Source organism: Tropicimonas sp. IMCC34011, from assembly GCF_003390865.1.
Taxonomy (GTDB): domain Bacteria; phylum Pseudomonadota; class Alphaproteobacteria; order Rhodobacterales; family Rhodobacteraceae; genus Tropicimonas_B.
Genome location: NZ_QMEJ01000002.1, coordinates 559,029 through 614,564 on the forward strand (window position 1 = coordinate 559,029; position 55,536 = coordinate 614,564).

Below are 55,536 nucleotides of genomic sequence, written 5' to 3' on the forward strand. Positions count from 1 at the left end.
AGAGGATCGTCTTGAACCGGGAGAGGACGCGGGCGCGTTTCAGCGGGGTCTGCCCGGACCAGTCCGGAAATGCCTCCTTCGCGGCGGCGACGGCGGCGTCCACCTCGGAACGGGAGGCAAGCGCAACTTCGGCTGCGACGTCCCCCGTGGCGGGATTGTAGACGGGCTGGGTATTCCCGGACGTGCCTGCGGTGCGGGCGCCGGAGATGTAGTGGCCGATCTCGGTCATGCTCATGGATCCTCTCCCTGACTGTGATGCCGGCGACGATCGCACAGCCATCGCCGCATAGAAATAGACGCCAGCGGCGATCCGTTATACGCAAACGTATGGACTGGGATGATGCGAAGTTTTTCCTCGCCGTCGCGCGGGAGGGGCAGATGCTGGGCGCGGCGAAGCGCCTCGGCACGTCGCAGGCCCGCCTGTCGCGGCGCGTCTCGGCGCTGGAGGAGGCCGTCGGCGCGCGACTTCTCGAACGCACCACCCGCGGATCGGAGCTGACGGAGGACGGACAGATCATCTTCGAGGCGGCGGAGCGGATGGAGGCCGAGATGCTGGAAAGCCTCGCGCGCCTCCAGGGGCGCCGGGGCGAGGTGCGCGGGACGATCCGGATCGGCGCTCCGGACGGGTTCGGCGCGGCCTTCCTCGCTCCCCGCCTCCACCGCCTGACCCATATCTATCCCGACCTGCGCATCGAGCTCGTGCCGATGCCGCATGCCTTCTCCCTCTCGCGGCGGGAAGCGGATATAGCGGTGATGGTCGGCCGGCCCGATCGCGGGCGGCTCAGGGTCCAGCGCCTCGCCGACTACACGCTGAGATGCTACGCTTCGGCGGGATATCTCGCCAGGTGCGGCACCCCCGCCACCCCCGCCGATCTCGAGGGGCACGACCTCGTCGGCTATGTCGAGGACATGATCCCGACCTCCGAGCTGGCCTATGCCGGTGAGATCCTGCCCGGCTGGCGCTCCCGGATCGAGGTCTCCACCGCCGTGGGCCAGCTCGCCGCCGTCCGCTCGGGCGCCGGGATCGGCATCGTTCACGACTTCATGGCCGCCGGATCGGACCTCGTGCCGGTCCTGCCGGGCCACATCGTGACGCGGACCTACTGGATGGCGTGGCACGAGAACCTCCGCGTGGCGCAGCGCGTGCGGATCGCCGCGGAGTTCATCGAAGCCGAGGTGCGGGAGGCGCGGACGCTCTTCCGGCCCTAATCCTCGCCGGGGGGCGGGCCGGGATCGAATGCGATGAGAAGCTGGTGGATCAGGTAGATCGCCGCCGCTCCCGACAGCGCCGCCCAGGCCCAGGCCTCGCGCAGGACCTCCGAGATCGCCCAGGCGCACACCAGCGCGACGATCAGGAGGCGCAGCCACAGCGGACGCAGGCTGTGGCTCTGGACGTCGAAGAAACCGGGGCGTTTCATGGGCTCACGAAGCTGTCTGACATGGCGGAGATCCTGACGTTCGGACGATGGGAAGTCGAGGCTTCATCCGCGGACCGGCGGCGCCGCCCCGGAACCGGGGCGTGCAGGCTACAGGTCGGCCGCCACCCGGAACCCCGCGTTGCTCGTCGAGCTGTCGGGATCGTTCCGGGTACGGGAATGGACGTGGTAGCGGTCGCAGTAGCTCTCGTGGCAGAGGAACGAGCCGCCGCGCTGGATCCGCGCCGTGCCCTCAGCCGGCCCCTCCGGGTCGCGCTCCGGCATGCGTCCCGGCGCCGGACGGGGGCCATAGCGGTCCGCCACCCATTCCCAGACATTCCCAGTCATGTTCATCATGCCATAACCGTTCGGCTCGAAGGCGGTGACGGGCGCGGTGCCGATGAAGCCGTCCTCGGCGGTGTTCTCGTCCGGGAACCGGCCCTGCCAGACGTTCATCCGATGCACCCCGCCCGGCTCGCGCTGATTGCCCCAGGGAAACTTCAGGCGCGCCTTGCCGCCCCGCGCGGCCCGCTCCCATTCGGCCTCCCGCGGCAGGCGCAGGCCGGCCCAGCGGCAATAGGCAACCGCATCGTACCAGGCGAGATGGACCGCCGGGTGATCGGCGCGCCCCTCCCACGTGCTGCCGGGTCCTTCGGGTGCAGCCCATGTCGCGCCCTCGACCTGACGCCACCAGCGAAGGCCGGGGGGAGAGTTCGGGAAGCGCGCGGGCTCACTCAGAGCCAAGTGGAACACGAAACTCCAACCGAACCTCTCGGCCAGGGTACGATAGCCGGTCGCCTCAACGAAGCGGGCATAGTCGGCGTTGGTCACGGCGACGGGGGACATCAGGAAAGGGGAAATGCGGACCTTCCGGCGCGGCGCGTCGAGATCGCCGGGATAGGTGGACGTGCGCGCTCCCATCTCGAAGATGCCACCGGGAATTTCGGTCAGCCTTGCCCTGAGCTCGGCCTGTACCGCCTCTGTGGCAGGCATGACAGCCTCTACGGCGGCGACATGCTCCGCCTCCCCGACCGGGGCGCCCGCTCCGGGGCCGATGCAGCACCCTTGTCCCGACATGGCTCCTTCCCCGCTGTCCGCCGCCCGTCCCTACTTCAGCGCCACGAAAAAGAGAACCGGCGAGGACACGCATGTGCACAACGTGCACATTTCATCATCGTTCGCGCCGAAAGCGCCCATCTCCGGCGCAATCCGGGGGAAACTATGCGCGTATCGATAACCATTCGGCGGAATTCAGCCTTGACCGAGGGCGGTCGGTCGCTTCAGGTATGATTAAACGATTTACCCCGGCGGCGACTCGTCCGCCCCCCAGACGACGGCAGAAGAGGGACCGCAGCGCGTGCAGCCGAAGCTCAAGGACATCGCGAATGCGCTGGGAGTTTCCCCGGCCAGCGTGTCCAACGCCCTGCGCGGCACGGGGCGGGTCTCGGCGGACCTCGCCGAGCGGGTCCGGGCCGAGGCGGACCGGCTGGGCTATCGCCCCGGCCCCGCTGGACGGGCCCTGCGCACCGGGCGCTCGCAAATGCTCGGCCTGATCCTGCCGGATCTGTCCAACCCGCTTTTCCCCCGCATGGCGCAGGCGATCCAGCGCCACAGCGAGACGGCCGGCTACGGCATCCTCATCGCCGACAGTCACGGAGAGCGCGGTGCCCAGGAAGAGGCGATCGCGCGGATGCTCCAGCGCGGCGTCGACGCGCTCGTGATCATCCCCCGCCGCGGCACCGTCCTCCAAACCCCGCCGGTGCCGCATGCCCTGATCGACACGCCCTCGACGCCAGGCAATACCGTCTCGGCGGACCATCGCGGCGGCGGCGCCACCATCGTGCGTCACCTCGCCGAACGCGGTCATTCGCGCCTCGTCCTCATCGGCGACAGCGACGCCTCGCCGGTCCAGCGCGACCGCATCGCCGGCATGCGCGAGAGCCTCGGCGACGGCATGACGGCCACGACCGCCTGGCTCGCGGAAGACGGCATCGCGACCTGCTTCGATGCGATCGGGCGCGGCGCCACCGCCATCGCGACCACGTCCGACCTCGTCGCCCTGCAGATCCTCGGACCTCTGAACGAGGCCGGCATAGAGGTCCCGGAGCAGGTCGCCCTCTCCGGCTTCGACGATCTCGTCTTCGCCTCGGTCATGCGCCCGGCACTCACGACGCTGGTCGCGGATGCGAACGCCATCGGCTGCCACGCGATCGCGACCCTCACCGCAATATTAGAAGGGCGGCCCGCACCGCCCCCGATGCGCGTCCCCATGACGCTCATCCCGCGCGCCTCGACGGCGCTGAGAACCAAACCCCGACAGGAGACCATCCCATGCTGAAACGCTCCCTCATCGCCGGCGCCTCCGTGCTGGCCCTCGCGCCCGCCGCGAACGCCCAGGATTGCGAACTGACCATCTCGGTCTATTCCTTCGCCCAGGACGAGTTCGACGAGATCCTTTACACGCCCTTCGAAGAGGAAACGGGCTGCGAGGTCATCGTCGAGACCGGCAACTCCGTCGAGCGGCTGGCCAAGATTGCCGCCAACCGGGAAAGCCCGGTGATCGACATGGCGGTGGTCTCCGTCCACGACGCGCTCGAAGCGTCCCGCGACGGCCTTCTCCAGCCGATCGACACCGATGCGCTCGAGAACTTCGACAAGCTCTACGATCTCGCCAAGGACCCGCTCGGCAATGGCGAAGCGATTGGCTACACCTTCTACGCGACCTCCATCGCCTACCGCACCGACAAGGTCGAGGTGACGAGCTGGGGCGATCTTCTCTCCGACGAGCTCGCCGGCAACGTCGCCTTCCCGGACGTGACGACGAACCAGGGCCCCCCGGCCCTCTACATGCTCGGCAAGGCGCTCGGCGACGATGACACCTCCCTCGAGGCGCCGATGGAAGCGCTCGGCGAGCATGCCGACGACATCGTCACCTTCTACGTCCGGTCCTCCCAGCTCGCGCAGCTGATGATGCAGGAAGAGATCTGGGCTGCTCCGATCGGCCGCTTCGCCTGGGGCCAGTTCAAGGACAGCGGCCTGCCCATCGCCTGGGCCGAGCCCGAGGAAGGCCAGACCGGCGGCCTGAACGTCATGGTCATGACGGCGAACAACGGCAACGAGGAGCTGGCGACGCGGTTCATGGACTACTGGCTCTCCACCGAGGTCCAGACCAAGCTCGCCGAGGGTCTTGTGGACAGCCCCGCCAATGCCGAGGTCACCGTTTCCGACGAGGCGGCCGAGAACCTGACCTACGGCGCCGAGACCGTCGCACAGCTCGACCTGTTGCCGCCCGAGGCCATCGTCGACAACCGCGACGCCTGGATCGAGCAGTGGAACGCTCTCGTTGTCCAGTAGCGTCTTCGGCAACCGCACGACCGGTCTATCGCTGACATTGCCCGCGGCGCTCTTCGCCGCGGCCTTGTTCCTGGTGCCGGTCGCCATCCTGCTCTCGGAGGCCTTCGTCGGCCCCGAGGGCGGGTTTTCGCTCTCCGCCTATTCCGACTTCTTCGCCGACCCGCGCTACCGCGCCGTCTTCTGGCGCACGCTGAAGCTCGGTGTTCTCGTCACGCTCACCGCCGCAATCATCGGCTACGTCGCGGCCTTCGCCATCGTTTCCCTGCCGCCGAAATCGCGCGGGCGGATCTTCGGCCTCGTGATCCTGCCGCTGATGATCTCCCCCGTCGCGCGGACCTATGCCTGGCTCGTGATCCTCGGCCGCACCGGGATCGTGAACGAAACCCTCGGCCTCTTCGGGATCGAACCGATCCGCTTTCTCTTCACCGAGACGGCCGTCTTCATCGGTCTGTTGCAGCTTTTCATGCCGCTGATGATCGTCAGCCTGATCTCCGCGATGGAGAACATGCCGTCGGACGCCGTCCCCGCCGCCCGTCTTCTGGGCGCGAGCTGGGTCCAGGTCTTCCTGCGGGTGATCCTGCCGCTAACCCGCGAGGGCCTCGTGATCGGCGGAACGCTCGTCTTCACCGGCTCGCTCACCGCGTACATCACCCCCGCGATCCTCGGTGGCTCCAAGGTCCTGATGCTGGAGACGCTGCTCTACCAGCGCGTGACCGTCGCCCGGGACTTTGCCTCCGCCAGCGTCATCGCCCTTATCCTCATCCTCATGTGCTTCGGTGCGAACCTCGTCCTGCGCCGCCTCGCCACCGTGAAGCGGAGGACCGCAGCATGAACCGCATCGCCGCCTGGACCGTGATATCGCTCCTTCTGGTGTTCCTGATCGGCCCCTTCATCATCATCCTCGGCGCCGCCCTCTCGGCGGGTCCGGTGATGGCATTCCCGCCGGACGGGCTGTCGCTGCAATGGTTCGAGAAGGTCTTCTCGATCGACAGCTTCCGCTCCTCCTTCGCGATCTCGATCTGGCTCGGCCTGTGCTCTCCGCTCGCCGCGCTGATCCTGGGCGTGCCGGCCTCCTACGCCATGGCCCGCTACGACGTGCGCGGGGCGGAGCTTGTGCGCCTCCTCGTCTCCGCGCCGATCATCGTGCCCGGCATCATCGTCGGCCTCGCGCTCCTGCGCTACCTCGTGATCCCGACCGGGATCGGCATCGGGCTGGCGCTCTTCCTCGCGCATACGGCGCTCGTTTTGCCCTATGCCGTCCGGGTCGTCTCCGCCTCGATGGACAACCTGCGCGCCGATATCGAGGAAGCCGCGGTGATGCTCGGCTGCTCCCGGCTCGGTGCGTTCCTCAGGGTCGTCCTGCCGAACATCCGGGGCGGCATCCTCGCCGCCTTCATCCTCGGCTTCGTCACCTCCTTCAACGAGGTGCCGGTCGCCCTCTTCCTCTCCGGCCCCGGCATCACCACGCTGCCGATCGACATGATCGGTTACATGGAAATCACCTATGACCCCTCGGTGGCGGCGCTCGCCGCGCTCCTTGCGGCGCTGTCGATCGCGATCGTCTTCGCCGCCGAGCGGTTCCTCGGATTGTCCCGCTATGTCTGACTATGTCTCACTCCAGGGCCTGACCCTGACCTATGGCGACACCGTCGCCGTGCCCGCGCTCGATCTGGAGATCGCGAAGGGCGAACTGATCTGTCTTCTCGGGCCATCGGGCTGCGGCAAGACCACGACGATGCGGGCCATCGCGGGCCTGCTCAATCCAAGCTCCGGCACCATCACCATCGATGGGCGGGACGTGACGCGGGTGCCGCCCTCGCGCAGGGAGGTCGGGCTCGTCTTCCAGTCCTACGCGCTCTTCCCGCATCTCAGCGTCTACGAGAACGTCGCCTTCGGCCTTCGTATGAAGAAGTCGCCGGATGTCGATGCGCGGGTCAGGGAGGGACTGGCGACGGTGGGCCTTTCAGACTTCGCCTCCCGGATGCCGGCGGAGCTGTCGGGCGGCCAGCAGCAGCGCGTCGCCCTCGCGCGCTCGCTGGTGATGCAGCCCAAGGTGCTTCTGCTCGACGAGCCCTTGTCCAACCTCGACGCCCGCCTGCGCCTCGAGATGCGGATGGAGCTGCAACGCGTCCAGCGCGAGACCGGCGTCACCATGATCTTCGTCACCCACGACCAGGCCGAGGCGCTGTCCCTCGCCGATCGGATCATCGTCATGCGCGGCGGCCGGATCGAACAGCAGGGCAGCCCGGAAGAGATCTACAACCGTCCCGCCACCGGCTTCGTCGCCGATTTCGTCGGTTTCGAAACGATCCTGCCGCAGGAGGACGGCACCGCGCTGGCCTGGCGCCCGAGCGCCGTGGAGCTGGGCAGCGGGCCCTACGAGGGGCGCGTCCAGGGCGTCTCCTTCGCCGGGGAGCGGCGGGACTATGTCCTCGATACGCAGTTCGGCCAGATCAAGGCAGATGTCGCAGCCGAGCGTCCCGCCCACGGCATCGGTGAGACGGTTGCCTTCGACCTGCCCCGCGAGAGGGCCGTGACGCTGGAGAGAGCAAAATGAGTGCCGACGCCATCGACCCTGCCGCGCCGCCCGTCTGGATCGACACGGATATGGGCGTGGACGATCTCTTCGCGATCCTCGCGATCACGGCGCGTGTTCCCGTCGCCGGCGTCTCCGTCTCCTTCGGCTGCAGCACGCTGCCCAGAGCCTGCGAGAACGCCGCCGGTGCGGCGGAGCTCTTCTGCGGCGATTGCGCCCTCTTCTCCGGAGCGGACCGGCCGCTCCTCGGACGGATCGAGACCGCCGAGCGGATCCTCGGCCCCCGCGGCATGCCGACCCGAGGCATGGAGGTGCCGCCGCGCCGCGCTGATCTATCGTCCGCTCTTCCGGCCCTGACGACGTGGCTCGAGGAGGGCGGAGGTCCGATCCTCGCGCTCGGCCCGCTGACCAATCTGGCCACGCTCGCCCTCGCCCGCCCGGATCTGCGCCCCGACGAGATCACGTGGATGGGCGGCAGCCTCGGTCGGGGCAACCATACCGAGTTCGCGGAGTTCAACGCGCTGGCCGATGCGCTGGCCGTCCAAATTCTGCTGGAGCGCGGCACCCGGATCCGCATGATCGACCTCGAGGCCTGCCGGAAGGTGCAGATCGTCGAGGAGGACATCCAGCGCCTGCCGTGCGATCTGCTGCAGGACCTGATGGGCGGCTATCTCGATATCGGCCTGTCCCGCGGGAGAAGCAGCATGGCGCTCTACGATCCCGTGGCCGCCGCCGCCCTCCTTGCGCCGGAACTCTTCCGCTTCGAGGACATCGCCCTCGAGGTGGACATCAGCGACGGCGAGCGCCGGGGTCAGACCCGGCGCGTCGAGGGTCCCGCCAATGCCGAGATTGCCGCCGAAGTGGATGCGGAGGCGGTGCGGGAGTGGTGCTTCCAATCCTGGGCCAGCGTGGAATGAGCGACGCCGACCTCACCGATCCCGAACTGCGGGACCGCGCCGTCGCCGCCGCCATGGGCCGTGCCCCGTTCGACCTGCTGATCCGCGGCGGACGCATCGCCTGCCCCGTGACGCACACGCTGAGGCAAGCGGATGTCGGCATCGTCGGCGCCCTGATCGCCTCGGTGCATGCGCCGGACCAAGGCCGCGAAGCGGCCGTGGTGATCGAGGCCGACGGGCTGACGATCGCCCCGGGCTTCATCGACACGCACATGCATGTCGAAAGCTCGATGGTCACGCCGGCCGCCTATGCCGCCGCGATGCTGCCGCGGGGGGTCACGACGGCCGTCTGGGACCCCCACGAATTCGCCAACGTCGCCGGCCGGGCCGGCATGGACTACGCGCTCGGCGAGGCGGACGCCTCTCCCTTGCGGTTCCTGCCGCTCGTTCCCTCCTGCGTTCCCGCCGCACCGGGCTATGAAGTGTCCGGCGCCGACTTCGGGCCGGACGTCATCGCGGACCTTCTGGCCGAGCCGGGCACCTTCGGCCTCGCCGAGGTGATGGACATGGCCGCCGTGACCGGCCGCGCGGATCGGATGCGCGGCATCGTTCAGGCTGCGCTCGCCTCCGGCAAGATGATCTGCGGCCACGCACGGAGCCTCGAGGGCGGCGCGCTGCAGGCCTATGCCGCCTCCGGAATCGCGTCCGACCACGAGCTGACCTCGCCCGAGGACCTGCGCGCGCGTCTCGAGGCGGGCATGACGATCGAACTGCGCGGCTCGCATGATCACCTGCTTCCGGGCTTCGCGGAGGTGCTGGAGGCGCTGCCTCAGCTTCCGCCCACCGTGACGCTCTGCACCGACGATGTCTTTCCCGACGATCTGGCGGCCGCGGGCGGGCTCGACGACGTTCTTCGCCGGCTCATGCGTTACGGCCTGTCACCGATGCGTGCGCTTCAGGCGGCGACACTGAACGGCGCGCTCCGGATCGGTCGCCCCGACCTCGGCCTCGTCGGCCCCGGCAAACGCGCGGATCTCGTCCTGATGGAAGACCTGGCTTCGGTCAGCGTCGTGCGGGTGATCCGGGACGGCGCCCCCGTCCGTCCAGCCGCGCCGGAGCCGCGCCGTGTTCCGCCCGCGCTCCTCGGCACCATGCGTTGCGATGCCCCGTCGCCGGAGGAGATCCTGCCGCGCGCCGAGGGGGCCCGCGTCCGCGTCGCCACCATCGAGCGTCCGCGGTTCACGCAATGGGGGGAGACGGTGGCCGAGGTGAGGGACGGGCGCGTGCAGCCCCCGAAGGACGCCACGCTCATCTCCGTGCTTCACCGACACGGTCGCGGCGCCTCGACCCCTCGTACCGGCTTCCTGACCGGATGGGGTCGCTGGCGCGGCGCGTTCGGCACCACCGTGAGCCATGACAGTCACAACCTCACCCTCTTCGGCGCCCGGCCCGAGGATCTCGCGGTCGCTGCCGAGGCGCTGATCGCCTGCGGCGGCGGGATGGTTGCGGTGAAGGACGGACGGGTCTCCGCCCTCCTGCCCCTGCCCGTCGCCGGCCTCGTTTCGGATGCGCCGCTGGCGGAGATCGCGGCGGGCTTCACCGCGCTCAAGGCCGCGATGGACGAGATCGTGGAATGGAACCCGCCCTACCTCGTCTTTAAGGCGCTTGTGGGCGCGACCCTCGCCTGCAATGCCGGGCCGCACCAGACCGATCTCGGCATCGCGGACCCGCTCGCCGGGCGCCTCCTGCCGAGCCCGGTCCTCGGACCGGCATGAGGTCAGGCGCCGAGGGCTTTCCGTGCGACCGCCACCCAGAACGCGACGCCGGTCGGAAGCGCGTCGTCGTTGAAATCGTAACCGGGATTGTGGTGAAGCGCTCCGTCCCGCGCCGGGCCGTTGCCGAGCCAGACATAGGCGCCCGGCGCCTCAGCGGAGAAGAAGGCAAAGTCGTCCCCGGCCGTCGAAGGCGGAAAGCCCGTATCCACGCCGGTCGAGACCTCCTCGGCCGCGGCAAGCGCAATGGCCGTGGCGCCCGCATCGTTCACGACCGGCGGAATGCGCCGGATGAACGTGTAATCCGCCTCGACGCCCATCGAGGCAGCGATGCCGTGCGCGAGACGGCCGATCTCCGTCTCCAGCTGGTCTCTGACCTCGGGCGAGAAGGCCCGCGCCGTGCCGCCGATCTGCACTTCGGCCGGGATCACGTTCAGCGCGTTCATGTCGCCCCCCGAGACCGCGCAGGCGCTGACGATGGCGGGTTGCAGCGGATCGACGACGCGGCCCGGAATGGTCTGGAGCGCGGCGAGAAACTGCCCCGACGCCGTCACCGCATCCCGCCCCTGATGGGGCTTCGCGCCATGGGAGCCGATGCCGCGGAAGCTCACGCGCCACGAATCGGAGGAGGCGAGCTGCGGCCCCGCGACCACGGCCATGCGATCACAGGGAATGCCGGGCATGTTGTGCAGCCCGAAGACGTGATCGCAGGGGAATTGCTCGAAAAGTCCGTCCTCCACCATGCGCCGCGCGCCGCCGCGCCCCTCTTCGGCGGGCTGGAAGATGAAGTGCACGGTTCCTGCGGGCGGATCCGCGGCGAGAACCTCCGCTGCGCCGAGGAGCATCGCGGTATGCCCGTCATGACCGCAGGCATGCATGCGCCCCGGCACCTCGGAAGCATAGGCGCGCCCGGAGGTTTCGGACATGGCAAGCGCGTCCATGTCCGCGCGGAGGCCGACGGACGGCCCCTGCCCTCCCCGAAGCGTGCCGACGATGCCCGTCTCTGCGATGCTCTCCGTGACCTCGAGACCGAGAGCCCGCAGGCGCGCGGCGACGGCGGCCGCCGTACGGTGCTCCTCGAACCCAAGTTCGGGATGTCGATGCAGGTCCTGGCGGAACGCGGCGAGCGCGTCGAAATCTATATTGTCCTTCATCCGGACAGTTTAACCGCAAGAGACAGTGAGAGGTAGTCACGCGGCATGGAAGATCACGACTTCTGGCAGGACTTTGTGGGCGCAGGCGAGGCTCCGGCGGCGCCGTTCGACCGAAGCTACCCGGCGCGGCTGCCGGATGGGCGCGTGCTCCTGCTTCCCATCAGGCCGCTGAAGGGCACACGCAATGCCATCGCCTCCCTGATCCTGAACCAGGCCTCCTTCGCGTTCGAGGCAGCGCTCGCCGATGCCCTTGCGGAGCGGCTGAAGGCCCATGCGCCAGAGGTCGTCATCGGACTGCCGACGCTGGGCCTGTCGCTGGCGCGGGCGGTGGCGCAGCGGCTCGGCCACACGCGGTACGTGCCCCTCGGGACATCGCGCAAGTTCTGGTACGATCCGGCGCTGTCCGTTCCGCTCTCCTCGATCACGAGCCCTGACAGCACCAAGCGGCTCTACCTCGATCCGCGTCTGCTGCCGCTCCTCGAGGGGCGCCGGACCGTGATGATCGACGATGCGATCTCCACCGGCAGCTCCATGCGCGCGGGGCTGGAGCTCATGGATCTCGCGGGCCGGCCGCCCGTCGTTCTCGGCGCGGCGATGCTGCAGACGGAGCGCTGGAGCGGCCTTCTGGACCGGCTCCCGGTCGAGGGGGCCTTCTTCTCTCCCCTCCTCGAAGGGGAGCCCGGCGCCTGGCGCGTCGCCGCGAACCAGGCGCCGCCAGCCTAGGTGGTCGCCCGCTCCAGCGGATCCTTACGGAGCGCCGGGAACTGCCGGATCAGAACCGGCAGGATCAGCAGGACACCGATGAGCGTGGCGTAGAGATCCGGCGCCACGAGCAGGATCGCGGACAGGGCGAGAAGCACCCGCTCGTAGGCCCGGAGCGGTGCGAAGAGCCAGTTGGAGAATGCGGCGGAGAGCATCCAGATGCCCGCCATCGCGCCAAGGGTCGACAGGAAGAACTCGCTCCATGTGAAGCCCTCCGTAACGAGCAGCATCGATGGCGAGAAGGCGAAGACGAACGGGACGAGCGCCTTGCCCATGCCGAGCCGGAAGGCGGTGTTGCCGGCCTTGAAGGCGTTTGCATCCGCGATCCCGGCCGCCGCATAGGCTGCGAGGGCCACCGGGGGCGTGATGTCCGCCAGCACGCCGTAATAAAAGACGAAGAAGTGCGCGACGATGGGCTGCACGCCGAGGAGCCCGAGGATCGGCGCCGCGACGGCGATCATGATGAGGTAGTTCGCCGTGGTGGGGATGCCGCAGCCCATCAGAACGCAGACGACTGCGGTCATCAGAAGCGTGAAGAGCAGCGTCAGCGCCTCGACGGACATGATCTCGAACGGCAGGACCGACAGGAACGTGCTCACGTCCGTCGCCCAGCCGGCGGCGACCGAGGTGACCATGTAGGCGATCTTAAAGCCGACGCCGGTCAGCGTGACGACACCGATGATGACGCCGACGAGGGCGGCGGCCACGGTGACGGAAAGCGAGTATTTCGCACCGACGACGAAGCCGTCCCACGTTTCCCGCACGCTCTCGATGGCAGCGGTTCTGAGGTCGTGGCGGATGATGTTCTGCACGATCAGCACGAGGATGCAGCCAAGGATGCCGTAGAACGCCGCGAGGTAGGGCGTGTACCCGGAGAGCAGCGTGGCGACGAGGACGAAGAGCGGCAACGTCGTGAGCCACCCGGCCTTGAAGACGGTCCAGGCGACGGGAAGCTCGTCCTTCGTCAGACCGCGCAGGCCGCGGCGGCGCGCTTCGAGATGGACCTGAACGAGGACGCCGAAGAAGTGCATGAACGCGGGCACGAGGGCGGCGGTGAGGATCGTGGTGAGGGGGACACCCAGGTACTCGATCATCAGGAAGGCCACAGCCCCCATGACCGGCGGCGTGATCTGACCGCCCGTCGAGGACGCGGCCTCCACAGCGGCGGCGAAGTGGCGCGGATAGCCGATCCGGATCATCGCCGGGATCGTCAGCGAGCCGGTGGTGACGGTATTGGCGATGGAGGAGCCTGAGATCGAGCCGAGCATGGCCGAGGACACGACGGAGACCTTAGCCGGCCCGCCCGCGAACCGTCCGGCAAGCGCGGAGGCGAGGTCGATGAAGAGCTGGCCGAGGCCGATCCGCGTCGCCATCACGCCGAAGAGCACGAAGTGGAAGACGTAGGTCGATATGACCCCGAGCGCGGTGCCGTAGATGCCTTGGCTCGTCAGGTACAGGTGGTTGACGATGCCGGTCCAGTCGGCGCCGGGATGGGTCAGCACCCCCGGCATGGACCGTCCGAAATAGGCGTAGGCGAGGAACAGCAGCGCGATGACCGGGAGCGGCCAGCCCATCGCCCGGCGTGTCGCCTCGAGCAGGGTGACGATCAGGATGGTTCCCATGATGACGTCGATCGGCAGCGGCGCGCCGACGCGGAACGCCAAGTCATCGAAGATCCACGGCACGTAGAAGGCGGAGACGGCGCCGGCGATGGCGAAGGCCCAGTCGTAGAGCGGCAGGCCAAGCGGCGCGAGGATCCCCTGATGCGGCGTGTCGCGGCGGTTCCAGAGCGTGAAGGACAGGAAAACGAGCGCGAGCGTGAAGGCGAGGTGCAGGCCGCGATGGGTCGTCGCCTGCGGGATGCCGTAACCGGCGGTGTAGAAGTGGTAGCAGGACAGCACGAACAGCGCGATCGCCGTGACCCAGCCGAGGATCGGCGGCAACGGGCGGAACCGCACTTCGGGATCGTAGCGCTCCTCCAGCTCCTTCATCTGTTCTTCGGTCAGATGCTCGGCGCGCTCTTGATCGGGAAGCTGGGTCATCGGGGTGTCTCCGAAGGGTCCGCATACGCCGATCGGGGGCGACGCGGTCAATCGCAATCATACTGTCGGGGAAGCCGGGCGATCCGGCGATGGCTGAAACCCGGGGGCGCGCCATGGCGCCCCCGGATCTGTGATTGGGTGATCAGGCGATTACTCGGCCGCGGAACCTTCCGGCAGTTCCATGCCCTGCTCCTCATAGAAGCGGGCGGCGCCGGGGTGCAGCGGGATGCCGACACCGTCGAGCGCCGTATCGGCGGTGATTTCCTTGCCCTTCTGGTGCCCGGCATCGAGCAGCTTGCGGGTATTCTCGTTCCACAGGGCCGCGGTGATCTCGTAGACGAGCTCTTCGGGCTGATCCGCGCTCGTCACCCACTGGGCGCCGACGGACAGCGTGGTGACGTCCTCGTCCACGCCGTCATAGGTGCCGGCCGGAACGACGTTCTCGGCGAAGAAGGTGTACTCGTCGCGGATCGAGCTGGCCTCGTCACCGGAGATCGGAACCAGCGTGATGTCGTCCTGGCTCGCCAGTTCGGCGATGGCGCCGGCCGGGAAGCCGCCGACGAAGAAGAACGCGTCCATCGCGCCGTCGCGCATGCGCTCGGCGGCCTGGTCGGGCTTCAGGAACGCGGCGTCCACGTCATCTTCGGAAAGGCCGTAGGCGCCGAGGATGATGCGGGCGTCGACGAGGGTGCCGGAGCCAGGCTCATCGAGCGAAACGCGCTTGCCCGCGAGATCGGCCACGCCCTCGATGCCGCTGTCCGCGGAGGCGACGAGGTGGATCGTCTCGGGGTAGAGGTTGGCGATGGCGCGCAGGCCCTCGACCGCCTCACGGTCCTCCCAGATGCCGGTGCCCGTCTGCGCCCAGGTGGCGACGTCGGACTGGGCGAAACCGGATTCCAGCGTGCCGCCGGCAATGGCGTTGACGTTGGCCACGGAGCCGTTGGCGGACAGCGCGGTCGCGATCAGACCCGGCACGCCGCAGGAGCCGCCTTCCTCGCAGGCACGGGAGCCCGGAGGGCTGGAGATCGCGTTCGCGATGAGGCCGCCGATCGGGTAATAGGTGCCGGCGGTGCCGCCGGTGCCGATGCGGAAGAACTGCGGCTCCTGAGCGCTTGCGGACCCGGCGGCGACGAGGCCGATCGCGGCGACGCCTGCTGCTTTGATGAGATGGCGAAACATGACTCGCTCCCTGATTGGTTTATGGAATCGAGCCAATCACATTGCCGGGAATGGCACAATGGCGCGCAGAACGCGGGCATCTGCCGATTTGAGAGGCGTATACGTCGGTCGCTCCTCTTCTCCCGCAGGAACCCAACCGGGCCGGGCGCGATGACGCTAGCCCGGCGCGGGGGATGAGACGCGCACGTGAGGCGACGTCAGGTCTCGGCAGGGTCCAGCCGCCGCGACGCGGCCCGGGTCGCCCGCAGCCGCAGGATGAACGCGACGAGGAACATCGCCGTCAGGATCAGGATCACCGTCGGGGCTGGCGCGCTGTCGAGCCAGAAGCTGGCATAGACACCGCCGAGCATCGACAAGAGGCAGACCGTCACCGCGACCGCCATCATCTTTCCGAAGCTCCGGACCGTCAGGAAGGCGATGGCTCCCGGCGCGATCAGAAGCCCCACGGCGAGGATCAGGCCGGTGGAGGTGAGCGTTGCGACGATGGTCAGGGAGAGGATGGACAGAAGGCCGTAATGCAGCCAGTTCGTCCTCAGACCGCTCGCTTGAGCCTGCGCCGGATCGAACGCGTGGAGAAGCAAGTCCTTCCACTTCACCAGAAGAACCCCCGATACGGCGAGCGCGATCAGACCCGCGGTCCAGAGGTCCTGCGTCCCGACCCCGAGCATGTTGCCGAACAGGACGTGATCGAGATGCTGGTTCGTGTCGATCGAGGTGTAGAGGATGATGCCGACCCCGAACATGCCCGAGAAGACGACACCCATCACCGTATCCTGCTTCACCCGGCTGTTCTCGGCGAGGTAACCGGTCAGGAGCGCGCAGCCCATTCCGGCGGCGAAGGCTCCGACGATAAGCGGGATGCCCGTGATCCAGGCCAGCACGATGCCAGGCAGGATGGAATGGCTGACCGCATCTCCCATCAGCGCCCAGCCCTTGAGAACGAGGAAACAGGAGAGCAGCGCCGTCGGCACCGCCACGATGGCGGCGATGGCGAAGGCCTTGAGCATGAATGGAAACTGAACCGGCAGGAGAAGCGTCTCGAAGGTCATTCCGCCGGCTCCCCTGTCGCCCCGAGGGGCAGAGGTTCCCTCAGCGCCGCCCGTGCCTTGCGCTTCGCCGCCAGGAGGCCGTGCTTGGGTGCGAAGACGAAAGCGGCAAGGAAGATCAGCGTTTGAAGGGTGACGATCACGCCCCCCGTCGCCCCGTCGAGGAAGTAGCTGGCATAGGCGCCGAAAAAGCTCGTCCCCGCGCCGATCGCGACGGAGAGCATCAGGAGCCGCGGGAACCGGTCGCACAGCAGGTAGGCCGTCGCCCCCGGCGTCACCACCATGGCGATGACGAGAAACGCTCCAACCGTCTGCATCGCGGCGACGACGGCGGCGGAGAGAAGGACGAAGTAGACCGCCTTGAGAAGGCCCGGCCGCAGCCCGATGGATCGCGCATGGTTTTCGTCGAAGAAGGTGACCATGAGATCCTTCCATTTCAGCAGAAGGACCGTCAGCGACACTGCACCGATGATCGCAAGCTGAAGCGTGTCACCGGGCGTGATGGCGAGGATGTTGCCCATCGTGATGGTCTGGATCGAGACCGACATCGGGTTGATCGAGACGAGAAACAGGCCGAGCCCGAAGAAGGCGGTGAAGATGAGGCCGATGATCACGTCCACCTTGAGCCCCGAGCGGTCCGACAGGAAAAGCATCGCCCCCGCCGCCAGTCCGCCTGCGAGGAACGCGCCGAGCGCGAAGGGCAGTCCGAGCATGTACGCCCCGGCGACGCCCGGAACCACGGAATGGGAGAGCGCGTCACCGATCAGCGACCATCCCTTGAGCATGAGATAGACCGACAGGAACGCGCAGACCGCTCCCACCATGGCCGAGACCCACATCGCGTTCGTCATGTAGGAATAGCCGAACGGCTCGAGCAGAAGGTCCATCTACTCGCCCTCGCCCTGCGTCCGCGGCCGGTCGCCGTAATGGACGAGCGGTCGCTCGTCGTCGGTGAAGATGGAGATCGAGCGGGCATCCGCGTCGTGATCCTCGTGCAGGTCTGCCCCGCCGAGCGTGAAGTGGCGCAGGACACCGCCGAAGGCTTGTTCGAGATTGGCGCGGGTGAAGGTCGTCTCCGTCGGTCCGTGGGCCAGCACCGTCCCCTTCACGAGGACGCACCGGTCGCAGAACTCGGGCACGGAGCCGAGATTATGGGTGGAGACGAGCATCACCCGCCCCTCGGCCTTCAGCTCCTTCAGCAGAACGATGATCTGCTCCTCGGTCCTCACGTCGACGCCGGTGAACGGCTCGTCCAGCAGGATCACCCGGCCGTCCTGGGCGAGGGCCCGGGCGAGGAACACGCGCTTGCGCTGACCGCCCGAGAGCTCGCCGATCTGGCGGTGCCGGAACTCCTGCATGTTCACGCGCGCAAGCGCCTCGTCCACCGCCGCCCGGTCCGCCGGTTTGGGGCGTCGCAGAAATCCCATATGGCCGTAGCGCCCCATCATCACGACGTCCTCGACCAGCACCGGGAAGGCCCAGTCGACCTCCTCCGATTGCGGAACGTAGGCGACGAGGTTCTCCCGCAGCGCCTCCTTCACGCTGCGACCCAGAAGCCGGATCTCCCCGCGCGCCGCCGGAACGAACCCCATGATCGCCTTGAAGAGGGTGGATTTACCGGCCCCGTTCACGCCGACAAGCGCGGTGACCGTGCCGCGGGGGATGCCGAAGCTGGCATGGGAGAGCGCGGTATGCCCGTTGCGGTAGGTGACCGTCACGTCGTCCGCGTAGATCCCGCCCGCGGGTCCATCCGCGGCGGTTGTCCTGTCGATGTCGGCCGTGGTGTCGAGCATGTCTGATCCCTGAATGGCGGGCCGCCATGTCCCCGGCCCCGCACCTGTTGTCATCAGGGGGCTGCGAAGCCCCCCCTCGCCCTCTGTCACTCCGCCGCGGGCGCGAGGCCGTTCGCGACCGTTTCGGAGGTCACGCGGAGAAGATCGAGGTAGCTCGGCACGGGGCCATCGGCGGCGGAGAGCGAGTCGACGTAGAGCTCGCCGCCGTATTCCGCGCCCGTCTCCCGCGCGACCTGCCGGGCCGGCGCGGTGTTCACCGTGCTTTCGCAGAAGACCACCGGCACGTCGTTGTCGCGCACCCCGTCGATCACCTTGCGAACCTGCTGCGGCGTCCCCGTCTGATCCGCGTTCATCGGCCAGAGATAGAGCTCCTTCAGCCCGAAGTCGCGCGCGAGGTAGGAAAACGCGCCTTCGCAGGTCACCAGCCAGCGCTGGTCCTCGGGGATCGTCGCGATGCGCTCGCGTAGGGGCTCGATGGTCGCGCGGATCTCTTCCTTGTAGGCCGCCCCGTTGGCCTCGTAGTTGGCAGCGTTGTCCGGATCCACCTCCGAAAAGGCCGAGACGATATTGTCGACGTAGCGGGCGGCATTCTCGAGGCCCATCCAGGCATGCGGGTTCGACTGGCCCTCGTAGGCCCCTTCCGCGATCGGGATCGCGTCGATCCCATCCGTCAGCGTGGCGGAGGGCACTTCGCCGAGATTGGCGAGGAACTGCTCGAACCAGAGCTCCAGGTTCAGACCGTTCCAGAGCAGGAGGTCGGCATCTTGTGTCCGGACGATGTCCCGCGGGGTCGGCTCGTAGCCGTGGATCTCCGCGCCGGGCTTGGTCACCGACACGACCTCGGCCGCGTCCCCGGCCACGTTCTGCGCCATGTCGGCGAGGACGGTGAAGGTGGTGACCACTTTCATCGGCTCCCCGTCCTGTGCCCGCGCGGGCGCGGCGAGCGCTACGAGCGCGGTCCCGGCAAGCATGAGGCGGGTCGGTCTATGCATGATGACTCCCATAGGCTGATATCGGGCCGCACTCCGACGTCCGGCGCCTGCATCCGATACATACGCTGTTGCGAACAGTTCGCAAGTGGGGTCTCAAGTAATTGTGGTTCTGGCCCTTTGACGATGACCGGCCCCAAACCGGCGGGCGGCGTCCGGCTTCATCATGACGGGCGCCGCCCACCCCGGCGGCTCCCGGAAAAATCGCTGGACGCGTCCCTTCAGCTCGTCTCGTCGCGGCGCCGGCCGAGGTCGAGCCATGTCTCGTAGCGGGCCCTGGTTTCCTCGTTCATCGGGTAGAGGCCGGGGAGACGGGCGCCGCGGCCGACCTCGTCGATGATCCAGCCTTCCATCTGCTCCTGCGCCGGAGCCTCCGCCACCACCTCGTCCAGAAGCGCCTGCGGGATCACCACGGCGCCGTCCTCGTCCGCGACGATCACGTCCCCGGCGAGCACCGCGACACCGCCGCAGCCGATGGTCTCCCCCCAGCCGACGAAGGTCAGGCCGGCGACGGAGGGCGGCGCGGCCACGCCGCGGCACCAGACCGGCAACCCCGTCGCCCGGACGCCGGCCATATCCCGCACGGCGCCGTCCGTGATCAGGCCTCCCACGCCCTTCTGCGCCATCCGCGCGCACAGGATGTCCCCGAACACGCCCGCATCAGCGATCCCCATCGCGTCGATCACGGCGATCTGACCGGGCGCCATCTCCTCGATGGCCGTGCGGGTGGAGATCGGGCTGGCCCAGGAGGCCGGCGTCGCCAGGTCTTCCCGCGCGGGAACGAAGCGCATGGTGAAGGCCTCCCCCACGAGCCGCTCCTCGCCGGGCCGAAGCGGCATCGCGCCCCGGATCCAGACATTGCGCAGACCCTTCTTCAGCAGGATCGTCGTCAGGGTCGCCGTGGTCACGTCCCGCAGGACGGCCTTCGCCTCGTCGGTCAGGGGCATGGTCTCTCCTTCATCTGCCGCCCGCACCCTACGCGCGGCGCCGGCCGGGGCAAAAGGGGGCGCGCGGCCCCGTGGTTCCCGGCGCGAGGACTGGTATATCGGGGGCCATGACCAGCTTCCCGGATCTTTCCCCCGCCTTCCGCCGCATGCGCCTCGCCCCGCCGGACGGCGCGCCCGTCCGTCTCGTGATCGACACCGACTGCGCCAACGAGATCGACGACCAGTTCGCCCTCGCCTGGGCACTGATGACACCGGAGCGGGTTCAGGTGGAGGCAAGCGTGGCCGAGCCGTTCTCCTTCCGGCACCACCTTCCCGAACTGCGCCGCGCGGAGGCAGGCCAGGGTCGCCCCATGCACCAGGCCTGGGCCGCACGGCTCGCGGCCGAGGGGCGGAGCGCGGCCAGTCTCGACGCGGAGCTCGTGACGCCGGACGCGGGCATGGAGGCGTCCCACGCCGAGATCCGGCGCATTCACGGCCTCTGCGGCGCAGGCGAGACCCCGGCCCTGCGCGGCGCTCCGCGCTACATGACGGGGCCGGACGACATCGTCTGGTCGGAAGGCGCCGAGGCAATCGTCGAGCTGGCCCTTGCTGGCGAGGCCCCGCTTTACGTCGCGGCGATGGGCTGCCTGACCAATGTCGCCGCCGCCCTTGTCCGCGCGCCCGAGATCGCGGGCCGTATTGTCGTGATCTGGACCGCCGGCTTCCCCTCCCGCCAGCCGCACGACCAGTGGCCCGCGCTCAACCTCGTGCAGGACCCCCATGCCGCGCGCCTGCTCTTCGATTGCGGCGTGCCGCTGGCCTACCTGCCGGGCTACCATGTCGGCGCGCAGCTGCGCATCTCGCGGCCGGAAATGGAGCTCTTCGTGAAAGGCCGCGGGGCGCTCGGGGACGCGCTCTGGCAGCTTTACGACCGAAACCCTCTTCACCGCATGTTCGCCACGGCGGACACCGCCCGGCGGACCTGGGTGATCTGGGACATGATCGATATCGCATGGCTCGTGAACCCGGCCTGGGTGCCGACATTCCTCACCCCCTCCCCCGTCCTCGGGGAGGACCTGCGCTTCTCCCTAGCGCAGGGGCGGCACGAGATCCGGGAAGCCTACGATATCGCGCGGGACGACATCTTCGCCCACTTCTACGACAAGCTGGCCGCCTTCGCCTGAGTGCCGGCGCCGCGGCCGAGCGGGTCCACCACGCGGCCCCCGGCGGCGGCGGCATCCTCGGCATCGTGAGTGACGAGAAGCGCCGGTATGCCGCGGGCGCGAATGCGGTCGAAGACGAAACCTCGCAGGCTCTCGCGGAGGTTCGCGTCGAGGCGGGAGAAGGGTTCGTCGAGGAGGAGCGCCTGCGGCTCGCCGAGAAGCGTCCGCATCAACGCGACGCGGGAGCGCTGCCCGCCTGACAGCGTGGCGGGATCGCGATCCGCGAAGCTTGCAAGCTCCGCATCCTCGAGCGCCGCCTCCACCGCGCGCCGCCGCGCCCTGCGGCCCTTGAGCGAGGGCGGCAGGGCGAAGGCGAGATTGGCGCCGACGGACATATGCGGAAAGAGCAGGTCGTCCTGGAAGAGCAGTCCGATCCGGCGTTCCCTCGGGCCGAGCCCGGCAAGGTCGCGTCCGCCCAGCAGCACACGCCCCCGGGTCTCGAATTCGGGCGGACAGGCTCCGACGAGCAGCGACAGAAGCGTCGACTTGCCGGACCCCGAGGGGCCCATGATCGTCAGGACCTCGCCCGGCGCGATCCGGACGTCCAGCGAGACGAGCGGCACGCCCCGCAGGGCGATCCTGACCCCCTCGAGCGACAATCCGTCTGTCATGCGAGCCCCTTCCGGTTTCGAAACGCGACGGCGGGAAGCGCGATGGCCGCGGCGAAGCCGAGGAGCGGCACCGCCGTCTGGGTGATGGCATAGACGCCGATCAGCCGCCTGTCTCCGCCCGAGGAGAGCGCCACGGCTTCCGTCGTCAGCGTCGGAACGCGTCCGAGACCAAGGAGCAGCGTGGGCAGGTACTGCCCCACGGAGACGGCGAAGCCCACGGCCGCTGCGGTCAGGATCGGGCGAAGCAGCATCGGCAGGCGAACCTGCCAGAGAAGCCGGTCCGGACCTGCCCCTAGCGTCGCCGCCGCAAGTCCGTAGCGCGGATCCCAGGCCCGGAACGGATCGCCGAGGGAGAGGAAGACGTATGGCAGCACGAAGACGACATGCGCGGCGATGACCGATCCGGTGGGCCCGGCCAGCCCCGTTCCGATGGCAAGCGTCTGAAGGCCCGTCACGAACGTCGTCTGCGGCACGATGAGCGGGATGTAGAGAAGCCAGAGCGCCCTCGTGCCCGGGCGGAGGCCATGGCGATACTCGGCTTCGAGGCAGGCGAGGACGAGCAGGAGCGAGATGATGGTAGCGACCGCCGCGATCAGGATCGTGGTGCCGGTGAGCTCGGCCAGCCCCGGCAGCTGCCCCTCCCAGGACCGCAAGGTCAGGCCGGCCGGCAGCGCATCCGGAAAGCTCCAGAAGCCGGCGAAGGACCAGACCGCAAGTCCCGCGACGGCCAGCAGGACGGCCCCGGCCGAGAGCCCGGCGGCGAGTGCGGCGAGCCCCCGCCATGCCGCATCCGCCCGCCCGCGCGCGCCCCGCGCGATCCAGGCGGTTCCGGCGCGCGCGAGGGCCAGTTCGCCGCAGCGCCAGAGTGCCAGCAGCGACAGGACGATCCCGAATTGCAGCACAGCCCCGGCCCCCGCCTCGAACCGCATCGACAGGTCCGGATCGTTCAGCCAGCGCAGTATCTGGACCGACAGCGGCGGCGGCGTCGAGGGACCGAGGATCACCGCCACGTCCACCACCGAGGCGGAGAACGCGAGGACGGCGTAGATCGGCAGCCGGATCTGCGGGTAGACACGCGGGAAGACCGTCTTCACCCACGCCGTGACACGGCCGTAGCCTTGCGTCTGCGCTAGAAGAACGCTGCGGCGCGCCGGGATTTGCGACAGGGCCGCGAGTGTCATCAAAAGAAGGAACGGGATCTCCTTTGCGGCCAGCCCCGCGATCAGGGCAAGGCCCGCCGGATCGCCCACGATCAGGACGTCCGGCGGCAGGTCCCATCCCGTCGCCCAGGGGGATAGCGCGCGAATGATCCAGCCAGAGGGGGAGATCAGGAAGGCAAGCCCCAGCGCCGCCGCGGCATGGGGCACCGAGAGAAGCGGCGAGAGCAGCCGCTCGATGGCGCCGAACGCGCGCGTGCCATGCCAGGCGGCGCAGATGAGCAGCGTCACGCCAAGGGCGAGGGCGGTTGAGGCAAGCGCGGTGACCGCCGAGAGACGCACCGCGCCGCCCAGTCCCGGCCACGCCAGCAGCGAGCGGACAGGCGCGAGCGACAGCTCGGTCGCCCCGAGCGCCGGATAGTAGCCGAAGGCGGGCGCAAGGACGCCGATCAGCCCCGCCGCCACCGGCCCCAGGAGCACCACGAGGGTGAAGAGCGGCGCGAGTGGCAGAAGCCGTGGCCGACGGCCCGGGCGCATCGGCGCCGCCAGGATGCGAGCCTCCCTCACCGAGCCCGCGGCCTTACTGACCGGCACCGTAGCGGCGGTCCCAGTCCTCCTCGATCCGCTCCATCCAGCTCGGATGAGGCTCGGCCAGGGGCGATCCCAGCTCTTCGGGGGTGAGCGTCGCGATCCCTAGGTCCAGATCCTCGAAGAGCGCGCGGTCCTCCTCGCCGAGAGCAGCGACATCGAGCACGGTCAGGGCGCCCAGGACCTCGGGATCCTGCTTGCGCGCCTGCGCCTCGGGGGACATCAGGAAGTTCGCCACCACCATCGCGCCCTCCTTGGCGGTCGCGTTGTAGGGAATGGCGAGGAAATTGGCGTTGCCGATCGTGCCACCGTCGAGGACATAGGTCCTGACGCTCTCCGGCAGTTCGAAATTCGCGATGGCGGCGGAGGCTTCGGCGGGGCTGAAGGAGATCGCGATGTCGATCTCCCCGTCCGCCATCAGCTGCCGCTGCGCCGGCCCCGATTGCGGATAGGCCGCACCGGAGCGCCAGAGGGTCGGCGTCAGCTCACCGAGCCAGTCCCAGAGCGGCGCCGTGACCGCCTCGTAATCGGCGTCCGAGACAGGCGCGTAGAGCGGGCCTGTATCTTCAACGAGGCCGAGAAGAGCCTGCTTGAGAAACGTCGTTCCGAGGAAGTTCGGCGGTTGGGGGTAGGTGAAACGACCCTCGTTCGCGCGTGTCCAGTCAAGCAGATCCCGGACCGTCTTCGGCGGCTCGGGCACACGGGCGCTGTCGTGATAGAAGACCACCTGCGCCATGCTCCACGGGGCCTCGAGCCCCTCGGTGGGCACGGTGAAATCCTCGGTCAGGGCCGGATTGTCCTCGGCCCCCAGAAGCGACCAGTTCGGCAGGTCTTCCGCCCAGGGGCCGAAGAGCAGGTCCTTTTCCTTCATCGCGGCGAAGTTCTCGCCGTTGATCCAGAGCAGGTCGATGGAGCCGCCCTCGTCCTTGCCGGCGCTCTTCTCCGACAGGACGGTGGAGATCGCGGCGGAGATGTCCGACTGCTTCACCAGCTCCAGCTCGACGCCGAACCGGGAGAGGACCTCGTCCGCGGCCCATTCGATATAGGCATTGGTGCGCGGATCGCCGCCCCAGGCGTTCCAGTAGACGGTCTGTCCCTCGGCAGCCTCCAGCACCCCATCCCAATCGGCGGGATCGGTTTCGGCGGTCGCGGCGCCGGCCATGGCGGCAAGGAGGGAGGCCCAAAGGGCGGCGCGGGGTCGTCTCATCTTGGCATCTCCTCGGACGTTTCGCCCAGCTTGCGCCGGGACACGGCGCGGAAGACACCCGTGGTAACCTTTTCTCACGGCATTGTTCTAGGGCCCACTGGCGGGGCCGCCGCCGCGCCCCAGATGAGCGGCATGACGAAAAGCTATCCAGTTCCTCCCGGCTACGCCGAACTTGACGCGGCCGCCCTGCCCCGGCTCCTCGCCGATCTGCCCGGCGTGCCGGAGCGTCTCGGCGGCGGGCCGGACAGCTGGAGCGCGGGCGAGATCAGCGACGGCAACATGAACGCCGTCTTCCGCGTCCGCGGGCCGGCGGGATCGGTCGTGGTGAAACAGGCGCTGCCCTATATCCGCGCCATCGGGGAGAGCTGGCCCTTTCCCGTCTCCCGCGCGACGTTCGAGCACCGGGCGATGATCGAGCACGCAAGGCACGCGCCCGGTCAGCTGCCGGAGCTGATCGGCTGGCGCGAGGATCTGGCGCTGCTCGTCATGGAGGACCTGAGCGAGCACGTCGTCCTGAGGCATGCCCTCGTGGCCGGGCGCCGCTTCCCCCGGCTCGCGCAGGACCTCGGGCGGTATCTCGCCCGAACGCTGGTCCTGACCTCGGACCACGTAATGACGACCTCCCAGAAAGCGCGGCTCGTGGAGGCGTTCGCCGGCAATTCGGTTCTCTCCGAGACGACGCAGGACGTGGTGTTCACCGGTCCCTACTGGACCGCACCTCTGAACCGGCTCACACCCGGGCAGGAGACGCTCGCGGCCGAGTTTCGCTCGGACGGCGCGCTGAAGGCCGCGGCGACGGAGATGAAGCATATCTTCCGAAGCCGGGCGGAGGCGCTGGTTCACGGCGATCTGCATACCGGATCGGTGATGGTGCGGCCCGGCGATACCCGCGTGATCGACCCCGAATGGGCCTTCATGGGGCCGATGGCCTTCGATATCGGCGCGCTGATCGGCAACCTCCTCCTCGCCCACGCAAGCCAGCCCGGCCATGCCGGGGACCGGACGGATCACGCCGAGTGGATCCTGGAGACCGTGGCGGGTCTCTGGACGGTCTTTGCCGGGGAGTTCAGGACGCTGGCCCGGCCGGATGCGGACGGCACCCTGATCCCGGAGGTTGCGGGGGATGGCGCCTCGGATGCCTTCATCGACGCGCGGCTCAGGGACATCTTCGCAGAGACGCTCGGCTTTGCCGGGGCCAAGATGATCCGCCGAATCCTCGGTATCTCCCATGTCGAGGATTTCGAGATGATCGCGGATGTACCCACCCGCGCGGCCTGCGAAGCCGTCGCCCTCCGCACGGCAAGGCGGCTGCTTCTCGAACGCAGGAGCCTGTCCTCGATGGCGGAGGTCGCGGCCCTCGCCCGCGGGATGTCAGCGGGGGGATGAGCCGCGCGTTCGCCACACCCCGGTCAGATCCGCCAGGGCAACTCGACGCCGCCGCGCGCAGGGACTAGGACGGGCGCGATGGACCTGACGGGGCTCATAATCGGAGGCGTATCGCTCTTCATCGGCGGGGTCCTGAAAGGGGCCACCGGCGCAGGCGCGCCGCTGCTCGCGATCCCCCTTCTGTCCATGCTCTACGATGTGCCTCTCGCCGTCGCGGTCATGACCGTGCCCAGCCTCGTCTCCAACTCGTGGCAGGCATGGCATTTTCGAGAGAGCCGGCCCCGGCCCCTCCTGATCTGGGGCTTCGCCGTCGCGGGCGCGGTCGGCACGGTGACGGGCTCACTGATGCTGGCCGCCTTCGCGCCGGACCTGCTCCTGCTGATCGTCGCGCTCGCGGTGCTGCTCTACATCTGCTTCCGCCTCCTCCAGCCCGGCTGGCGTCTCGGCGAAGCCCTTGCCGCCCGGCTCTCCGTGCCGGCGGGGCTGCTGGGAGGCGTCCTGCAGGGCGCGACGGGGATCTCGGCCCCGGTCTCGATCACCTTCCTGAACGCGATCTCGCTCGAGCGGGCGACGTTCATCGTGACGATCTCCACCTTCTTCGCGGCGTCTGCCGTGGTGCAGATCCCCTTCCTCTACGGCCTCGGCATCCTGTCGTTCGAGCGGATGATCCTGAGCGTCGCCGCGCTTGCGCCTCTCTTCGCCGGGATGCCCGTGGGCGCGCGCCTCGCCCGGCGCATCGACCGGGCGACCTTCGACAAGATCATCCTGGCGATCCTCGGCGTGATTTCCCTCCGGCTGGTGTGGTCCGCAATCGTCTGAGGATCAGAGCAGCGCGAGCGAGAACCACGGGATGAAGATCAGGATCGCGAGCCGCACGAGGTCCGCGATCCAGAACGGCAGCACCCCACGGAATACCGTCATCAGCTCGATATCAGGAATGACGGAGCGCATGACGAAGACGTTCATCCCCACCGGCGGCGTGATCAGGCTGATCTCGGTCACCACGACCACGACGATGGCGAACCAGATCAGAACGTCGTCCGGATTTCCCAGCAACCCACCTCCGAAATCGAGCTGCTGCACGACGGGGTAGAACACCGGCACCGTCAGAAGGATCATCGAGAGGCTCTCGAAGACGCAGCCCATCACCAAGTAGATCGCCACCATCGCCCCGATCACGAGCCAGGGCGACAGGTCGAGCTCGTAGATCAGATCCACCAGCGCCATCGGCAGGCCTGCGAAGTTGATGAAGGTGGAGAAGATTTCCGCACCGATGATGATGGCGAAGATCATCGCCGTCGCGAGAACCGTCTCGCGAAGGGCCGTTCGGAAGCCCGCCCAGTCGAGGCCGCGGATCGCCACGGCGAGGAGGACAGCGAAGAGCGCGCCCATGCCGCCCGCCTCGATGGGGGTGAAGACGCCGCCGTAGATGCCGCCCATAATGAAGATGAAGAGCGCGAGCGTTCCCAGAACGCCCACCGTGTCCCGCCGGGACATCGGAACGACCTCCGAAACGTCCGGCGCGCGGGACGGATCGAGGCGCACGGTGACCATCACGGCAACGAGGTAGAGCAGGACGCCGAGCGCGCCGGGCAGAAGGCCCGCGATGAAGAGGTCCCCGATATCGCTCTCGGTCAGCAGTCCGTAGATGATGAGGATGACGGAGGGCGGGATCAGGATGCCGAGCGTGCCGCCCGCCGCGATGGCGCCCGAGGCGAGACTGTCGTCGTAGCCGTATTTCCGCATCGGCGGCAGCGCCACGCGGCTCATCGTGGCGGCGGTGGCGAGCGAGGATCCGGAGACCGCAGAGAAACCTCCGCAGCTGATCACCGTGGCCAGAGCCAGCCCGCCGCGCATCCGGCCGAAGATCCGGTCGGCTCCGGCGAAGAGACCCTGCGCGATGCCGGACTGCGCCAGCACATTGCCCATGAAGATGAAGAGCGGCAGGACGGAGAGGGTATAGCTCATTCCCGTCTCGAAGACCGTCGTGCCGATCATCGCGCCAGCGGCCTCGATATTGCGCAGGAGCGCGAAGCCGGCCCCGCCGACCAGCGCCATGGCGAACCCGATGGGCACCCGCGCGAAGACGAGCGCGAGGAGGATCCCTATCCCGATCAGGCTTTCGGTCATGCCCGTATCGCCCGGACGAGGCCGAACAGCGCCGCCGCGACACATCCGGCCGCGCCGAAGAAAGAGACCGGCGCGAACGGGATGCCCAGGGAGATCGAGCGCGACCCGACTGCGGCCTGTTGCAGACCGTGCAGCACCAGCCGCCACGCGAAGACCATCAGGACGCAGAACGCCACCGCCGCGCCGATCCACAGCAGGGCCCGGCGCGCTTTCGGCGAAAGGAAGCTGTCGAACAGGTCGACCTCGACGTGCCCGCCCGAACGGCTGACGAGCGGCAGGGCCGCGAAGACCAGGGCGGCGAGAAGCAGTTCGGTCATCTCGAACGCCCCCGGCAGCGGCCTGTCGAAGAGATACCGCCCGATCACGTCCATCCCGGTCACGGTCATCAGCGCGACGAGAAGCAGGCCCGAGACAATCTCGAGCCCGCTAACGAGATGGCGCATCATCAGTTCGCAGGACCTTCGACGCCGGTCATCTCGCGCAGGCGCGCGAGCGCGGCGAGGCCGTCCTGACCCTCGGGGAGGCTGTCCGCCCAGTCCTCTTCCGCCTGCGACGCGACCTCCCTGATCGCGGCGAGGACCTCCTCGTTCGCGGGGCTCGTCTCGATGCCGGCCTCCTCGATCTCCGCTTCGGCGGCGGTATCGGCATCGTTCCATGCCGTTCCGACGCGCTCGGCGAAGGCGAGACCGGAAATGCCCTCTATCGCCTCCTGATCCTCCGCGGAGATCCCGTCCCACGCGTCCTCGTTCATCACGAGGAACCATGTCGTGTTGTACATGCCGCCCGGGACGGTCGTCGTATAGGCGATGTCGTCCGTGAGGTTGAAGGCGGTCAGCGCTTCCTTGGTGAAGGTCGCACCGTCGATCACGCCGCGGGACAGCTGCTCGTAGACCTCGGTGGAGGAAGTGAAGATCGGCGTCGCGCCGAGACCTTCCATCAGCGTGGCGGTGTAGCCGCCCGGCACACGGATCTTTAGCCCCTCGAAGTCGGCCGGCGTCTCGATCGCGCGCCGGCCGTTATGGAAGGCGCCGGGCCCATGGGTGAAGAGGCCGAGGATGTGGGTGCCCTCGTGGTCTTCGGCGGCCCCGAGATCCTCGGTATAGACGGTGTAGAACGCCTCGGACAGGCTGACGGCATCGTCACCGATGAAGGAGAACTGCCCCACTTCGCTCGCATCGAAGCGGTCGTCCTGGCTGAACGAGTGCAGGCCGTAGGTGATGTCCGCCACGCCGTCGCGGGCCATGTCGAAGTGGGCAGGCGGCGCGCCGAGAGGGGAGGCGAGCACGCGCACGGTGACGCGGCTGTCCGTCACCTCGGCGACCTCTTCGGCCCAGGGCTTCATCGCGTTCACCACGATCGGATGGCGCGGCGGCAGCCAGCTCGACATGACGAGCTCGGTCTCCTGCGCGGCGGCGGTCCCGCCAAGCATGGCGAGGGTTGCAGCAGCCGTCAGGCCACGGACGTAGACACTCATTCTGATCCTCCCGGAAAGATTGTTTCTCATGCCGGTCTGTCCGGACGACGCGGTACCGAAGGGCTTTCCCGGCCTCCCGCCGCCGACCGGCGCGGCCCCCTCCTCCGGAGCCGCCGGCTGTTTATTGGTATTCGTCTTGTTTGTAACCATCAATCGCCGGCTCCACCCCCTTGCCGAACCCGGCGAGGCGCTGGAGGCAGTCGATCAGCACCGCGCGCTCGCCCGCAGAAAGGTTCGCGGTCAGCCGCGTGTCATGGGCCTCGGCGACGACGACGAGATCGTCGAAGGCGCGTCGGCCCTGCGCGGAAAGCGTCAGCGTCTCGCGCCTGCGATCGGCCGAATCCTCCCGCCGGGTGACGAACCGCTTCGCTTCCAGTGCCGCGACAGCCCTGCTGATCTTCGTCTTGTGCATCTTCGCGCGGCGCCCGATCTCCGCCGCCGTCATGTCGCCGTAGCGGCCGAGGTGGAACAGCACGCGCCATTCCGTCCGCAGCATGCCGTAGCGGTCCTTGTAGACGCGGGAGAAGCCGAGGCTGGTCTCCTCCGCGGCCTGGTTGAGCAGGTAGGGCAGAAACGTACGCAGGTCGAACTCGGACATGGGCGCTCCTCGGGAACTCTCTTGTTGGTTACAAATACAACCATTACCCCTGAGAGCAACCTTTCGACCGGGGGAGCCACGATGAACGATCAGACGCGCCTGTCGGGCCTGCTCCAGGCCACCACGCCGCAGGGCACGACGGCGGGCTACATGCCAGGCTTCGGCAACGACTTCGAGACGGAGGCGCTTCCGGGCGCCCTGCCCCAGGGCATGAACTCGCCGCAGAAGGTGAATTACGGCCTCTATGGCGAGCAGCTTTCGGGCACTGCCTTCACCGCGCCGAGCCACCAGAACGAGCGGACGTGGTGCTATCGCATCCGGCCTTCGGTCAAGCACCAGGGCCGCTACAAGCGGATCGACCTGCCCTACTGGAAGACCGCGCCGCACATTCCGCAGGACGTGACCTCCCTCGGTCAGTACCGCTGGGATCCCGTCCCCCATTCGGACGAGGCCCTGACCTGGCTGACGGGAATGCGCACGATGACCACGGCGGGGGACGTGAACGTCGCGACCGGCATGTCGGCGCATATCTACCTCGTCACGGCCTCCATGGAGGACGAGTATTTCTACTCCGCCGACGGCGAGCTTCTCGTCGTGCCCCAGGAAGGACGCCTGCGCTTCGCCACCGAGCTCGGCATCATCGACGTCGCCCCGCAGGAGATCGCGATCCTGCCGCGCGGGCTGGTCTACCGCGTCGAGGTGCTCGAAGGGCCGGCACGCGGCTTCGTCTGCGAGAATTACGGTCAGAAGTTCGACCTGCCGGGCCGCGGGCCGATCGGCGCCAACTGCATGGCCAACCGGCGGGACTTCAAGACGCCGGTCGCCGCCTTCGAAGACCGCGAGGTACCGTCCACCATGACGGTCAAATGGTGCGGTCAGTTCCACCGCTCCGAGATCCCGCATTCCCCGCTCGACGTGGTGGCCTGGCACGGCAATTACGCACCGGTGAAGTATGACCTGAAGACCTACTGTCCGGTGGGCGCGATCCTGTTCGACCATCCGGACCCGTCCATCTTCACGGTGCTGACCGCGCCGTCCGGCGTCGAAGGGACCGCGAACATCGATTTCGTCCTCTTCCGGGAGCGATGGATGGTGATGGAGGACACGTTCCGCCCGCCCTGGTACCACAGGAACGTCATGTCCGAGATGATGGGCAACATCTATGGCCAGTACGACGCCAAGCCCCAGGGCTTCGTTCCGGGCGGCATGAGCCTGCACAATTGCATGCTGCCCCACGGGCCCGACCGGGAGGCGTTCGAGAAGGCGTCGAACGCCGAGCTCGGCCCCGACAAGCTGGACGACACGATGTCCTTCATGTTCGAGACCCGCTTCCCGCAGCACCTGACCGAATTCGCCGCGAAGGAGGCTCCATTGCAGGACGACTATGTCGATTGCTGGGACGGGCTCGAGAAGCATTTCGACGGAACGCCGGGCAGGAAATGACCGCCCTCGTCCTTCTGATCGTCCTTTCCGCGGGATGATCCGGGCAGGCGCCGCCTTCGCGCGGACGCCCTGGGACGAGTGGGACGAAGACGATTGAAAGGACCGCCTCCATGCTGAACCGCTCCTGGGTCGAGAGCGCCAACGCCCCCGACACCGACTTTCCGCTGAACAATCTGCCTTACGGCGTCTTCGAGATTGGCGGTGAGGCGCGCTGCGGCATCGCCATCGGGGACATGATCCTCGATGCCGCGGCCGCCGAGACGGCCGGCCTGACGGGAACCGAGGGGCGGTGCCAGGACGCGGTCTGGAATCCGCTGATGGCGGACGGGCCGAAGGCCTGGGCGGCGTTCCGTGCGCGGCTGACAGACCTCCTCGCCGAAGGGTCGGATGCGCGGAAGGCGGTGGAGCCGCTGCTGGTACCGATGGCGGAGGCGCAGATGCACCTGCCCTTCACCGTTGCGGAATATACCGATTTCTATGCCAGCCGGCATCACGCGACCAATGTCGGCACGATGTTCCGCGGGCCTGAGAACGCATTGCCGCCGAACTGGCTGCATATCCCGATCGGCTATAACGGACGCGCCTCCACCGTCGTCGTCTCCGGAACGGACGTCAGGCGTCCCCTTGGGCAGACCAGGGCGAAGGAGGCGGATGCGCCGTCCTTCGGGCCCTGCCGGCGGCTCGATATCGAGCTGGAGATGGGCGCCATCGTCGGGACGCCGTCGGCAATGGGCGAGCCGGTCACCACCGCGCAGGCGCAGGAGATGATCTTCGGCTACGTCCTTCTGAATGACTGGTCCGCGCGGGATATCCAGGCCTGGGAGTACCAGCCCCTCGGGCCGTTCCAGTCCAAGGCCTTCGCCACGTCGATCAGTCCCTGGATCGTCACGCGGGCGGCGCTTGCGCCCTTCGCGGTGGACGGGCCGCCGCGGGAGAAGGACCTCCTGCCCTACCTCCATGCCGACTTCCCGGACGGGTACGACGTGTCCCTGTCGGTCGAGATGAACGGGCACGAGATCAGCCGCACCAACATGCGCGAACTCTACTACTCCGCCGCGCAACAGCTTGCGCATCACGCCGTCTCGGGCTGCGCCATGCGCACGGGCGATCTGCTGGGCTCGGGCACCATCTCCGGGCCGGATGCGTCCGGCTACGGCTCGCTTCTGGAACTGACCTGGGGCGGCGAGAGGCCGCTCGACATCGGCGGGTCCCCCCGGACCTTCATCGAGGACGGCGACACACTGACCTTGCGGGGGCACGCGCAAGGCGACGGCTACCGCGTGGGCTTCGGCGCATGCACCGGCACGGTCCTGCCCGCCCCCGATTTTCCCTGACAGACTAAGAAGGAGGCCACATGGCCAAGGCATTCGCATCCGCCGGAGACATGGCGGACAAGGAGATCAGCTTCACCGAGGTCGGCGACGGGCTCTGGGCCTTCACCGCCGAGGGCGATCCGAATTCCGGCGTCATCATCGGCGACGATGCCGTGATGATCGTCGAGGCGCAGGCCACACCGCGACTGGCGAACCTCGTCATCGAGAAGGTCCGCGAGGTGACCGACAAGCCGATCACGCATCTTGCGCTCACCCATTACCACGCCGTCCGGGTTCTCGGCGCGTCGGCGTATGGGGCGCGCGAGATCATCATGTCCGACGTCGCACAGAGCATGGTGGCCGAGCGCGGGCAGGAAGACTGGGACAGCGAGTTCGACCGGTTTCCACGTCTCTTCCAGGGCCACGAGAGCATTCCGGGGCTGACCTGGGCCACGACGACGTTCTCGGACCGCATGTCCGTCTATCTCGGCAAGCGCCGCGTGGACCTGATGAAGGTCGGTCGGGCGCATACGGCGGGGGACATCGTGATCCACGTGCCGGACCAGAACGTCATGTTCACCGGCGACATCGTCGAATACCACTCCGCCTGCTATTGCGGCGACGGGCATTATACCGACTGGCCCCAGACGCTGGACAACATCCGCGCCTTCGATCTCGACGCGATCGCGCCGGGCCGGGGGGCTGCGCTCGTCGGCCGGGACAAGGTGAACGCCGCCCTCGACAGCACCGCCGATTTCGTGACCTCGACCTTCGACGCGGTGCGCCGCGTGGCCATGCGCGGCGGCTCGCTTCAGGACGCGATGGCCCATGTCCGCGAGGTCTGCGATCCGAAGTTCGCCGACTACGCGATCTACGAGCATTGCCTGCCGTTCAACGTCGCCCGTGCCTACGACGAGGCGCGCGGCATCGACACGCCCCGCGTCTGGACCGCGGCGCGGGACAAGGAGATGTGGGAGGCCCTTCAGGGCTGAGACGCCGGCCGCGCGGGCCGCGGGAGGAGACGGGCCGCGCGCTTATGGGGGAGGAGGACGACATGCTGGATGACCGGTATTCGGTGGCCCACCGGCTCTATCCGTACGCGAGGAGCGCGGACCAGGCGGCGGGCGCGGCCGCGCATTACCCGGCCGTGGTGATCGGCGGCGGGCCCGTCGGCCTTGCCACGGCCCTCGATCTCGCCCTGAAGGGCGTACGGGTGCTGGTGCTGGACGATCACGAGGGCGTCGGCGAAGGCAGCCGGGCGATCTGCTTCTCGAAGCGCACGCTGGAGATCTGCGACCGCCTCGGCTGCGGCGATGCGATGGTGGACAAGGGCGTGGTGTGGAACGTCGGCAAGGTGCTCCATGGCGAGGATCTCGTCTTCGAGTTCGACCTGCTGCCAGAGGGCGGACATCGCCGGCCCGCCTTCATCAACCTCCAGCAACCCTACTTCGAACGATTTCTCGTCGACCGTCTGCGGCAGGCGGAGGCGGAGGGCGCGCCCATCGAGATCCGCGGGAAGAACCGCGTGGACTCCCTGACGGAGGAGGACGGCGCGGCCCGGCTCCGGATCGCGACACCCGACGGGCCCTACGAGATCACGGCGGACTGGGTGCTGGCCTGCGACGGAGCCGGATCCCCCACCCGAAAGGCGCTGGGGCTTGAATTCGAGGGCAAGGTTTTCAGGGACAGCTTCCTCATCGCGGACGTGCGCATGAAGGCGGAGTTCCCGGTGGAGCGGCGCTTCTGGTTCGAGCCGCCGTTCCGGGGTGCCGGAGATTCGGCACTCCTGCACAAGCAGCCGGACGACATATGGCGGATCGATTTCCAGATCGGCTGGGACGTGGACCGCGAGGTGGAACTGAAGGAGGAGCGCATCCGCGCCCGGATCGACCAGATGCTGCCGGACATCGAATACGAGCTGGTCTGGACGTCGATCTACACCTTCCAGTGCCGCCGGATGCGATCGTTCCGGCATGGCCGGGTGATCTTCGTCGGGGACAGCGCGCACCAGGTGTCGCCCTTCGGCGCGCGGGGCGCCAACGGGGGGGTTCAGGATGCGGACAATCTCGGCTGGAAGCTCGCCATGGTGCTGCGCGGAGAGGCGCCGGAAGCGCTGCTCGGAACCTACGATACCGAGCGCTGCCATGCCACGGACGAGAACATCCGCGCCTCCACCCGGTCCACCGACTTCATCACACCAAAGTCGGAGGTAAGCCGGCTCTTTCGGAACGCCGTGCTGCACCTCTCCCGGGATCATGATTTCGCGAGGCCCTTCGTCAATTCCGGACGCCTGTCGCAACCGAGCGTCTACGACGTCAGCCCGCTGAACAGTGAGGACGGGCTGCCGGACGGGCCGGCCGGGGCGCGGCCGGGCGCCCCCTGCCCCGATGCCCCGATCGGGCATGGGTACCTCCTCGGCGCGTTCGGCCCCGGCTTCACGCTTCTGGCCATCGGGCAGGCTGCGCCGGACATCGGCGACGTGCGGAGGCTGGAGATCATCGAGGTGCCGCCGGAGGTTCGGGAGCGCTATCTCGGCGGGCAGTCCCGCGCGCTCTACCTGATCCGCCCGGACCAGCATGTCGCCGCCCGCTGGGAGAGTGCCGAGCCCGAGACGATACGGGCGGCCCTCGACCGCGCTACAGGGAGGGAGCTGGCATGAGTGCGCTTGTCACCACCCGCAACCTGGCCCGCCCGGACGATGCCTATGACCTGCTTCTGACCGCCCATGACGGGCTGACGAAGGAGGAGAGCGACGCGCTGAACGCCCGGCTTATCCTGACCCTCTTCAACCATGTCGGCGATCTGGATGTCATCCGGGAGGCCATCGCGGTCGCCCGCGCATGAGCGCCGTACTCCACGATTACTGGCGATCGAGCGCGTCCTATCGGGTCCGCATCGCGCTGAACCTTGCCGGGATCGCCTACGAGACGGTGCAGGTCGACCTGTCGGCCAACGCTCAGCGCTCAAGGGACCACCTATCGCGAAATCCGCAGGGCTTCGTGCCGGTGCTGGAGATCGACGGGCTGCGCCTGACCCAGTCCCTCGCCATCGTGGAGTATCTCAGCGAGACGCGGGGACTGGGCCTCGTTCCCGCCGATGCACCGGGGCGCGCCCGTGTGCGGGCCATCGCGCTTGCCATCGCGGCGGACACGCATCCCGTCTGCAATCTCTCGGTTCTGGAGGAGGTTCTCCGGCACGGGCCGGCGGAAGACCACGAGCCAAGGCGCGTCCACTGGATGCGGCACTTCATCCGACGCGGCCTCGTTGCGGTAGAGGCCCTTCTGGAGGGGCCCCGAACCGGGCGGTTCTGTAATGGAAACGCCGTGAGCCTCGCCGATATCTGCCTCGTGCCGCAGGTCTACAATGCGGAGCGATGGGGTGCGCCGATCGCGGATCTGCCGCGCATCGCCCGCATCGCCGGCGCCGTCCGGGAGCTGGACGCTGTGCGCGCCGTCGCGCCGGAGGCCGTCCGCCCGGCTCCGGAGCCTCAGGGGGCGGGCGGGATGCCCGTGCGGAAGTAATCGGGATGCGCAGCGACGATCTGATCGGCGAGTGCCAGCGTCTCGCCGAGGTGATGGCGGACGGCGCCCATCGTCTCCTCCCTGTCCTGCGCGGCGAGGCCCGCGACGATCTGGCGGTGCGAGACGAGGATGCGCTCAATCTTGCCGGGGTCTGGCAGGTTCAGCTTGCGCAGCCGGTCGATATGCCCCGAGCGCTCGACGACCAGATCCCAGAGCGCGTCCTTGCCGATGGCGGTGAAAAGCGTGCGGTGGAACCGGGCGTCCTCCTGCGTGAAACGCGTCATGTCGGAGGCGCTCGCGGCAGCCTCCATCTCGTCCACGATCCCCTTCAGCGCCTCGATCGGCGCCCGGTCCGGCTGCTCGCACAGCGTCCGCGCCACCTCCAGCTCGAGTGACAGGCGCAGGAACTGCGTCTCCCGCGCATGGTCGACGTCGATCAGGGAGACCAGCGTCCGTGCCTGGGGAAAGATCCGGAGCAGGCCCTCGGCCTCGAGGCGCAGCATCGCATCCCGGATCGGCGTCTGGCTGACCTCGTAATACGCGGCGAGATCGGTGCGGGAGAGGCTCTGCCCCGGCTCCAGTTCGAGCGACACGATCCGCTGCCGCAGCAGCTCCCTGATCTGATCGCTGACCGATGCCCTGCGGGGAATCGGGGCTCGGGCGCTGATATGTGTCGTGGTCTCGAAACTCACTGGGAGAGGCTTCCGCTGGGGACGAAGGTGTTGGCGCGCCCATGAAATCATGAATATTGACGACACGTAACTAATATTTTAGCGTATCAGAGCGTCTCAACAGCGGCGCATCAGGGAGGAAGATGACAATGATTACCCGCAGCATCCTGCTCGCCGGAACGGCGCTTTTCGCAGCAACGGGGGCTTTCGCGCAGGACCTCAACATCCAGACGTCGTTCAACGCCGGCGACTTCTCGACGGAGTACCTGACCGAGGAGTGGCTGCCCGAGCTCGAGGAGCGCTCGGATGGCCGGATCACGATCACCCTGACGCCGAACGGCTCGGTCGTGCCGGCCCGCGAAACGCCCGAAGCCGTCGCGGCCGGCGTGATCGACGGGGATTTCACCTCGGTGAACTATTTCTCCGGCCTCGAACCCGCCTACGCGATCATGGGAGACCTCATCTCCGGCTACGAGACGCCCCAGCAGATGCTGGACTTCTGCCGCGAGGGCGGCGGCGAGGCGATGATGCAGAAGGCGGCGGACGAGGTGACCGGCGGCGAGGTCCACGTGGTCGCCTGCGGTCCCTACTCGCGCGAGGCGCTCGTCGCCAACGTGCCGATCCGCACCTACGATGATCTGGCCGGCAAGAAGATCCGCTCCCCCGAGGGCCTCGCCGCCTCCGTGTTCCAGGCCGCCGGCGCCTCCCCGATCTCCATCCCGTTCTCCGAGGTCTTCGGCGCGCTGGAGAAGGGCATCGTCGACGCCGCCGACGCCTCCGCCTACGTCAACAACGACGCCACCGGCCTTCACGACGTCGCCCCCTACCCGCTCTATCCCGGCATCCACTCCATGCCCTCGATGCAGTTCACCGTGAGCGAGCGCATCTGGGAGGACATGTCCGCCGAGGATCAGGAGCTGCTGCGGACATGGTGGTACGACGCGATGTACGCCATGGCCGAGGAAGTCGGCAAACAGGACCAGGAACTGGCCGAACGGGACGATGCGAGCGAGGAGATCGAGGTCATCGACTGGTCCGACGAGGATCGCATGAAGCTCCGCGAGACCGCGCGAACCCAGTGGGAGGAGTTCGCGAAGAAGTCCGACCTCGCCCAGGAGGCGCTCGACGCGCACCTCGCCTATCTCACCGAGATCGGGCTGCTCGAGGCAGAGTAAGTCGTTCCCGCCGCGTCGCCTTTTCCCCGGCGGCGCGGCCCCTCCTCATCGCCATAGGAAGCCCGCGCCCATGTCCCGCATCCTGGCGCGCTACGCCGACATCATGGACCGCATCAGCGTGTTCATCGGCCATAGCTGCGCGACCCTGATCTTTGCCTGCATCGGCGTCTCGGCTCTCGAGGTCGTCATGCGCTACGGCTTCGACAATCCGACAATCTGGTCCACCGAACTTGCGATGACGCTCTGCGCCGCGGCCTGGGTGCTCTCCGTCGGTTATGTCACGGAACGCAGCCGGCACATTTCGATCACCATGATGGAGCTGATCGTCGGGGACCGCGTCTGGCGGATCTTCCGGCTCATTCAGATGATCGTCTCGGCGGGGGCCATCTTCGTGCTGACCCTCGCGCTCTGGAATCCCGCGATCCGCGCCATCGAGCGCATGGAGCATACCGGCACGGCGCTGAACTCCATCCAGCCGGTGATCCTGAAGACCGCGATCGTCGCGGGCTGCATCCTCTACATCCTGCAGCTTCTCGCCAACATCATCCGCTGGGTTCAGGCCACCGAAGGGGAGCTCGCCCGTGGGCATTGAATACATCACCCTTCTGATCGTCCTGTCGCTCCTGGCGCTGATGGCGATCGGCATCCCGCTCGGCATCACGACGCTGACCGTCTCGCTGGCGACCGCCATCCTCTACTTCGGCGAGCGTGCGGGCTTCTTCATCGTCGCTGCGAATGTCAGCGAGGTCCTGCACAAGTACGAACTGATCGCGGTGCCGTTCTTCGTCTTCATGGCAAACGTGCTCGAACGATCGGGGATCGCCGAAAGCCTCTTCAACTCGATGGCCATCGCCGGAGGGCGCTTCCGCGGCTCCGTCGGGGTTCAGACATGCATCGTCGCCGTCCTTCTGGCCGCGATGTCCGGCATCATGGGCGGCGAGATCGTCATGCTCGGCCTGATCGCCCTGCCCCAGATGATGCGTCTCGGCTACGACCGGAAGCTCTCCATCGGCATCATCTGCGCCGCGGGGGCCCTGGCTACGCTCATCCCGCCCTCGGTCGTGCTGATCGTCTACGGCCTCGCCGCGCAGGTCTCGATCACCAACCTCTTCATGGCGTCCGCCGTGCCGGGACTGATCCTCGCCTCGCTCTACATCACCTACATCCTGATCCGCGTCCGGATCACGCCGTCCATGGCGCCAATCTACGACATTCCCGAAACCGGGGAGCCGTTCTTCCGGCGGATGCGCCACCTCAAGGGCGTGATCCTGCCCGGCATCCTGATCGGTTCGGTCCTCGGCGTCATCTATTCGGGCATCGCCACGGTCACCGAAGCGGCGGCCATCGGCGCTGTCGGCGCGCTCGTCGTCGCCGCGGCGCGGGGGGAGCTGAACTGGATCATGGCGCGGGACGCGATGCGCCAGACGGTTCTCACCGTCGGCTCCATCATCTGGCTCGTCCTCGGCGCGGTCTCCCTCATCGGGATCTACAACCGGATCGGCGGCGGCGAATTCCTTCGCGGCATCCTGACCGGTCTCGATATCGCGCCGATCATGGTCATCGTCGTCATGATGCTCATCGTGATGGTGCTCGGCACCTTCCTCGAATGGATCGCGATCATCTTCATCACCGTGCCTATCTTCGCGCCCGTGGTCGAGGATCTCGGCTTCGACCCGGTGTGGTTCGGGGTTCTCTTCGCGATGAACATCCAGATGTACTACCTGTCCCCGCCCTTCGGACCTGCCTGCTTCTTCCTGAAATCCGTGGCGCCGAAGGAGATAGAATTGCAGGAGATCTTCCTCGCCGTGCTGCCCTTCATCGCGCTGCAGGCGGTCGGTCTGTTCCTCGTACTGTTCTTCCCGCAAATCGCCATGTGGCTGCCCAACCTGCTGAACTGAGGAGGGAAAACGTCATGACACCCGACCACGATCTCACCCGGGGCGACGAGGATATCGACCCACGCGCCTTCGAGCGGCGGGAGAAGGATCCGCGGGAGCCGAGCTTCGGCTCCTGGCCCGAACTCGCCGGCCTCGTCTTCGCGATCCTGCTGACCTGGCTCATCTTCGCATTCGTGGAGTAGACGGATGACCCGCAAGACCAAGGACCAGCTGCGCTCCGCGCGCTGGTTCGCTCCCGACGACCTCCGCAGCTTCGGCCATCGCAGCCGCCTGATGCAGCTCGGCTACGGCGAGGAGGATTTCATGGGCAAGCCGCTCATCGGCATCCTCAACACCTGGTCCGAGATCAATTCGTGCCACAGCCACTTCCGCGAGCGGGCGCAGGACGTGAAGCGCGGCGTCCTCCAGGCGGGGGGGTTCGCGCTCGAGATGCCGGCCCTGTCGGTGGACGAGAGCTTCACCAAACCGACCTCGATGCTCTACCGCAACATGCTCGCGATGGAGACCGAGGAGATGATCCGCTCCCACCCGTTCGACGGCGTGGTGCTGATGGGCGGTTGCGACAAGACCACCCCCGGCCTCGTCATGGGCGCGATCACCGCTGGCATCCCGATGATCTACCTGCCGGCCGGGCCGATGCTGCGCGGGCACTACGCGGGCCGCATCCTCGGCTCCGGCTCCGATGCCTGGAAGTTCTGGGACGAGCGGCGCGCCGGAAAGATCACGGACGCCGAGTGGCTCGGCGTCCAGGGCGGGATCGCGCGGTCCGCCGGAACATGCATGACCATGGGCACCGCCTCCACCATGACGGCCATCGCCGACGCGATGGGCCTGACCCTGCCCGGTGCCTCCTCGATCCCGGCCCCCGATGCGGGCCACCAGCGCATGTCCGCGGAGTGCGGACGGCGGATAGTGGACATGGTCTGGGAGGACCTTGGCCCCGAGCGGATCATCACCGACGGCGCGGTCCGCAATGCCGCCATCGTCGCCATGGCCACCGGATGCTCGACGAATGCCGTCGTCCACCTCATCGCCATGGCCCGCCGCGCCGGCGTCGATTTCACGCTCGACGATCTGGACGAACTCGGCCGCACGACCCCGCTCATCGCGAATGTCCGCCCCTCGGGGCAGGACTACCTGATGGAGGACTTCTTCTATGCCGGCGGCCTGCGCGCCCTGATGAAACGGCTCGAGGACCGGCTCGATACATCCTGCCTCACCGTCACCGGCCGCACGATGGGGGAGAACCTCGAAGGCGCCGAGGTCTACAATGACGACGTGATCCGGCCGCTGTCGAACCCCGTCTACAAGGAAGGATCGCTTGCAGTCCTGCGCGGCAACCTCGCGCCCTCCGGCGCCGTCATCAAACCCGCCGCCTGCGATCCGAAGTTCCACGTCCACGAAGGCCCGGCGCTCGTCTTCGACAGCTACCCGGAAATGAAGGAGGCGGTGAACGACCCCGATCTCGACGTCACCCCGGACCACGTCATGGTGCTGCGCAATGCAGGTCCTCTCGGCGGTCCCGGCTTTCCCGAATGGGGGATGCTGCCGATCCCGACAGCTCTCGTGAAGCAGGGCCACAGGGACATGCTGCGGATCTCGGATGCGCGCATGTCCGGCACCTCCTACGGCGCCTGCGTGCTCCATGTCGCCCCCGAAAGCTATGTGGGCGGGCCGCTGGCCCTTCTGCAGACGGGAGACATCGTCAGGCTCGATCTTCCGAACCGCCGTCTCGACATGCTGGTGGAGGAAGACGAGCTGGAACGCCGCCGCGCCGCCTGGGTCCGGCCAGACCCCCGCTTTCAGCGCGGCTGGGGCTGGATGTTCTCCAACCACGTGACCCAGGCCGATACCGGCTGCGACTTCGACTACCTCGAGCGCGGCCACGGCCCGGCCGCGGGCGAGCCCGATATCTTCTGATGGACAAAGCGTCCGCCCACCCCGCCGACCCCCATAGAGCCGAAGGACCCGCCGTGAGCGATCTGACAGAAGCCACCCGCACCAAACTGACGAACGTCTCCGTCGCAACGCTTGCCACGGCCCTCTACAAGCGCGGCCTGCGCAACCAGGTGATCCAGGGCGTCCACCCCGTCGCCCCGAAGGGCCGCAACATGGTCGGTCCGGCCTTCACCCTGCGCTACATGCCTGCGCGGGAGGATCGCAACGAGCTCTCCGTCTTCCGCAATCCCGATCATCCCCAGCGGGTCGCCATCGAAACCTGCCCCGAGGGGCATGTCCTCGTGATGGACAGCCGCAAGGATGCGCGCGCGGCCTCCGCCGGGGATATCCTGATCACGCGGCTGATGGTGCGCGGGGGCGCCGGTGTGGTGTCGGATGGCGGCTTCAGGGATGCCGCGACGATCGGCGGGCTCGAGATTCCCGCCTACCATTCCCGCCCCTCCAGCCCCACCAACCTCGTCCTCCACGAGGCCATCGACATCAACGTGCCCATCGGCTGTGGCGATGTCGCGGTGTTTCCGGGGGACGTCGTGGTCGGAGACGACGACTGCGTCATCGTGATTCCAGCCCACATGGCCGACGAGGTGGCGGATGAGGCGGTCGAGATGACGGCCTACGAGGATTTCGTGACCGAGCAGGTGAAGGGCGGCGAGACCATCATCGGCCTCTACCCGCGCACGAAGGACGAGCACCTGGCGAGCTTCGAGGCCTGGCGGGCAAAGAACGGCCGCTGATATTGCGCCGGGATCACCCTCGGCAGGTGCGGCCATTCCCCGGACTGCGTGATCGCGGCCCCTTGGGGGCCGTGACCGGGTGATGAATTGCCGGAGCCGGGGGTTACTCCCCGGACCGGACGTGACTCTCAGTGGTGCGTGTGCTCGCCGTGTCCGTCATGGCCGCCGCGCTGGCGGGAGACGATCGGCAGGGTCAGGGTGACGTCGCCGGCCTCCTCGAAGGTCAGCGTGACTTCGGCGCTCTCGCCTTCGGACAGGGGGCCTTCGAGGTCCATCAGCATGATGTGAAGGCCGCCCGGCTCCAGCGTCACGGTCTCTCCCGCGGGGATGGAGAGGCCACCCTCCACTTCACGCATCCGCATCACGTCTCCGTCCATGCTCATCTCGTGCACCTCGCCGCGCCGCGAGACCGACGAGCTGACGGAGATCAGGACGTCATCCGTCTCGCCGGTGTTCGCGACGGTCATGTAGCCGCCCGCGACGGGCTGGTTCGGCGCGGTGGCCTGAAGGCTCGCGCCGGTGATACGCAGATCCCCGACCGAAGCGGCATCTCCTTCCGCGGCGCCATGGCTGTGACCGTGATGCCCATGATCGTCTTCGCCCGCGACCAGGGTGAGGAACGGAGCGGGGTTCGGCACGTCGTGTCCTGAGCCGCCCGTGTCGGTCCAGTCCGCCGTGCCCGTCGCGCAGGTCTGCACCGCCGGGAAGTACATCGCCTTGCCCGCGGCCTCGTCCGGCCCGACCGTGCCGCGCAGGGTGAACTCGTCGTAATACGCATCGGGCAGATCGCCGCCCGACCAGGTGACGACCCGGACGCCCTCCGTCATTTCGGTGCCGTGGTTATTGAAGGGCACGTCATAGGCACCGGTTTCGGTCGAGAGGCTCCAGCCCGCCTTCGGCATGGGTTTGACGTTGTAGAACCCGTCAGGGATCTCGATGCGCACGTCGTTGGTGGCCTCACCGTCGCAGCCATGCGGCACGCGGAGGGTGATCTTGGTGGTAGAGCCGATGGCGGCCTCGCTCTGCTCGAGCGTGGCGTGCGCGAACGCGGCGCCGGACATCAGGGAAAGGGCCGCAGAGGCGGCAAGAGTGGTCTTGGCAAACATGTCTGTCTCCGAAAAAGCGGATCGGCGCGGGGTTCGTCCCGCACCAGGTTCGGGATGACCCGGAGCCCGTTGATCGGGCGGGGCCTCTGGGAAGATCAGACGTGGCGGGGCGGCCCGCGGGCGGAGACATGTGCGCCAAGATGCTGCGGGCCGCGCAAGAGATCGCGCCCCCGCGCCGCCTCGTCCGCCCAGGCCAATCGATGCGCGGCAAAGGGGCCTTCGAGGCGCGGCGGATGGGGCACCTTGTGGCAGAACGGGCAGTCATGGTCATGGGCCGCACCGGCGTGACCGCCATGATCCTCGTGGTCCTCGCAGATCGTCAGGACGTCCGCCCCGAAGGTCTGCAGCGCCATCTGCCGCTCGATTGCCTTGCCGTCCGGCGCCATCTGCACGGCCGAGACGACGCTCATGCTCGCCAGGAGCAGGGCGACGAGACCGGCGGTGAAGATGCGGGCGGCGGCACGGATCATGACCGGAGGTGTCGCCGCGGATGACGCGCCTGTCAAAGTGCATCTCTGTCGCACCTCCCTTTCTGCCGCTGCCGAGGCCGCCCGGTGCTCCGGAACGACAGCGGACCCTCAGTGTTGGGAGGCGACAGGCAGGGCGCGGGCCGGATCGGCGGCAGCGGGATCTGCAGACGGGGAGACAACCATGAGCATGAAACGCATTCTCGGCACGATGCTGGCCACACGGATGGCCGGTCGCGGGCGGAGCCGGGGAGCCCTCGGCTCCGCGGCCGCGCTCGGGCTGTTCGGTGCGCGGCGGCGCAAGCGGGGCGGCCTCGGCGGCAAGCTCGGCCTCGCCGCCCTCGGTTACATGGCTTACCAGGCCTACAAGGACAGCCAGTCGAAGCGGCCGCAAACCGCCGGTCACACCGCATCCTCCGGCTCGGGCGGCGGACTGATCGACAAGCTCCGGGACACGGCGAACGACTTCCTCGCCGGCGGCGCATCGGCTGCGGGCGGCGGAGCCCATGGGTATGGCGATGTCGATCCCCAGGACATGAGCGAGGGCGAAGCGGCGGCCGAGCGGTTCAGCGAGGACGAGGCCCTCCTGATGATCCGCGCCATGGTCACCGCCGCCTATGCCGACGGCGCGCTCTCGCAGGACGAGAGGGGCAGGATCATGCGGGCCATCGAGGATGCGGACGCGACGCCGCAGGACCGGCAGATCATGGAGCGCGAAATCGCCAATCCAAAGCCTCTCGACGCGCTTCTGGCGGAGGTGAACGATGCCGAGACCGCCGGAGAGTTCTATCTGGCGTCCCGCGCAGCCATCGACGGCGACAGCCCGGCGGACCGCGCCTACCTCGCCGATCTGCGCCGCCGGCTGAACCTGTCTGAGGAGGAGGCCATCGAGGCCGACGAGATCGCCTCCTGACGGGTCCGCACGCCTACAGCGTGGCACGGACGTCGCAGAGAGGCGTTGAACCGCGCGGGAGTTCAGATTCATTAGCGCATCGTTAGGGTTTTTCGGGCTAGGACCACCCAACTTGATCTCTCGCGTCCAGCAAGGCCCCTGTCATGCCCGCATCGTTTTCCGTCGGCCTCGTCGGGTGTGCGCTCGCCTGTGTCATGGCGCTGGCGGGGGGCACGGCGCGGGCCGACTATGCCGGATCCGCCCGCCTCTTCGTCAACGACACCTATGGCGACGGTCACGACCGGTGGAATACCGGCTCCTACCAGGGATCGTATTTCTTCAGCGACGCGCCGGATGCCGGCAGCACGCTGGAGCTCAGGGGGCGCGGCGAAATCGTCACCCCCTGGGCCCCATCCCTGCAGGAAGGCGGCGATCGCCCCTACTCGACCCTCCTCGGCTTCGGCGCGTTCCTGCATCGTGACGTCGGCCCGGTCGAGACCCGGATCGGCGGTGAGATTGCGCTCAGGGGCGACAGCACCGGCCTTCCCGAACTGCAGGCCCGGGCGCACCGGTTCTTCGACTACGATGGCTACGACCCGGAGACGCGGGACGATCCGCACCTGCCGGACAGGGGCGTGATGAGTCTGGAGGGCGAAGTGGCACACACGTTCGTCCTCGGCGGCGCGGCAATGGTGCGCCCCTATGCCGAGGCGCGCTACGGCGACGACACGCGGGCCTCCCTCGGCGCCGACATCGTCATCGGGGGAGGACAGGATGCCCCCGTCTGGACCCGGGACGTGGTGACGGGACAGCTCATGACCTACGACCTTCCGAAGGAGCGCGGCTTCAACTTGGGCCTCGTGCTCGGCGGGGACATCCAGCGAGTCACCGGGTCCGCGCATCTGCCGGACGGATACGGCGTGACCCTCGAGGAAAGCCAGTCGCGGGTCAGGATCGGACTTGGGGCCACGTACGGCGATGCCCACATCTTCGTCGGGCAGACGCGCCTGTCGCGACAGTTCGAGGAGCAGTCCGAGCCGCAGCGCGTGGGAATGATCTCGATCGGCCTCGGGTTCTGACGCGCCGCCGGACGACCTCGCCGTTCACGGCGCGCCCCCTCGCCGAAGATCGACGCCGACCCTTCCTCGGGCCAACGAAAGGGCGCGGGGGTGCCCTGCCCCCGCGCCACGTTCCTTCAGCCCCGGATCATTCGCCGATGGCCAACCCTTCGCGTCGGGGGTCGGCGCCGCCGATCAGCGTGCCGTCCCGGACCGCGATGGCGTGCAGGCCGCTCGTCAGGTCGCGCACGTTCACCTCGAAGCCCAGTGCCTCGAGCGGCTCTTGCAGGTCGGTCGCGGCGGTTCCTTCCTCGAGATCGTAGGTCCCGAACCGGTTCACGAGGTTCGGCAGGGCAACGGCTGCCTGCGGGTCCATCCCCCAATCCATATGCGCGACAATGGTCTTGGCAACGTAGCCGATGATCCGGCTGCCGCCCGGAGAGCCGACCACGAAGACGGGGGTGCCGTCCTCCATCACGATCGTCGGGGACATCGACGAGCGCGGCCGCTTCCCGGGCTCCACGCGATTGGCGATCGGGCTGCCCTCGTCATGGGTGCTGAAGGAGAAATCCGTCAACTCGTTGTTGAGCAGGAAGCCCCCGGGCGCGAGGAGGCGGGAGCCGAAGCCGTTCTCGATGGTGGTCGTCATGGACAGTGCGTTGCCGTCGGCGTCGACGATGGAGATATGCGACGTGGACGGCAGCTCGATGGACGCATCGTCGCCGAGATCGAGCGCCGCGTGATCCCAGGGCGGCATGCCGGGCGAGACCTCGGGCAGGCTTTCGTCCGCGTCCAGAAGCTCGGCGCGGTCCGCGAGGTAGTCGGGATCCAGAAGGCGCGGCACGGGCACATAATCGGTATCCGCCATGTACCGCCCGCGGTCGGCAAAGGCGAGGCGGGAGGCGTCGCCGATCAGCCGCCAGGCGTCCGGGGAATCGGGCCCCATCGCGGAGAGCTCATAGGGTTCCAGAAGCGCGAGGATCTGCCCGACGGTCAGCGCGCCCGATGACGGCGGTCCCATGCCGCAGACCTCCGCACCGCGATAAGGTGCGCAGACCGCCGGGCGCTCGACGACCTCGTAGGCCTCCAGGTCTTCCAGGGACAGGACGCCCGGCTGGGCCGCACCGCGCACCGTCGCGACGATCCCCTCGGCCACCTCCCCGTGGTAGAACGCATCTGCGCCGCGTGCTGCGATGGCGCGCAGCGTTTCGGCATAGGCGGCGTTCGTCAGCGTGTCGCCCTCGGCGATGGCGGAGCCGCCGGGCATGAAGTATTCGGCCGTGGCCGGCGCGACGGAGAGAAACTCCTCATCCTCCGCCACCAGAGCGGCGAGGCGCGGAGAGACGGAAAAGCCGTCTTCGGCCAGTCCGATGGCCTCGTCGAACAGACTGCTCCAGTTGGCCCGGCCCCAGCGGCGATGCGCCTCTTCGAGAAGCATGGGCGTTCCGGGCGTGCCGACCGAGAGGCCACCGACGACCGCGTCGAAGAAGTCCATCGGCTCACCGTCCTTCTGGAAAAGGGTCGGCGTCGCGGCCATGGGGGCGGTCTCCCGCCCGTCGAGAGTGGTGATCTCCCCCGTCTCGGCATCGTACCAGACGAGAAAGGCTCCGCCGCCGAGGCCGGAGGATTGCGGCTCGACGAGGCCGAGCGTCACCTGGACCGCGACCATCGCATCCGCCGCGCTGCCCCCGGCCCTCAGCACCTTGGCGCCGGCCTCGGACGCCAGCGGATTGGCGGCGACGACCATCCAGTTATCGGACGTGACCGGCTCCGGCGTTTCCCGGACGAGACCTGTCGCCTGCTCGGGCGCGACCGCGTCGGCGGCCTCCTGAGCGAGAGCGGGGGTGGTCATGAGAACGAGTGCGAGTACGGCGCGCATGGGGCATCTCCTCGGTATTGCCGACCCGATGGTGACGCCCCCGTGACCCTGCGGCAACCCCTCTCCGGCGGGGACCTCGTCCCGCGTCAACGCTCCTTGGCCAGCGTCTAGGCCATGGCGGCAACGCAGATACCGACGCAACGAGTTGTTCGAGGCCCCTTTCCCGCGAAAGCTTCATCCAGAGGCGCACCCGGCGATCCGACCGGGACGCATGTCTTCGAGGACGAGCCGTCAGCCTTCCGCTTCGACCGCGCGCTTGGACGAGAGGGATCTGAACATCCTCCTCGTTCCGGACTGGCTGAACTGACCGGACTGGGCGGGCGTGGCCGAGACGGCCGCGCCCGGAGGTTCACGCATCCACGGTGACGTTTCCGATCGGGTTCGAGCAGCAGGCGAGGATGTACCCGGCCTCGACATCCTCATCGGTGATCCCGCCGTTGTGAACCATGTGGACCTCGCCCGAGACCTTCTTGATCCGGCAGGTGCCGCAGACGCCGAAGGTGCAGCCCGAGGGGATGTTCAACCCGGCATTGCGGGCCGCCGCGAGGATCGTGTCCGTCTCGGCAACGGTCGCGGTCACACCGGACGCCGCGAAGGTCAGCTCCACGTCAGCGCCCTGCTCCGGGACCACGTCGTCGATATCGGGGACGTCCGCATCGGTTTCCGCCGGCGCCTGGAAACTCTCCTGGTGGTAGCGGTCCATGTCGAACCCGAGGCCGGAGAGCGCCTCACGCACCGCGCGCATGAACGGCTCGGGACCGCAGCAGAAGACTTCCCGCTCCAGATAGTCGGGCGCCATCAGGCCGAGCATGAGCTGGTTGAACATGCCGCGATAGCCGGTCCAGGGGCGGAACGGGTCGGTCCCCTCGACGACCCATTTGAGGTCGATCCCCGGCATCCGGGACGCCATGTGCTCCAGCCGTTCGCGAAAGATGATCTCGGAGGGGCGGCGGGCGCAGTTGACGAAGACGATGTCGGGCATGGTGCCGAGGTCGAACATGTAGGTCGCCATCGACATGGACGGCGTGATGCCGGATCCTGCGGAAATGAAAAGATATTTCTCGGCAGGATGGTTGAGGTGCGTGAAGACGCCGGCGGGCCCGAACGCCTTGAGGCGCATTCCGGGCTGAAGCTCGTTCAGCATCCAGTGGCTCCCGATACTGCCCGGCTGCGCCTTGATCGTCACCGAGATGGACCGGGGGCGGGAGGGTGACGAGGAGATCGTGTAGGTGCGGTGGATCGTGCCGGAGGGCAAGGGCAGTTCAAGCGTCAGGAACTGGCCCGGCGAGAAGTCGAACAGCGCGCCGGATGGAGCCTGGAAGGTGAAGGTCGCCGTGTTCGGCACCTCGGGGATGACGGAGACGCATTCGAGCGGCTCGGCATCGGACCAGACAGCACGCTTCGGGAGGGAAGACAGATCGTTCATCGCCGTTATTCCGCCGCCATCCGGGAGGGTGCAGGCAGCCGCTCAGTCAGGCTGCGGCAATACCAGTCGACGAATTGCAGCACGCCCGATTCCTGGGTCCGCGAATAGGGCCCGGGCGTGTAGGCGGGAGAGTTGATGCCCTGCTGGTTATCCTCGACGACGCGCCGATCCTCGTCATTGGTGGCGATCCAGACCTCGGTCAGCCGCTTCAGGTCGTAATCGCGCCCCTCCACGGCGTCCTTGTGCACCAGCCACTTCGTCGTGACCTCGGTTTCAGTCGGGCTGACGGGGGTCACGCGGAAAACGATGGAGTGATCCGGCAGGAAGTGGTTCCAGGTCGTGGGATAATGGAACTGCATCAGGGCGCCGGCATCGTCGAACGGCACGCGCCCCAGTCGCTTCGTGACCGCGAGGCCCCCGTCCATCGTGTAGCTCTTGGCGCCGGCCTTCAGCGGCATCCGGGCGACCCGGTACTGCCCGCCGGCATCGATCTGGAACCGGGCGCGGATCCCGGCCCCTTCGAGCCGATCGAAATGGGCCGCCAGATGCGGCGGCGTTTCCCCGTCCTCGACGCCGGTGACAGCGGGATCGTCGGGGAACGTGCGGCAGAGCGCGGGATGGTTGCCGCCGCAATGATAGCACTCCCGGTTGTTCTCCCAGACGAGCTTCCAGTTGCCGTTCTCGATGATCGAGGATTCGTGGGCGACCTTCGCGTCGGACAGATCGTGCACGGCAAGGTAGGGGCGCGCGAGCTCCGCGAAGGCATCGAAATCGGGCGCCTCGTCGGCGAGGCAGATATAGATCAGGCCGGCCAGCTCCCGACAGTGAACGGGCTTCAGGCCATGGGCGGAGGGATCGAAGTCCGGCCCCATGTCCCGCGCCCAGAGCAGCGAGCCGTCGAGCTCGTAGGTCCACTGGTGATAGGGGCAGACCAGTTTCGGCACGTGCCCCTTCGCGGCCTTGCAGATGATCGAGCCGCGGTGACGGCAGGAATTGTGGAAGGCGCGGATCGTCCCGTCCGCGCCGCGAACGAGGATCACCTTGTAGGCGCCGACGGTGTGGGTGACGTAGGAGCCGGTCTTCTCGAGCTCGCAGGCGGGAATGGCGAACAGCCAGTCGCGGTACCAGATCGCCTCGAGATCGGCCTGAAAGATATCGGCGGCGGTGTAGAAGGGTCGCTCCAGCGCGTAGCCCGGTCTGTGCGTGGCCAGAAGCTGCGTGAGGTCGTGGTGCATGGTGTTCCCCTGCCGCACCCCGCGGCGATTAGTGAATTCGGAGGGGCGGGCAGACCGTCAGATGCCGCTTCCCTTGCGGCTCTTACGGCGTCTGCACCGCCTCCCGCGGTTGACGTTCTCGCAAGGCTGGTTTCCGGACTTGAAGCATGGCCCGTAGGCCCGGCATGGCGCCTTCCCGGAGCTGCTCGCCCCAGTGGCTCGTCGCCATGCCCATCGCTTCCTCACCGTTGCGGGGGCAGTGCCGGCCTCTCACCGGCTTCCCAATTCTCCTCTGTCTCCAGCGGCACCTTGCAGGTCCTGTCTAGCACCCCCGAATCGCGCCTCAGCGCCCGAAAACGACTTGGGCCCTCCTGAAAGCGCCCAGCGCGGGACTGCGGCGCATCCTCGCGCACGACGTGCAGGGCATCGGCCCTCGCTCGGGCAGCGCAGGGTGCCCACGGGCGCCGGGGGAGAATCCCCCGGAATGGATTGAAAACACCGCACAATGCCGCAAATCCGGGCAGTCCGGGAACTCGGAACCCGGCGCGTCAACCAGTGAGGGGGAAACGCCGGATCAGCTCGAATCTCCCGTCCGGCCGCTCGCCGGCCAGCGCAATGCCCTCCATCATGAAAGGCACCGGCAACTCGGGGAGGCGTGCGCGGGCCTCGCGATACCAGTCCTCCGCCTTGTTCTCCGGCAGGCGCCCGGTCAGGGTGAGGTGGAAGTGGAACTCCTCCAGGACATACGGGTACCCCCAGCGCGTCAGGAGCGCGTCCTGCCGCGCGGTGAGCCCGGCGCTTCGGCGCCGCGCGATCTCGTCCGGCCCGGCCGGCGCCCGGAATGCGTCGAGCTCGATCACGCACGACGCGGCGAGCCGTTCGATGGCAGCCGCATCCCCCACCGGAGTGAGCGCCAGAAAGCCCCCGAGGGTGGTGAGCGCGAGCCCCCCTGCCCGCGCCGGCGCACTGGTCCGGGCGACGCTCTCCACGGCTTTCTCGAGCGCTACCGCGTCCAGTCCATCCGCGATCCTGAACGGCGGTTTGAGCGTGCCGTGAAAGCCGTACTTGCGCGGCGCTGCGGTGACCTCGGCCAGTCCCGCAATGGCGGGCTGCGGCGCGGGACAGGCCTGCGCCACGTCCCATCCCAGCCAGCTTGCTCCGAATGTGGCCAGATCGCCTTCGGGCGGCAGATAGTAGACCGCGAACCGAGTGTATGACATGACGCTTCCCCCTCCCACGGCCGATCCCGATCCGGCACCCCGAGACGAGCACCGCATGCCAAGCGACGTCCACCTTGCCAATGCCCGGCTCGTCCTGCCGGACCGCGTCCTGCACGGGCGCATCGTGATCGAAGACGGGCAGATCGCCGAGATCGCGGAGGGCGGCGGCGTGCCCGCGGGCGCGATCGACTGCGCCGGGGACATGATCCTGCCGGGGCTGGTGGAGTTGCACACCGACAACCTCGAGCGCCATATCGAGCCACGCCCGGAGGTCGACTGGCCGCACGTCCCGGCCCTTCTGGCCCATGATGCGGAACTTGCCTCGACCGGGATCACGACTGTCTTCGATGCGCTACGCGTCGGGTCGATCCACGGCGGAACGGGCGGATACGGGGCGTACGCGAGAACACTCGCGAATGAGATGCTGAGCCTCCGCGCCGCCGGTCATTTCAAGATCAGCCATTTCCTCCACCTCCGGGCGGAGATCTGCTCCGAAACGCTGCTCGAGGAGATGGCGGACTTCGGCCCCTCGGACCGGGTCGGGATCGTCAGCCTGATGGACCATACGCCGGGGCAGAGACAGTTCCGCGACCTCGGGGCGCTCAGGGCCTATGTCACCAAGAAGCGCGGCATGGACGACGCGGCCTTCGAGGAGCACGTGGCCGAACTCAAGGCGCTGCAGGCTCGCTTCGGCGCGGTCCATGAGGCCGGCGCGGTGGCGGAGGCGCGGCGCTACGGCGCGGTGCTTGCCAGCCACGACGACACCACGGCGGATCAGGTCGCATCGTCCCATCGCAGCGGCGTCCGCTTCGCCGAGTTTCCGACCACGAGAGAGGCGGCGGAGGCCTGCCGGCAGACGGGCATCCGCGTGATGATGGGCGCGCCCAACCTGATCCGGGGCGGCTCCCATTCGGGAAACGTGGCCGCCAGCGATCTGGCGGAGGCGGGTCTGCTCGACATCGTGTCCTCGGACTACGTCCCGAGCGCGCTTCTTCTCTCAGCGTTCCGGCTGGCCGCGCTCTGGGACGATCTGCCCCGTGCCGTCGCCTGCGTCACCGCGACCCCGGCCCGCGCCGCCGGTCTCGAGGATCGCGGCGCACTTTCCTCCGGGCAGCGTGGCGACGTCATCCGCGTTGCGGAAGCCGGCGGCACCCCGATCCTGCGCGGCGTCTGGTGCCGGGGAGACCGGATCGCCTGAGGCCGCGGCGCTGCAAGGGACGCCGGATGCCGCGATGAGGAAGAACGCGGTCCACATCCGGCAGCGGCCCCATGCCGGACGGGCCGGCACCTCCACCCGCCGACCTCCGCGGCGATGGGACGCCGGCCGGCATCTAGGCAAGAGGCGCTCCCCCGGCGGGACCGGGGACGAGACCGGATCACCCTGCAAACCGCAGTCGGCAAGGGCTAGAAGATGATCGGGCGGCGGATCGTCTCTCTCACGGCGGTCAGCGCCCGGTGCGCACCGCCGTCCAGATCGTGTGGCGTGAGCCGCGCCTGCTGTGCCCCGCCCGGATCGTATGCGCGACGGCCTCGAACCCGCACGCCTTGAGCCGCTTCAGGAAGGCCGCATCCGGCGCCGCGGACCAGACCGCCAGCACCCCGCCCCCGGTCAGCGCCCGGCGCGCGGAGCGCAGACCGCGTTCATCGTAGAGCGCGTCGTTTCCCGCCCGGGTCAGACCGTCCGGACCATTGTCGACGTCGAGCAGGATGGCATCGTAGGTCCCGTCGGCCTCGCGGATTTCGGTCAGGACATCTCCCGGCCTCACCTCGACCCGCGGATCGGACAGGCACTCCTTGAAAATGGGGGCCATATGCGTCTGCGCCCAGCCCACGAGGTCGGGCACGAGTTCCGACACGACGAGCTGCGCGCCCTCCGGCGCAATCGCCTGCGCGGCGCGAAGGGTGAACCCCATGCCGAGCCCGCCGATCAGGACACGCGGCGCCGAGCGACCGGACAGGTGGCCGAGCGCCAGCGTCGCGAGCGCCTCCTCGGACCCGCCGAGCCTGCTGTTCATCAGCTCGTTGCCACCTTCGAGCCGAATGGAAAACTCGTCCCCCCGCCGCAGGAGCCTCAGCGTGTCGCCGTCCGGCGCGGTCGCGGTTGCAAGCTTGACCCACGGCAGCATGGCGTCTCCTGTCATTGGTGCGGTGTCATCCGCTTATCTGGCCCGCCGACGCAGAAGAAGGCCACGCGCGTCCCCGCTCCTCGCGCTACCCCGCGCGCCTCGGACCTTGCGCTGACCGGGCCGCGCCGTCGCCGCCTTCTATCGAGACGGAACCGAAGTGGCCACTGTCCCTGCCCTCATGGGGCGTCGCCTGCTGACAGGGCACCTCTCGATGCCGGCCCGGAGAGACCGAGCGATGGCGGAAGAACACGCCCCCAGCCTGCCAGGACCCGACCTCCGAGATCCCTCAGAGCGACACCGAATTCCTTCGCCGACGTCGTTCGCGTCCGGGTGACGGAGACCGACACCGCGCGGCCCGGGCCATCCAGCCCGCGCGCGATCGGCATGCTTTCGAGCTCTGCAAGACTGGGCTCGTCCAGGACGATCTCCACCTCGATCCTGTCCTTGCCGGGGAGGAAGGCGAGATGCCTGACCCGGCCGGACATTTGCTGCGCCCTGGCGGTGGTGCCGAGGATGGAGATGTTGACGGGCGTGTCGATCCTGAACCCTTGCCCGTCATCCGATGACAGGTCGAGGCGCACGCGCCAGGACCCGCTGCCGGCTGGCTGAAGCTCAAGAAGCGGAAAGGCCTCGTCGGTCCCGACCGCGCCCTGCACCTGCCTGACCCGGAGGATGCGTCCCGATTGCGGCAAGCTGAGCCGCGGCGCTTCGTGATACCGATCCAGAACCCCCTCGCGGTCGGTCGCCTCGGCGATACGCTCCGTCAGCATGTCGATCCGCGTGCCTCTCTCGCTCTGAGAGGTGGCGTCGGCGTCCCGCCGCGCCAGGTCGAGGGCCGACCGGCGTTTCTCCAGATCGGCCCGCTTCGCCGCAAGAGCGATTGTCCGGCCCGCCCGCGCCTTGGGGTCTGTCTCCTCCGACACCAGGCGCCGGGCAGTATCGAGAAGGGCGATTTCCCGGCTGAGCGCTTTCTCCGCCGCGCCGATCCGGTCGGCCCGACGTTTGCCGCCCTCCTTGAAGGCGCTGCATTCCTGTTCGATCCGGGCGAGCCCCGCGCGTGTTTCGTCGTCAAGCTCCGCTCCAGGATGGCCGGCAAGCTCGTGTGTGGTCGTGATCGAGCGCGGCTCGCCCGGTTGAGCCAACAGGCAGGCGCGCAGGGTGACGTCGAGAAGACGCTCACGGCGCAGGGCCTCGAG

55 protein-coding genes and 1 riboswitch (2 of these 56 running past the window's edge) are annotated in these 55,536 nt (G+C 68.1%); of the genes, 27 read left to right on the forward strand and 28 right to left on the reverse strand.

Features of this window, described 5'->3' with window-relative positions; genetic code table 11:
- Window positions 1-229, reverse strand: partial view of a CoA-acylating methylmalonate-semialdehyde dehydrogenase gene (locus DQG15_RS09045; RefSeq protein ID WP_116084755.1) — the beginning only. 1,274 nt of this gene lie to the left of the window's left edge; only the first 229 of its 1,503 coding nucleotides appear in the window; it begins with the start codon at window positions 227-229; the stop codon falls past the left edge of the window.
- Between the two features lie 98 nt (window positions 230-327).
- Here DQG15_RS09045 and DQG15_RS09050 point away from each other — a divergent pair, with 98 nt between their 5' ends.
- Entirely contained in the window at window positions 328-1,209 is an 882-nt protein-coding gene (locus DQG15_RS09050; protein WP_116084563.1) for a LysR family transcriptional regulator, read from the forward strand.
- Here the strand turns inward: DQG15_RS09050 and DQG15_RS09055 are convergent.
- Both DQG15_RS09055 and DQG15_RS09060 read right to left on the reverse strand, forming a co-directional pair.
- Complete coding sequence (locus DQG15_RS09055) at window positions 1,206-1,418, reverse strand: hypothetical protein (RefSeq protein ID WP_116084565.1); 213 nt, start codon at window positions 1,416-1,418, stop codon at window positions 1,206-1,208. The genes DQG15_RS09050 and DQG15_RS09055 overlap by 4 nt on opposite strands.
- Before the next feature lie 108 nt (window positions 1,419-1,526).
- Window positions 1,527-2,492: a formylglycine-generating enzyme family protein gene (locus DQG15_RS09060; RefSeq protein ID WP_232830776.1), complete on the reverse strand. Its 966-nt coding sequence runs from the start codon at window positions 2,490-2,492 to the stop codon at window positions 1,527-1,529.
- Between the two features lie 280 nt (window positions 2,493-2,772).
- Here DQG15_RS09060 and DQG15_RS09065 point away from each other — a divergent pair, with 280 nt between their 5' ends.
- From DQG15_RS09065 to DQG15_RS09095, 7 genes are read left to right on the forward strand one after another with little or no spacing between them, the layout of a single operon-like run.
- Window positions 2,773-3,753: a LacI family DNA-binding transcriptional regulator gene (locus DQG15_RS09065; RefSeq protein WP_116084567.1), complete on the forward strand. Its 981-nt coding sequence runs from the start codon at window positions 2,773-2,775 to the stop codon at window positions 3,751-3,753.
- Window positions 3,747-4,769 (forward strand): PotD/PotF family extracellular solute-binding protein, encoded by a 1,023-nt coding sequence (locus DQG15_RS09070; protein WP_198665114.1) that lies wholly within the window; start codon window positions 3,747-3,749, stop codon window positions 4,767-4,769. The genes DQG15_RS09065 and DQG15_RS09070 overlap by 7 nt, the downstream gene beginning before the upstream one ends.
- Window positions 4,759-5,601 (forward strand): ABC transporter permease, encoded by an 843-nt coding sequence (locus DQG15_RS09075; RefSeq protein ID WP_116084568.1) that lies wholly within the window; start codon window positions 4,759-4,761, stop codon window positions 5,599-5,601. Before DQG15_RS09070 ends, DQG15_RS09075 begins: the two co-directional genes overlap by 11 nt.
- Window positions 5,598-6,374 (forward strand): ABC transporter permease, encoded by a 777-nt coding sequence (locus tag DQG15_RS09080; protein ID WP_116084570.1) that lies wholly within the window; start codon window positions 5,598-5,600, stop codon window positions 6,372-6,374. The genes DQG15_RS09075 and DQG15_RS09080 overlap by 4 nt, the downstream gene beginning before the upstream one ends.
- Window positions 6,367-7,326 carry an ABC transporter ATP-binding protein gene (locus DQG15_RS09085; protein ID WP_116084572.1) on the forward strand — a complete coding sequence of 320 codons (960 nt, stop codon included), beginning with the start codon at window positions 6,367-6,369 and terminating at the stop codon, window positions 7,324-7,326. The genes DQG15_RS09080 and DQG15_RS09085 overlap by 8 nt, the downstream gene beginning before the upstream one ends.
- Window positions 7,323-8,222, forward strand: a complete 900-nt coding sequence (locus tag DQG15_RS09090; RefSeq protein WP_116084573.1) for a nucleoside hydrolase — start codon at window positions 7,323-7,325, stop codon at window positions 8,220-8,222. The genes DQG15_RS09085 and DQG15_RS09090 overlap by 4 nt, the downstream gene beginning before the upstream one ends.
- On the forward strand, window positions 8,219-9,976 hold the full coding sequence (locus tag DQG15_RS09095; protein ID WP_116084575.1) for an adenine deaminase: 1,758 nt from the start codon (window positions 8,219-8,221) through the stop codon (window positions 9,974-9,976). The genes DQG15_RS09090 and DQG15_RS09095 overlap by 4 nt, the downstream gene beginning before the upstream one ends.
- Window positions 9,977-9,978: 2 nt before the next feature.
- Here the strand turns inward: DQG15_RS09095 and DQG15_RS09100 are convergent, their stop codons facing one another.
- Entirely contained in the window at window positions 9,979-11,127 is a 1,149-nt protein-coding gene (locus tag DQG15_RS09100) for an amidohydrolase (protein WP_116084577.1), read from the reverse strand.
- A gap of 45 nt (window positions 11,128-11,172) precedes the next feature.
- Here DQG15_RS09100 and DQG15_RS09105 point away from each other — a divergent pair, with 45 nt between their 5' ends.
- Window positions 11,173-11,850, forward strand: coding sequence for a phosphoribosyltransferase (locus DQG15_RS09105; protein WP_116084578.1), 678 nt, complete (start codon window positions 11,173-11,175; stop codon window positions 11,848-11,850).
- Here DQG15_RS09105 and DQG15_RS09110 read toward each other — a convergent pair.
- The 7 genes from DQG15_RS09110 to DQG15_RS09140 form a co-directional block, all read right to left on the reverse strand.
- Window positions 11,847-13,931: a TRAP transporter permease gene (locus DQG15_RS09110; RefSeq protein WP_116084580.1), complete on the reverse strand. Its 2,085-nt coding sequence runs from the start codon at window positions 13,929-13,931 to the stop codon at window positions 11,847-11,849. The two genes, DQG15_RS09105 and DQG15_RS09110, sit on opposite strands and share 4 nt — an antisense overlap.
- 150 nt (window positions 13,932-14,081) lie before the next feature.
- A complete protein-coding gene (locus DQG15_RS09115; RefSeq protein ID WP_116084582.1) occupies window positions 14,082-15,110 on the reverse strand; it encodes a TAXI family TRAP transporter solute-binding subunit in 1,029 nt (342 codons plus the stop codon).
- A gap of 197 nt (window positions 15,111-15,307) precedes the next feature.
- Entirely contained in the window at window positions 15,308-16,159 is an 852-nt protein-coding gene (locus DQG15_RS09120) for a metal ABC transporter permease (protein WP_116084583.1), read from the reverse strand.
- Entirely contained in the window at window positions 16,156-17,043 is an 888-nt protein-coding gene (locus tag DQG15_RS09125) for a metal ABC transporter permease (protein ID WP_116084585.1), read from the reverse strand. Before DQG15_RS09125 ends, DQG15_RS09120 begins: the two co-directional genes overlap by 4 nt.
- Window positions 17,044-17,949 carry a manganese/iron ABC transporter ATP-binding protein gene (locus tag DQG15_RS09130; RefSeq protein WP_116084586.1) on the reverse strand — a complete coding sequence of 302 codons (906 nt, stop codon included), beginning with the start codon at window positions 17,947-17,949 and terminating at the stop codon, window positions 17,044-17,046.
- Between the two features lie 86 nt (window positions 17,950-18,035).
- Complete coding sequence (locus tag DQG15_RS09135; RefSeq protein ID WP_116084760.1) at window positions 18,036-18,941, reverse strand: metal ABC transporter substrate-binding protein; 906 nt, start codon at window positions 18,939-18,941, stop codon at window positions 18,036-18,038.
- Window positions 18,942-19,159: 218 nt separating this feature from the next.
- Window positions 19,160-19,885: a ribonuclease activity regulator RraA gene (locus tag DQG15_RS09140; protein WP_116084588.1), complete on the reverse strand. Its 726-nt coding sequence runs from the start codon at window positions 19,883-19,885 to the stop codon at window positions 19,160-19,162.
- 107 nt (window positions 19,886-19,992) lie between these two features.
- On the opposite strand from DQG15_RS09140, the gene DQG15_RS09145 reads away from it, so the two are divergent.
- The gene (locus DQG15_RS09145) at window positions 19,993-21,048 is read left to right on the forward strand and encodes a nucleoside hydrolase (RefSeq protein ID WP_116084590.1); all 1,056 of its coding nucleotides are present in this window, start codon (window positions 19,993-19,995) and stop codon (window positions 21,046-21,048) included.
- Here the strand turns inward: DQG15_RS09145 and DQG15_RS09150 are convergent.
- The 3 genes from DQG15_RS09150 to DQG15_RS09160 are packed head-to-tail and all read right to left on the reverse strand — an operon-like array spanning window position 21,021 to window position 24,650.
- A complete protein-coding gene (locus DQG15_RS09150) occupies window positions 21,021-21,698 on the reverse strand; it encodes an ATP-binding cassette domain-containing protein (RefSeq protein ID WP_116084591.1) in 678 nt (225 codons plus the stop codon). The genes DQG15_RS09145 and DQG15_RS09150 overlap by 28 nt on opposite strands.
- Window positions 21,695-23,392: an ABC transporter permease gene (locus tag DQG15_RS09155; protein ID WP_116084593.1), complete on the reverse strand. Its 1,698-nt coding sequence runs from the start codon at window positions 23,390-23,392 to the stop codon at window positions 21,695-21,697. Before DQG15_RS09155 ends, DQG15_RS09150 begins: the two co-directional genes overlap by 4 nt.
- 43 nt (window positions 23,393-23,435) lie before the next feature.
- Entirely contained in the window at window positions 23,436-24,650 is a 1,215-nt protein-coding gene (locus tag DQG15_RS09160) for an ABC transporter substrate-binding protein (protein WP_116084595.1), read from the reverse strand.
- A 123-nt stretch (window positions 24,651-24,773) separates the two neighbouring features.
- Between DQG15_RS09160 and mtnK the strand changes: the two genes are divergently transcribed.
- The gene (gene mtnK / locus DQG15_RS09165; RefSeq protein WP_116084596.1) at window positions 24,774-26,036 is read left to right on the forward strand and encodes an S-methyl-5-thioribose kinase; all 1,263 of its coding nucleotides are present in this window, start codon (window positions 24,774-24,776) and stop codon (window positions 26,034-26,036) included.
- Window positions 26,037-26,114: 78 nt separating this feature from the next.
- Window positions 26,115-26,855, forward strand: a complete 741-nt coding sequence (locus DQG15_RS09170) for a sulfite exporter TauE/SafE family protein (protein WP_116084598.1) — start codon at window positions 26,115-26,117, stop codon at window positions 26,853-26,855.
- Between the two features lie 3 nt (window positions 26,856-26,858).
- Here the strand turns inward: DQG15_RS09170 and DQG15_RS09175 are convergent, their stop codons facing one another.
- The 4 genes from DQG15_RS09175 to DQG15_RS09190 form a co-directional block, all read right to left on the reverse strand.
- A complete protein-coding gene (locus DQG15_RS09175; protein ID WP_116084600.1) occupies window positions 26,859-28,166 on the reverse strand; it encodes a TRAP transporter large permease in 1,308 nt (435 codons plus the stop codon).
- The gene (locus DQG15_RS09180; RefSeq protein WP_116084601.1) at window positions 28,163-28,612 is read right to left on the reverse strand and encodes a TRAP transporter small permease; all 450 of its coding nucleotides are present in this window, start codon (window positions 28,610-28,612) and stop codon (window positions 28,163-28,165) included. The genes DQG15_RS09175 and DQG15_RS09180 overlap by 4 nt, the downstream gene beginning before the upstream one ends.
- Window positions 28,612-29,640 (reverse strand): TRAP transporter substrate-binding protein, encoded by a 1,029-nt coding sequence (locus tag DQG15_RS09185; RefSeq protein WP_232830777.1) that lies wholly within the window; start codon window positions 29,638-29,640, stop codon window positions 28,612-28,614. The genes DQG15_RS09180 and DQG15_RS09185 overlap by 1 nt, the downstream gene beginning before the upstream one ends.
- Window positions 29,641-29,761: 121 nt before the next feature.
- A complete protein-coding gene (locus DQG15_RS09190; RefSeq protein WP_116084603.1) occupies window positions 29,762-30,238 on the reverse strand; it encodes a MarR family winged helix-turn-helix transcriptional regulator in 477 nt (158 codons plus the stop codon).
- A gap of 81 nt (window positions 30,239-30,319) precedes the next feature.
- On the opposite strand from DQG15_RS09190, the gene hmgA reads away from it, so the two are divergent.
- The 6 genes from hmgA (at window position 30,320) to maiA (ending at window position 36,515) form a co-directional block, all read left to right on the forward strand.
- Window positions 30,320-31,681 (forward strand): homogentisate 1,2-dioxygenase, encoded by a 1,362-nt coding sequence (gene hmgA / locus DQG15_RS09195; RefSeq protein WP_116084605.1) that lies wholly within the window; start codon window positions 30,320-30,322, stop codon window positions 31,679-31,681.
- Window positions 31,682-31,791: 110 nt separating this feature from the next.
- The gene (fahA, locus tag DQG15_RS09200; protein ID WP_116084606.1) at window positions 31,792-33,015 is read left to right on the forward strand and encodes a fumarylacetoacetase; all 1,224 of its coding nucleotides are present in this window, start codon (window positions 31,792-31,794) and stop codon (window positions 33,013-33,015) included.
- A gap of 20 nt (window positions 33,016-33,035) precedes the next feature.
- On the forward strand, window positions 33,036-33,986 hold the full coding sequence (locus DQG15_RS09205) for an MBL fold metallo-hydrolase (RefSeq protein ID WP_116084608.1): 951 nt from the start codon (window positions 33,036-33,038) through the stop codon (window positions 33,984-33,986).
- 62 nt (window positions 33,987-34,048) lie between these two features.
- The gene (locus tag DQG15_RS09210; RefSeq protein ID WP_116084763.1) at window positions 34,049-35,653 is read left to right on the forward strand and encodes an FAD-dependent oxidoreductase; all 1,605 of its coding nucleotides are present in this window, start codon (window positions 34,049-34,051) and stop codon (window positions 35,651-35,653) included.
- Complete coding sequence (locus tag DQG15_RS09215) at window positions 35,650-35,838, forward strand: DUF2783 domain-containing protein (RefSeq protein WP_116084609.1); 189 nt, start codon at window positions 35,650-35,652, stop codon at window positions 35,836-35,838. The genes DQG15_RS09210 and DQG15_RS09215 overlap by 4 nt, the downstream gene beginning before the upstream one ends.
- Window positions 35,835-36,515 (forward strand): maleylacetoacetate isomerase, encoded by a 681-nt coding sequence (gene maiA / locus DQG15_RS09220; RefSeq protein ID WP_116084611.1) that lies wholly within the window; start codon window positions 35,835-35,837, stop codon window positions 36,513-36,515. Before DQG15_RS09215 ends, maiA begins: the two co-directional genes overlap by 4 nt.
- Here maiA and DQG15_RS09225 read toward each other — a convergent pair.
- A complete protein-coding gene (locus tag DQG15_RS09225) occupies window positions 36,482-37,207 on the reverse strand; it encodes a GntR family transcriptional regulator (RefSeq protein ID WP_232830778.1) in 726 nt (241 codons plus the stop codon). The genes maiA and DQG15_RS09225 overlap by 34 nt on opposite strands.
- 122 nt (window positions 37,208-37,329) lie before the next feature.
- Here DQG15_RS09225 and dctP point away from each other — a divergent pair, with 122 nt between their 5' ends.
- The 6 genes from dctP (at window position 37,330) to DQG15_RS09250 (ending at window position 42,952) form a co-directional block, all read left to right on the forward strand.
- Window positions 37,330-38,361, forward strand: coding sequence for a TRAP transporter substrate-binding protein DctP (gene dctP / locus DQG15_RS09230; RefSeq protein ID WP_232830779.1), 1,032 nt, complete (start codon window positions 37,330-37,332; stop codon window positions 38,359-38,361).
- Window positions 38,362-38,431: 70 nt separating this feature from the next.
- Window positions 38,432-38,953: a TRAP transporter small permease subunit gene (locus DQG15_RS09235; RefSeq protein WP_116084615.1), complete on the forward strand. Its 522-nt coding sequence runs from the start codon at window positions 38,432-38,434 to the stop codon at window positions 38,951-38,953.
- The gene (locus DQG15_RS09240) at window positions 38,943-40,259 is read left to right on the forward strand and encodes a TRAP transporter large permease subunit (RefSeq protein ID WP_116084617.1); all 1,317 of its coding nucleotides are present in this window, start codon (window positions 38,943-38,945) and stop codon (window positions 40,257-40,259) included. The genes DQG15_RS09235 and DQG15_RS09240 overlap by 11 nt, the downstream gene beginning before the upstream one ends.
- A gap of 14 nt (window positions 40,260-40,273) precedes the next feature.
- Complete coding sequence (locus DQG15_RS18395; RefSeq protein WP_198665115.1) at window positions 40,274-40,441, forward strand: hypothetical protein; 168 nt, start codon at window positions 40,274-40,276, stop codon at window positions 40,439-40,441.
- Window positions 40,442-40,445: 4 nt separating this feature from the next.
- Window positions 40,446-42,179 carry an L-arabinonate dehydratase gene (gene araD / locus DQG15_RS09245; protein ID WP_116084618.1) on the forward strand — a complete coding sequence of 578 codons (1,734 nt, stop codon included), beginning with the start codon at window positions 40,446-40,448 and terminating at the stop codon, window positions 42,177-42,179.
- A gap of 62 nt (window positions 42,180-42,241) precedes the next feature.
- Entirely contained in the window at window positions 42,242-42,952 is a 711-nt protein-coding gene (locus DQG15_RS09250; RefSeq protein WP_116084765.1) for a ribonuclease activity regulator RraA, read from the forward strand.
- A 128-nt stretch (window positions 42,953-43,080) separates the two neighbouring features.
- Here the strand turns inward: DQG15_RS09250 and DQG15_RS09255 are convergent, their stop codons facing one another.
- A complete protein-coding gene (locus DQG15_RS09255) occupies window positions 43,081-44,058 on the reverse strand; it encodes a DUF1775 domain-containing protein (RefSeq protein ID WP_116084620.1) in 978 nt (325 codons plus the stop codon).
- Between the two features lie 95 nt (window positions 44,059-44,153).
- Complete coding sequence (locus tag DQG15_RS09260) at window positions 44,154-44,528, reverse strand: hypothetical protein (RefSeq protein ID WP_116084622.1); 375 nt, start codon at window positions 44,526-44,528, stop codon at window positions 44,154-44,156.
- Between the two features lie 181 nt (window positions 44,529-44,709).
- Between DQG15_RS09260 and DQG15_RS09265 the strand changes: the two genes are divergently transcribed.
- Window positions 44,710-45,438 (forward strand): DUF533 domain-containing protein, encoded by a 729-nt coding sequence (locus DQG15_RS09265; protein ID WP_116084624.1) that lies wholly within the window; start codon window positions 44,710-44,712, stop codon window positions 45,436-45,438.
- 143 nt (window positions 45,439-45,581) lie between these two features.
- Window positions 45,582-46,496: a lipid A-modifier LpxR family protein gene (locus tag DQG15_RS09270; RefSeq protein ID WP_116084625.1), complete on the forward strand. Its 915-nt coding sequence runs from the start codon at window positions 45,582-45,584 to the stop codon at window positions 46,494-46,496.
- Window positions 46,497-46,623: 127 nt separating this feature from the next.
- On the opposite strand, the gene ggt is transcribed toward DQG15_RS09270, so the two are convergent.
- The 5 genes from ggt to DQG15_RS09290 all read right to left on the reverse strand — a co-directional run bounded on the left by ggt (window position 46,624) and on the right by DQG15_RS09290 (window position 52,214).
- A complete protein-coding gene (ggt, locus tag DQG15_RS09275) occupies window positions 46,624-48,354 on the reverse strand; it encodes a gamma-glutamyltransferase (protein ID WP_116084627.1) in 1,731 nt (576 codons plus the stop codon).
- Between the two features lie 231 nt (window positions 48,355-48,585).
- Window positions 48,586-48,711, reverse strand: coding sequence for a hypothetical protein (locus DQG15_RS18730; RefSeq protein WP_255415124.1), 126 nt, complete (start codon window positions 48,709-48,711; stop codon window positions 48,586-48,588).
- Window positions 48,704-49,780: a hybrid-cluster NAD(P)-dependent oxidoreductase gene (locus DQG15_RS09280; protein WP_116084629.1), complete on the reverse strand. Its 1,077-nt coding sequence runs from the start codon at window positions 49,778-49,780 to the stop codon at window positions 48,704-48,706. Before DQG15_RS09280 ends, DQG15_RS18730 begins: the two co-directional genes overlap by 8 nt.
- A gap of 5 nt (window positions 49,781-49,785) precedes the next feature.
- A complete protein-coding gene (locus DQG15_RS09285) occupies window positions 49,786-51,015 on the reverse strand; it encodes an aromatic ring-hydroxylating dioxygenase subunit alpha (protein ID WP_116084631.1) in 1,230 nt (409 codons plus the stop codon).
- 106 nt (window positions 51,016-51,121) lie between these two features.
- A riboswitch (cobalamin riboswitch) is annotated at window positions 51,122-51,321 on the reverse strand.
- Window positions 51,322-51,542: 221 nt separating this feature from the next.
- Window positions 51,543-52,214 carry a DUF1045 domain-containing protein gene (locus DQG15_RS09290; protein ID WP_116084632.1) on the reverse strand — a complete coding sequence of 224 codons (672 nt, stop codon included), beginning with the start codon at window positions 52,212-52,214 and terminating at the stop codon, window positions 51,543-51,545.
- A 55-nt stretch (window positions 52,215-52,269) separates the two neighbouring features.
- Between DQG15_RS09290 and DQG15_RS09295 the strand changes: the two genes are divergently transcribed.
- Entirely contained in the window at window positions 52,270-53,412 is a 1,143-nt protein-coding gene (locus DQG15_RS09295) for an alpha-D-ribose 1-methylphosphonate 5-triphosphate diphosphatase (protein WP_116084766.1), read from the forward strand.
- A 247-nt stretch (window positions 53,413-53,659) separates the two neighbouring features.
- Here the strand turns inward: DQG15_RS09295 and DQG15_RS09300 are convergent, their stop codons facing one another.
- Both DQG15_RS09300 and DQG15_RS09305 read right to left on the reverse strand, forming a co-directional pair.
- Window positions 53,660-54,355 (reverse strand): spermidine synthase, encoded by a 696-nt coding sequence (locus DQG15_RS09300; RefSeq protein ID WP_232830781.1) that lies wholly within the window; start codon window positions 54,353-54,355, stop codon window positions 53,660-53,662.
- 161 nt (window positions 54,356-54,516) lie between these two features.
- On the reverse strand, window positions 54,517-55,536 hold the 3' portion of the coding sequence (locus DQG15_RS09305; RefSeq protein WP_116084636.1) for a hypothetical protein. Its footprint extends 309 nt past the window's final position; 1,020 of the gene's 1,329 nt are visible here — the last part of the coding sequence; the start codon falls outside the window, past its right edge — the gene reads right to left on this strand; its stop codon occupies window positions 54,517-54,519.

Coding starts and splice junctions, on each gene's coding strand:
- fahA (WP_116084606.1), top strand. CDS start 31,792: ATGCTGAACCGCTCCTGGGTCGAGAGCGCCAACGCCCCCGACACCGAC.
- DQG15_RS09155 (WP_116084593.1), bottom strand. CDS start 23,392: ATGCGCCCGGGCCGTCGGCCACGGCTTCTGCCACTCGCGCCGCTCTTC.
- dctP (WP_232830779.1), top strand. CDS start 37,330: ATGACAATGATTACCCGCAGCATCCTGCTCGCCGGAACGGCGCTTTTC.
- DQG15_RS09215 (WP_116084609.1), top strand. CDS start 35,650: ATGAGTGCGCTTGTCACCACCCGCAACCTGGCCCGCCCGGACGATGCC.
- DQG15_RS09280 (WP_116084629.1), bottom strand. CDS start 49,780: ATGAACGATCTGTCTTCCCTCCCGAAGCGTGCTGTCTGGTCCGATGCC.
- DQG15_RS09235 (WP_116084615.1), top strand. CDS start 38,432: ATGTCCCGCATCCTGGCGCGCTACGCCGACATCATGGACCGCATCAGC.
- hmgA (WP_116084605.1), top strand. CDS start 30,320: ATGAACGATCAGACGCGCCTGTCGGGCCTGCTCCAGGCCACCACGCCG.
- DQG15_RS18730 (WP_255415124.1), bottom strand. CDS start 48,711: ATGCGTGAACCTCCGGGCGCGGCCGTCTCGGCCACGCCCGCCCAGTCC.
- DQG15_RS09160 (WP_116084595.1), bottom strand. CDS start 24,650: ATGAGACGACCCCGCGCCGCCCTTTGGGCCTCCCTCCTTGCCGCCATG.
- DQG15_RS09145 (WP_116084590.1), top strand. CDS start 19,993: ATGACCAGCTTCCCGGATCTTTCCCCCGCCTTCCGCCGCATGCGCCTC.
- DQG15_RS09055 (WP_116084565.1), bottom strand. CDS start 1,418: ATGAAACGCCCCGGTTTCTTCGACGTCCAGAGCCACAGCCTGCGTCCG.
- DQG15_RS09135 (WP_116084760.1), bottom strand. CDS start 18,941: ATGCATAGACCGACCCGCCTCATGCTTGCCGGGACCGCGCTCGTAGCG.
- DQG15_RS09110 (WP_116084580.1), bottom strand. CDS start 13,931: ATGACCCAGCTTCCCGATCAAGAGCGCGCCGAGCATCTGACCGAAGAA.
- ggt (WP_116084627.1), bottom strand. CDS start 48,354: ATGCGCGCCGTACTCGCACTCGTTCTCATGACCACCCCCGCTCTCGCT.
- DQG15_RS09115 (WP_116084582.1), bottom strand. CDS start 15,110: ATGTTTCGCCATCTCATCAAAGCAGCAGGCGTCGCCGCGATCGGCCTC.
- DQG15_RS18395 (WP_198665115.1), top strand. CDS start 40,274: ATGACACCCGACCACGATCTCACCCGGGGCGACGAGGATATCGACCCA.
- DQG15_RS09190 (WP_116084603.1), bottom strand. CDS start 30,238: ATGTCCGAGTTCGACCTGCGTACGTTTCTGCCCTACCTGCTCAACCAG.
- DQG15_RS09285 (WP_116084631.1), bottom strand. CDS start 51,015: ATGCACCACGACCTCACGCAGCTTCTGGCCACGCACAGACCGGGCTAC.
- DQG15_RS09080 (WP_116084570.1), top strand. CDS start 5,598: ATGAACCGCATCGCCGCCTGGACCGTGATATCGCTCCTTCTGGTGTTC.
- DQG15_RS09130 (WP_116084586.1), bottom strand. CDS start 17,949: ATGCTCGACACCACGGCCGACATCGACAGGACAACCGCCGCGGATGGA.
- DQG15_RS09175 (WP_116084600.1), bottom strand. CDS start 28,166: ATGACCGAAAGCCTGATCGGGATAGGGATCCTCCTCGCGCTCGTCTTC.
- maiA (WP_116084611.1), top strand. CDS start 35,835: ATGAGCGCCGTACTCCACGATTACTGGCGATCGAGCGCGTCCTATCGG.
- DQG15_RS09125 (WP_116084585.1), bottom strand. CDS start 17,043: ATGGACCTTCTGCTCGAGCCGTTCGGCTATTCCTACATGACGAACGCG.
- DQG15_RS09070 (WP_198665114.1), top strand. CDS start 3,747: ATGCTGAAACGCTCCCTCATCGCCGGCGCCTCCGTGCTGGCCCTCGCG.
- DQG15_RS09270 (WP_116084625.1), top strand. CDS start 45,582: ATGCCCGCATCGTTTTCCGTCGGCCTCGTCGGGTGTGCGCTCGCCTGT.
- DQG15_RS09255 (WP_116084620.1), bottom strand. CDS start 44,058: ATGTTTGCCAAGACCACTCTTGCCGCCTCTGCGGCCCTTTCCCTGATG.
- DQG15_RS09105 (WP_116084578.1), top strand. CDS start 11,173: ATGGAAGATCACGACTTCTGGCAGGACTTTGTGGGCGCAGGCGAGGCT.
- araD (WP_116084618.1), top strand. CDS start 40,446: ATGACCCGCAAGACCAAGGACCAGCTGCGCTCCGCGCGCTGGTTCGCT.
- DQG15_RS09095 (WP_116084575.1), top strand. CDS start 8,219: ATGAGCGACGCCGACCTCACCGATCCCGAACTGCGGGACCGCGCCGTC.
- DQG15_RS09205 (WP_116084608.1), top strand. CDS start 33,036: ATGGCCAAGGCATTCGCATCCGCCGGAGACATGGCGGACAAGGAGATC.
- DQG15_RS09290 (WP_116084632.1), bottom strand. CDS start 52,214: ATGTCATACACTCGGTTCGCGGTCTACTATCTGCCGCCCGAAGGCGAT.
- DQG15_RS09260 (WP_116084622.1), bottom strand. CDS start 44,528: ATGATCCGTGCCGCCGCCCGCATCTTCACCGCCGGTCTCGTCGCCCTG.
- DQG15_RS09050 (WP_116084563.1), top strand. CDS start 328: ATGGACTGGGATGATGCGAAGTTTTTCCTCGCCGTCGCGCGGGAGGGG.
- DQG15_RS09060 (WP_232830776.1), bottom strand. CDS start 2,492: ATGTCGGGACAAGGGTGCTGCATCGGCCCCGGAGCGGGCGCCCCGGTC.
- DQG15_RS09170 (WP_116084598.1), top strand. CDS start 26,115: ATGGACCTGACGGGGCTCATAATCGGAGGCGTATCGCTCTTCATCGGC.
- DQG15_RS09150 (WP_116084591.1), bottom strand. CDS start 21,698: ATGACAGACGGATTGTCGCTCGAGGGGGTCAGGATCGCCCTGCGGGGC.
- DQG15_RS09180 (WP_116084601.1), bottom strand. CDS start 28,612: ATGATGCGCCATCTCGTTAGCGGGCTCGAGATTGTCTCGGGCCTGCTT.
- mtnK (WP_116084596.1), top strand. CDS start 24,774: ATGAGCGGCATGACGAAAAGCTATCCAGTTCCTCCCGGCTACGCCGAA.
- DQG15_RS09100 (WP_116084577.1), bottom strand. CDS start 11,127: ATGAAGGACAATATAGATTTCGACGCGCTCGCCGCGTTCCGCCAGGAC.
- DQG15_RS09140 (WP_116084588.1), bottom strand. CDS start 19,885: ATGCCCCTGACCGACGAGGCGAAGGCCGTCCTGCGGGACGTGACCACG.
- DQG15_RS09265 (WP_116084624.1), top strand. CDS start 44,710: ATGAGCATGAAACGCATTCTCGGCACGATGCTGGCCACACGGATGGCC.
- DQG15_RS09210 (WP_116084763.1), top strand. CDS start 34,049: ATGCTGGATGACCGGTATTCGGTGGCCCACCGGCTCTATCCGTACGCG.
- DQG15_RS09295 (WP_116084766.1), top strand. CDS start 52,270: ATGCCAAGCGACGTCCACCTTGCCAATGCCCGGCTCGTCCTGCCGGAC.
- DQG15_RS09300 (WP_232830781.1), bottom strand. CDS start 54,355: ATGACAGGAGACGCCATGCTGCCGTGGGTCAAGCTTGCAACCGCGACC.
- DQG15_RS09120 (WP_116084583.1), bottom strand. CDS start 16,159: ATGACCTTCGAGACGCTTCTCCTGCCGGTTCAGTTTCCATTCATGCTC.
- DQG15_RS09090 (WP_116084573.1), top strand. CDS start 7,323: ATGAGTGCCGACGCCATCGACCCTGCCGCGCCGCCCGTCTGGATCGAC.
- DQG15_RS09085 (WP_116084572.1), top strand. CDS start 6,367: ATGTCTGACTATGTCTCACTCCAGGGCCTGACCCTGACCTATGGCGAC.
- DQG15_RS09185 (WP_232830777.1), bottom strand. CDS start 29,640: ATGAGTGTCTACGTCCGTGGCCTGACGGCTGCTGCAACCCTCGCCATG.